This window comes from Algibacter sp. Ld11 (assembly GCF_045066735.1).
Lineage (GTDB): Bacteria > Bacteroidota > Bacteroidia > Flavobacteriales > Flavobacteriaceae > Algibacter.
Genome location: NZ_JBISHH010000021.1, coordinates 57672 through 115342, shown reverse-complemented (window position 1 = coordinate 115342; position 57671 = coordinate 57672). Strand labels below are relative to the sequence as shown.

At 33.7% G+C, this 57671-nt stretch carries 39 protein-coding genes and 1 other RNA gene (1 of these 40 only partly in view); 37 read left to right on the top strand and 3 right to left on the bottom strand.

The genetic code is table 11. The features are described from left to right. Positions 1-522 precede the first annotated feature (522 nt). From ACJJV4_RS08135 to ACJJV4_RS08100, 8 genes are all read left to right on the top strand, one after another. Positions 523-3687: a SusC/RagA family TonB-linked outer membrane protein gene (locus ACJJV4_RS08135; RefSeq protein ID WP_405293254.1), complete on the top strand. Its 3165-nt coding sequence runs from the start codon at positions 523-525 to the stop codon at positions 3685-3687. A gap of 10 nt (positions 3688-3697) precedes the next feature. Further along, on the top strand, positions 3698-5500 hold the full coding sequence (locus tag ACJJV4_RS08130) for a RagB/SusD family nutrient uptake outer membrane protein (RefSeq protein WP_405293252.1): 1803 nt from the start codon (positions 3698-3700) through the stop codon (positions 5498-5500). Between the two features lie 41 nt (positions 5501-5541). After that, positions 5542-8388 carry a SusC/RagA family TonB-linked outer membrane protein gene (locus tag ACJJV4_RS08125; protein ID WP_405293250.1) on the top strand — a complete coding sequence of 949 codons (2847 nt, stop codon included), beginning with the start codon at positions 5542-5544 and terminating at the stop codon, positions 8386-8388. 21 nt (positions 8389-8409) lie between these two features. Then, complete coding sequence (locus tag ACJJV4_RS08120; RefSeq protein ID WP_405293248.1) at positions 8410-10131, top strand: RagB/SusD family nutrient uptake outer membrane protein; 1722 nt, start codon at positions 8410-8412, stop codon at positions 10129-10131. 70 nt (positions 10132-10201) lie between these two features. Then, a complete protein-coding gene (locus ACJJV4_RS08115; RefSeq protein ID WP_405293246.1) occupies positions 10202-11242 on the top strand; it encodes a DUF5627 domain-containing protein in 1041 nt (346 codons plus the stop codon). A 118-nt stretch (positions 11243-11360) separates the two neighbouring features. Beyond that, positions 11361-12245, top strand: coding sequence for a bacterial Ig-like domain-containing protein (locus ACJJV4_RS08110; protein WP_405293244.1), 885 nt, complete (start codon positions 11361-11363; stop codon positions 12243-12245). A gap of 53 nt (positions 12246-12298) precedes the next feature. Beyond that, on the top strand, positions 12299-13144 hold the full coding sequence (locus tag ACJJV4_RS08105; protein WP_405293242.1) for a tetratricopeptide repeat protein: 846 nt from the start codon (positions 12299-12301) through the stop codon (positions 13142-13144). Next, complete coding sequence (locus ACJJV4_RS08100; RefSeq protein WP_405293240.1) at positions 13101-15839, top strand: metallophosphoesterase; 2739 nt, start codon at positions 13101-13103, stop codon at positions 15837-15839. The genes ACJJV4_RS08105 and ACJJV4_RS08100 overlap by 44 nt, the downstream gene beginning before the upstream one ends. 120 nt (positions 15840-15959) lie before the next feature. Here the strand turns inward: ACJJV4_RS08100 and ACJJV4_RS08095 are convergent, their stop codons facing one another. Next, a complete protein-coding gene (locus ACJJV4_RS08095; RefSeq protein WP_405293238.1) occupies positions 15960-18323 on the bottom strand; it encodes a glycoside hydrolase family 3 N-terminal domain-containing protein in 2364 nt (787 codons plus the stop codon). A gap of 253 nt (positions 18324-18576) precedes the next feature. On the opposite strand from ACJJV4_RS08095, the gene ACJJV4_RS08090 reads away from it, so the two are divergent. The 27 genes from ACJJV4_RS08090 to ACJJV4_RS07960 all read left to right on the top strand — a co-directional run bounded on the left by ACJJV4_RS08090 (position 18577) and on the right by ACJJV4_RS07960 (position 54726). Next, positions 18577-22317 carry a glycoside hydrolase family 2 TIM barrel-domain containing protein gene (locus ACJJV4_RS08090; RefSeq protein WP_405293236.1) on the top strand — a complete coding sequence of 1247 codons (3741 nt, stop codon included), beginning with the start codon at positions 18577-18579 and terminating at the stop codon, positions 22315-22317. 324 nt (positions 22318-22641) lie between these two features. Next, positions 22642-24261, top strand: a complete 1620-nt coding sequence (locus ACJJV4_RS08085; protein ID WP_405293234.1) for a T9SS type A sorting domain-containing protein — start codon at positions 22642-22644, stop codon at positions 24259-24261. A gap of 228 nt (positions 24262-24489) precedes the next feature. Next, positions 24490-26982 carry a T9SS type A sorting domain-containing protein gene (locus ACJJV4_RS08080; RefSeq protein WP_405293232.1) on the top strand — a complete coding sequence of 831 codons (2493 nt, stop codon included), beginning with the start codon at positions 24490-24492 and terminating at the stop codon, positions 26980-26982. A gap of 169 nt (positions 26983-27151) precedes the next feature. Continuing rightward, the gene (locus tag ACJJV4_RS08075) at positions 27152-28285 is read left to right on the top strand and encodes a T9SS type A sorting domain-containing protein (RefSeq protein ID WP_405293230.1); all 1134 of its coding nucleotides are present in this window, start codon (positions 27152-27154) and stop codon (positions 28283-28285) included. Between the two features lie 161 nt (positions 28286-28446). Continuing rightward, positions 28447-29136 (top strand): NUDIX hydrolase, encoded by a 690-nt coding sequence (locus tag ACJJV4_RS08070; RefSeq protein WP_405293228.1) that lies wholly within the window; start codon positions 28447-28449, stop codon positions 29134-29136. A 415-nt stretch (positions 29137-29551) separates the two neighbouring features. Next, entirely contained in the window at positions 29552-31336 is a 1785-nt protein-coding gene (locus ACJJV4_RS08065) for a ribulokinase (RefSeq protein ID WP_405293226.1), read from the top strand. Next, positions 31320-32021 carry an L-ribulose-5-phosphate 4-epimerase gene (locus ACJJV4_RS08060; RefSeq protein ID WP_405293224.1) on the top strand — a complete coding sequence of 234 codons (702 nt, stop codon included), beginning with the start codon at positions 31320-31322 and terminating at the stop codon, positions 32019-32021. The genes ACJJV4_RS08065 and ACJJV4_RS08060 overlap by 17 nt, the downstream gene beginning before the upstream one ends. A 24-nt stretch (positions 32022-32045) precedes the next feature. Next, positions 32046-33554, top strand: a complete 1509-nt coding sequence (gene araA, locus ACJJV4_RS08055; protein WP_405293222.1) for an L-arabinose isomerase — start codon at positions 32046-32048, stop codon at positions 33552-33554. A 194-nt stretch (positions 33555-33748) separates the two neighbouring features. Then, a complete protein-coding gene (locus tag ACJJV4_RS08050) occupies positions 33749-35353 on the top strand; it encodes a beta-N-acetylhexosaminidase (protein WP_405293220.1) in 1605 nt (534 codons plus the stop codon). Between the two features lie 77 nt (positions 35354-35430). Next, positions 35431-36222 carry an alpha/beta hydrolase-fold protein gene (locus tag ACJJV4_RS08045; RefSeq protein WP_405293218.1) on the top strand — a complete coding sequence of 264 codons (792 nt, stop codon included), beginning with the start codon at positions 35431-35433 and terminating at the stop codon, positions 36220-36222. A 9-nt stretch (positions 36223-36231) separates the two neighbouring features. Next, positions 36232-38496: a glycoside hydrolase family 3 N-terminal domain-containing protein gene (locus ACJJV4_RS08040; protein WP_405293216.1), complete on the top strand. Its 2265-nt coding sequence runs from the start codon at positions 36232-36234 to the stop codon at positions 38494-38496. Positions 38497-38537: 41 nt separating this feature from the next. Next, positions 38538-39860 (top strand): sugar MFS transporter, encoded by a 1323-nt coding sequence (locus ACJJV4_RS08035; protein ID WP_405293214.1) that lies wholly within the window; start codon positions 38538-38540, stop codon positions 39858-39860. An 88-nt stretch (positions 39861-39948) separates the two neighbouring features. After that, positions 39949-41709: an SGNH/GDSL hydrolase family protein gene (locus tag ACJJV4_RS08030; protein ID WP_405293212.1), complete on the top strand. Its 1761-nt coding sequence runs from the start codon at positions 39949-39951 to the stop codon at positions 41707-41709. A gap of 81 nt (positions 41710-41790) precedes the next feature. After that, a complete protein-coding gene (gene nagB, locus ACJJV4_RS08025) occupies positions 41791-43719 on the top strand; it encodes a glucosamine-6-phosphate deaminase (RefSeq protein WP_405293210.1) in 1929 nt (642 codons plus the stop codon). A gap of 20 nt (positions 43720-43739) precedes the next feature. Further along, complete coding sequence (locus ACJJV4_RS08020) at positions 43740-44102, top strand: hypothetical protein (protein WP_405293208.1); 363 nt, start codon at positions 43740-43742, stop codon at positions 44100-44102. 63 nt (positions 44103-44165) lie between these two features. Next, the gene (locus ACJJV4_RS08015) at positions 44166-44945 is read left to right on the top strand and encodes a family 16 glycosylhydrolase (protein ID WP_405293206.1); all 780 of its coding nucleotides are present in this window, start codon (positions 44166-44168) and stop codon (positions 44943-44945) included. 82 nt (positions 44946-45027) lie between these two features. After that, a complete protein-coding gene (locus tag ACJJV4_RS08010; protein WP_405293204.1) occupies positions 45028-46029 on the top strand; it encodes a family 16 glycosylhydrolase in 1002 nt (333 codons plus the stop codon). A 130-nt stretch (positions 46030-46159) separates the two neighbouring features. Beyond that, positions 46160-46825, top strand: a complete 666-nt coding sequence (locus ACJJV4_RS08005; RefSeq protein WP_405293202.1) for a Crp/Fnr family transcriptional regulator — start codon at positions 46160-46162, stop codon at positions 46823-46825. Positions 46826-47169: 344 nt separating this feature from the next. Continuing rightward, positions 47170-47835: a DUF6796 family protein gene (locus ACJJV4_RS08000; protein WP_405293200.1), complete on the top strand. Its 666-nt coding sequence runs from the start codon at positions 47170-47172 to the stop codon at positions 47833-47835. Then, complete coding sequence (locus tag ACJJV4_RS07995; RefSeq protein ID WP_405293198.1) at positions 47828-49495, top strand: CRTAC1 family protein; 1668 nt, start codon at positions 47828-47830, stop codon at positions 49493-49495. Before ACJJV4_RS08000 ends, ACJJV4_RS07995 begins: the two co-directional genes overlap by 8 nt. Positions 49496-49498: 3 nt before the next feature. Beyond that, the gene (locus ACJJV4_RS07990; RefSeq protein WP_405293196.1) at positions 49499-49768 is read left to right on the top strand and encodes a hypothetical protein; all 270 of its coding nucleotides are present in this window, start codon (positions 49499-49501) and stop codon (positions 49766-49768) included. After that, on the top strand, positions 49768-50148 hold the full coding sequence (locus ACJJV4_RS07985) for a hypothetical protein (RefSeq protein WP_405293194.1): 381 nt from the start codon (positions 49768-49770) through the stop codon (positions 50146-50148). The genes ACJJV4_RS07990 and ACJJV4_RS07985 overlap by 1 nt, the downstream gene beginning before the upstream one ends. Further along, positions 50145-51755 carry a glutamate synthase-related protein gene (locus tag ACJJV4_RS07980; RefSeq protein ID WP_405293192.1) on the top strand — a complete coding sequence of 537 codons (1611 nt, stop codon included), beginning with the start codon at positions 50145-50147 and terminating at the stop codon, positions 51753-51755. Before ACJJV4_RS07985 ends, ACJJV4_RS07980 begins: the two co-directional genes overlap by 4 nt. 7 nt (positions 51756-51762) lie before the next feature. After that, entirely contained in the window at positions 51763-53169 is a 1407-nt protein-coding gene (locus ACJJV4_RS07975) for an FAD-dependent oxidoreductase (RefSeq protein ID WP_405293189.1), read from the top strand. Between the two features lie 4 nt (positions 53170-53173). Continuing rightward, positions 53174-53545, top strand: coding sequence for a hypothetical protein (locus tag ACJJV4_RS07970; protein WP_405293187.1), 372 nt, complete (start codon positions 53174-53176; stop codon positions 53543-53545). A 67-nt stretch (positions 53546-53612) separates the two neighbouring features. Then, complete coding sequence (locus ACJJV4_RS07965; protein ID WP_405293184.1) at positions 53613-53996, top strand: YHS domain-containing (seleno)protein; 384 nt, start codon at positions 53613-53615, stop codon at positions 53994-53996. Positions 53997-54099: 103 nt separating this feature from the next. Continuing rightward, entirely contained in the window at positions 54100-54726 is a 627-nt protein-coding gene (locus tag ACJJV4_RS07960; protein WP_405293181.1) for a Pycsar system effector family protein, read from the top strand. 131 nt (positions 54727-54857) lie between these two features. Here the strand turns inward: ACJJV4_RS07960 and ssrA are convergent. Next, positions 54858-55252, bottom strand: a transfer-messenger RNA (tmRNA) gene (gene ssrA, locus ACJJV4_RS07955). 273 nt (positions 55253-55525) lie between these two features. Here ssrA and ACJJV4_RS07950 point away from each other — a divergent pair. Together ACJJV4_RS07950 and ACJJV4_RS07945 are read left to right on the top strand one after the other, a co-directional pair. Continuing rightward, positions 55526-56728, top strand: coding sequence for an NAD(P)-dependent oxidoreductase (locus tag ACJJV4_RS07950; protein WP_405293179.1), 1203 nt, complete (start codon positions 55526-55528; stop codon positions 56726-56728). Between the two features lie 29 nt (positions 56729-56757). Then, complete coding sequence (locus tag ACJJV4_RS07945; protein ID WP_405293260.1) at positions 56758-57540, top strand: SDR family NAD(P)-dependent oxidoreductase; 783 nt, start codon at positions 56758-56760, stop codon at positions 57538-57540. Here ACJJV4_RS07945 and ACJJV4_RS07940 read toward each other — a convergent pair. Further along, a protein-coding gene (locus ACJJV4_RS07940; protein ID WP_405293176.1) for a DUF1361 domain-containing protein crosses the window boundary here: on the bottom strand, positions 57537-57671 show its final stretch. It continues 534 nt past the right edge of the window; 135 of the gene's 669 nt are visible here — the last part of the coding sequence; the start codon falls outside the window, past its right edge; the stop codon is at positions 57537-57539. The two genes, ACJJV4_RS07945 and ACJJV4_RS07940, sit on opposite strands and share 4 nt — an antisense overlap.

Here is a 57671-nt window from a genome sequence, read left to right as displayed (position 1 = left end):
CGTATGTTTTAAGTTTTTTATTTGATAATATAATTTAGAGCTTAGGGTGCGTTTGTCAATAAACTAGAATCTACCTCGGGGCTTATTAAAATCTATTTTCAATCTCTAACTTTTATTTTTTATTATATAGCGAGCTATTTCTAGAATTAAAAAATAATTTACAGTGTGGAAACAGTTGTTTTTGCTAGAGAATACCACCAAAGTTAAATATTAACAAAACAAAATTTATATTAAGTGTGGTTTTCACATTTTATTTTATTAATATTGTAATATCATACTATAAATAATATCCCATGTCCAATTATATCTCTCTCAAGCTTTTTTTATTTGGTAACTAATTAGCTAGGTAATGCTATTTTTGAATATATATACAAGGGCTATGTTTCGATACAATAACTAGATTGACTGTAAAAAAAATAACGTAATTATATTATAAGAGTTGATTCAGATTTAGAGTATAGGGCTTAAAGCCTTATAGGCTTTTAATGAACAATTAAAATAAGTATCAACCAGATTTTAGAGATGAAAAAACGAACTCCTTGCACAAAACAGCCTGATTCTAATTTTAAGTGTGTTCTTAAAATAGGGCTCTTTATATTATTGATTTCTATTTCCCCATTAAATATTTTTGCTCAAACAAATCCTCAGGAAATTATTACAGTAAGTGGTACTGTTACCGAGGCGGAGTTAGGCGCTGTTATAGGTGCTAATATTCTTCAGCAGGGTACAACTAATGGTGTAATGACAGATTTTGATGGTAGGTTTACTATAGATGTACCAAAAAACGCAAAATTAATATCGAGTTATGTAGGTTTTGCTACCCAAACCATTAATGTTAACGGTCGAACAGATATTAATATTATTATGGTTGCAGAAACAGCAGCGCTTGAAGAGATTGTTATTGTTGGATATGGAAAACAGAAGAAAGAAAGTATTGTAGGTTCGATTGTGCAGGTTAAAGGAGAAGATTTATTGCAATCTGGAGGCGTTTCCACTGTAGGTCAAGCTCTTACAGGGCGTTTGCCTGGTGTTGTTACGGTGTCTTCTTCGGGGCGTCCAGGTGACGAAAGTCCTGCAATATATATCCGTGGACAAAGTAGTTGGAATGGTGACGGACAACCATTAATTCTTGTTGATGGTATAGAACGAAGTATGAATGACGTTAACTCAAACGATATTGAAAGTATTTCGGTGCTAAAAGATGCCTCTGCTACTGCTGTATTTGGTGTAAAAGGTGGTAACGGAGTAATTCTTATTACTACTAAACGCGGTAAAACAGGAAAAGCACAACTTTCGGTTACGGCAAGTTCTACTATTAAAACCCCATCAAAATTGCCACAGAAATACGATTCTTACGATGGTATATCAGCAGTTAATGAATCTATAGAGCGCACAGCAGCTTTAGGTGGTGCTTGGGATCAATATACTCCAGTCGCCATTGTTGATAGATACAGAAACCGTACAAGTGAAACAGATAGTTATATCTATCCAAATGTAGATTGGGTTGATGCTACACAGAAAGATTTTGCCATGGATCATAGAGTAAACCTTTCCGTTCGTGGTGGAACAGATGCCGTGAAATACTTTGGTGGAATCGGTTATCAGCATGTTGGGGATATCTTTGATGGCGCTTCTTTCGATAATGGAAGAGATTATGCTCCTAGTTTTGATTATGATCGTTTTAACTTTAGAAGTAATATTGATTTTGATATTTCAAAAAATACCCGTTTGTCGGTTAACCTTTCAGGACATTATGGAATACAAAATGGCAATGAAGCAGACAATCAATTACTTTATAGTAGTATTTATAATTTAGCACCTAGTTTATTTTATCCTATATATCCTGATGGAACTTATGGAAGAACTGCTGAAGAAAACTATGAACTGGCTAATCCAGCAGTACTACTTTCTGCAAAAGGAGCAACTAAAAGCCATAGAGTTCAAATCAATACCGATTTTGTACTTACGCAAAAATTAGATTTTATTACAGAAGGACTTTCTTTAAAAGCTTCTCTATCTTATGATAATAATTTTATTGGAGAAAGTGGCATTTATGAAGGTGGCCCTGATGGTGGAGATAACGTGATTTACAAGGTTTACCTTACAGATGGAACCGAACAAATTGTTACACCCGAAGGAACGAATCAATTTGATTTTGTAGTGGAGCCTTGGACAAGAGAATCTCTTGGAATAGATGATTGGGCAACAACTAGTAGATTATTCTATCAGTTCGCATTAAATTATGATAAAACATTTGCAGATAAACATACCATAGGTTTATTAGCATTAATGAATAGAGAAGAATTTCGTGATGTAGATGATTTCTTTCAACCAAGAGCGCCTAAATATAGAGAGGATTGGGTGGCTAGAATGGTTTATAATTATGATAACCGTTATTTTCTAGATGTTAATGGAGCTTATAATGGTTCGGAAAAATTCGGTTTAGGCTATAAATTCGAGCTTTTTCCTTCGGCTGCCATAGGATGGATGATTAGCAATGAGTCGTTCATGGAGGATGTGTCGTGGGTAAATAAACTTAAAATACGTGGGTCTTATGGTCTTGTTGGTGATGATCAAGCTGGTAACAGGTGGTCTTATACCTCGCAATGGGCGAACGGAGGAACGGCTTATATGAATAATGCAAATCTTTGGGGAACAAACTCACCATATACTTATTATCAAGAACTGGTTATTGGGAATTCAGATTTACGCTGGGAAACTTCTAAAAAAGCCAATATAGGTTTTGAAATGGCTATTTTGAGAAACATGTTTTCTTTAGATGTTGATTTATTCAAAGAAGATAGGTATGATATTATAATTCCTGCCGATGACAGAAGTGTACCTTCTTTTTTCGGTTTTGATCCTGCAGATGTGAATCTCGGAGAAACAACTGTGAAAGGATTAGAAGTCGCTTTAAACTTTAAACACCGCATTACTGAGAATTGGGATGTCTCAGCAAATTTTGCTTATGCAACAGCTAAAGATGAGGTGCGATATAAAGAAGACCCATTATTACAGTTAGATTATCAAAAAGAGCAAGGATTTCCTATTGGTCAAAACTATACTTCAATAAGGGGTAATATATTACAATCTTGGAATGATGTTTATGGTTCTAATCCTTTAGAAAACAATCAAGAAGCAGTAAGGCCTGGTGCTTACGATACCATAGATTATAATGGAGATGGCGTAATAAATAATGATGATGTTGTGCCTTATGGATACCCAACACGTCCACAAAATACATACAACCTAAACTTAGGGGCCGGATATAAAAATTTATCATTTATGATTCAGTTTTATGGTGTGAGTAACACAACCAAAGAATATCAAGATCGAACATTTGCAGCAAGCACACCATTGTTTTTTGAAGAGAAATCTGATTATTGGAGTGTAACTAATCCTGATGGAGTAGAAGTTCTACCTTCATATGGAGGTGTAGGTGGTGGTACGGATTCTTATAGAAATTGGTATGATGCTTCATTTGTTAGATTACAAAATGTAGAGCTAGCGTATACTTTTGGAACCGATGAAGGTAGCCAATACAGGGTTTTTGTAAATGGTAACAATTTAGCCTTTTGGTCCGATCTTCCGGATGATAGGGAGGAGAATGTTGGTAATCAATCCGAATCTAGAGGTAACTATCCTACATTTAAAAGAGTGAATTTAGGAGTAACAATTAATTTTTAAGAAAAAGACAATGAGAAATTTATATAAGTTAATAGGTCTATTATGTCTTGCTATAGTAATAGATTCTTGTGAAGACTATTTAGATAAGCCTTTAGATACCGATCTTTCCATTGATGAGGTTTTTAAAAACTTTGACAGTTCGCAAGGTTTTGTGGAAGAAATGTATGCTATGATTGTTGATTATTCTTTGTCCTTTTATTCTAATTATCCCATTTACGGTGAGGATGCCATTGGGGTAGAAACCTGGATTTTCGATTATTCAATAGATCAAGGCCGATATTGGGATTGGGAAGGGAATACTTTCAATTATTTTAGCGGAGCAAATAATACGGCTTCTGGCGTTCCTTTTGATAGAAGTTCGCTATGGCCAAGTAGTTGGGCAGGATTAAGAAAAGCAAATATCGTTATTGCTAATGCAGAAGAGTTGATGGTAGATGCTACCCAACAAGAAAAAGACGCCGTTTTAGGTCAAGCTTATTTTTTTAGAGGCTTTTTTCATCATGAAATCATGAAATTCTGGGGTGCTATGCCTTATATAGATCGTGTTTTAGAAGATGATTGGCAATTACCAAGGCCTACAGAATGGGCTGAAACTGCTCTAGAAATTGATAAGGATTTTGATAGAGCGATTGCATTGTTACCGGAAGATTGGGATGATGCCGATTGGGCACCGGGTAATGCTACTAATGGTCAAAACTTATTTAGAATAACCAAAGGTGCTGCACTGGCATTAAAAGGAAAAAACTTATTATATGCTGCAAGTCCGTTAATGCAAAATAGCAATGACACGTATGGGTACAATGTAGAACTTTGTAAACTAGCGGCAGATGCCTTTGCTGAATTGATAGAGATACCGAGATACCGATTACAAAGTTGGGATGATTATGAAGATATTTTTTATGATCCTAGTGGGCTTTACCCTGATAGCTCTGAATATGTTTTTGGTCAAGCTGGATCTGTAGGATGGTTTGGTGCATATTTAGGTAATTCATGGCAATTAGGTGCGCTTAATGGTACCAATGGAATAAACTCACCTACACATAATTATATACAGAATAATTTTGGTATGAAAGATGGATTGTCGTGCGAAGATAGTCCACTTTATGACCCAGAAGATCCTTGGGCAAATAGAGATCCTCGCTTTTATAAATGGATTGTTGTAGATGGAGATCAGATGGTCAATAATATAGGAGCTGCCACCGGAGCTGCTGAAGTAGATCGATATGCAGAATTTTACGATGGAGGTTCACATAGATATCCGGGTAAGAGTAACGGAACTCGTACAGGGTATGTAGCAAAAAAGTGGTTCCCAAGAGGATTTAATAAGTATGATAATCAAAGTCTATTTTCATGGAGACTTCACGTAAGACTTACAGATGTGTATTTAATGTATGCAGAAGCTGCAGTAATTGGTTACGGAATTAATGGAAAGCCATCAGGTTTTGATCTTTCTGCTTTAGATGCTATTAATGCCATTAGAGAGCGTGCTGAACCAGACGGTAGTTTAAATGTCAACGGAGTAAACTTAACAAGTCCAAACGTGTTTATGGACGAAATTCGCCGTGAGCGTGGCATGGAGATGTCTTGGGAAAACCATAGGTGGATGGATGTGCGAAGATGGAAACTCGGAACAGATATTAAATATAAATTAAAAACAGGAATAAGATTCGATCGAAGTTCAAATGGCAAACCTATCAATATGGTGGAAGAAGTATTAAGAACTAAAGTTTTTGAAGAAAAACACTATTGGCTGCCTATTCCTCAGGATGATACACAGCTTTATGAAGGATTCCCTCAAAACCCAGGATGGTAACATTTAATTTGTTTTTTGTACAAAAAAATAACAACCAATTTATGAAACAATTTATAAAATATAAAAAACCGCTCCTTTGTTTAGGAGGCTACATGCTATTTTCCTTTTCATTATTTGGGCAAACACCCGTAGAGAACGATTCTATTATTACCAATAGTATAGATTTGGTTGCTAAGGTGAATAAAGAGGTGACTTTGGGGTTTCAAACCGAAAAAAATAAAAATGTAGTAGGAGCTGTATCTTCAATTGTGCCTGATGAGTTTTTAAAATATGATAATACCCAATGGGTAAGAGATGCTTTAAATGGTAGAATTACCGGTCTGAAGTATAGCGAAAACATTAGAGGGTTAGGTGGAGCTATGATTGTTGTGGATGGTATTCCAGGACGGTCTATAGATTTGTTAAACATGGAGGAAATCCAAGAGATAACAGTCTTAAAGGATGCTAATGCTGCGGCATTGTACGGCTCTATGGGGAAAAATGGAGTTATTGTAGTTACAACCAAACGCGGGTCTAAAAAAACGGAGTTTAATATCAGTGCAAGTTCAGGGCTTAAGGAAGCTATTTCCATGCCTAATTATCTTAATTCTGCAGATTATATGCAGTTTTATAACGAAGCACGAATAAATGATGGTTTAAGTCAGACATTCTCAGATACTCAAATTGCAAATCAAATTAATAATACTAATCCATTTAGATATCCTGATGTAGATTTATACTCTAAAGACTATTTTAGTTCCTTAGCCTCGTTTACTAATGTTATTGGTGATTTTTCTGGTTCTATGGAAGATACTAAGTATTATATAAATTTTGGTTTTAAATCCGATCAAAGTTTGCAGGACTTTAGTGATAATGATAAAGGCACTAAGCGTTTTAATGTTAGAGGTAATATCGATTTTAGAATTAATAGCTGGATTACAAGTAGTTTAGATGCCATCGCGATTATTGAAACAAATAAAAGCTCTTTAACCAGTCTGTATGATTCTGGTCTTACTTTTAAACCAAACCTTTATGCGCCGTTGTTACCTATTGATATGATAGACACAACAAATAACCCTGGTTTAGAGGGGCTTCTTGCGGCAGCCAATAAGTACGATGGTTTTATTTTAGGAGGAAATCAATTTTTCACAGGAAATGTTCCAATAGCTGCAGGAATAGCAGGAGGAAAGCAAACCAGTATATCGCGTATAAGTCAAGTTAATAATTCAATAAATTTTGATTTAAGTGCTATAACAGAAGGCTTATCAGCTAAAACTTATTTAAGTTTCGATTTTTATAACCGTTATAATTTAACGGTAAATAATGCTTATGCCATATATCAACCAACTTGGAATGATGATGATAAAATTATTAACCTAGTTAATGTTGGTAATACAGACCTTAAAAATTTAGAAGAAGATGTTGAAACAAATATATTTACAATTAGATATGGTTTCTTTGGTCTATTAAATTATGAGAAACAACTTGATGAAAATAATTTATTAAAAGCATCTTTAGTTGGTTTTGCTAATAATACCCAAACAAAATCGGTAACCCAAGCTGATAAAAATAGCCACGTCGCTTTAAGTTTAAACTACACTTATAAAGATCGGTTTTTATTCGATTTAAATACATCGTATGTACATTCGGTTAAATTATCCGAAGGAGATAGAGATAAATTAGCACCTACTTTAGGTTTTGGTTATATTATATCAGAAGAGACCTCTCTAAAAGATGTGTCTTGGTTAAATTATCTTAAACTTCGTTCTTCTATGGGAGTTGTTTATTCGGATTTAGAAGTTCCAGGATACTTTCTTTATGATGAATATTACCAACAAAATGCTGGTAATTACAATTGGGGCGATCAATATGGTACAGGTTTTAAAAACGGATATACTACAATTGAGAGAAGCCAGAACTTGAGTTTAGGGATGGAGCGTAGAGTAGATTACAATATAGGAATAGAAGGACTTTTTTTTGATAAAATATGGGTAGAAGCGAATGCTTTTCGCTCAGTATTAGATGAGCAAACTATTAGAGCTTCAACATTATACCCTGAGTATTATAATACATTTAGACCTTATTCTAATTTTGAAGCAGATAAACGTTCAGGTTTCGAATTAGGAATAAGATATTCTGATAAATTTAATGATTTAGGATTAGATTTAGGTGCTCGTGTTTTATATGCTACCTCCGAACGAACTGTTGTAGATGAAGTTTATAATGACGATTATCAATATAGGAAAGGAACGTCTGTAGATGCATATTGGGGGTTAAAATCTCTAGGTTTCTTTGGTGTTGACGATTTTGATACGGATGGTGCATTAAAAGAAGGTATTCCTACTCCAGAGTTTGGATCTGTACAACCGGGAGATTTAAGATATAAAGATATAAACAATGACGGATTAGTTAATGAGCAAGATGAAGTTGTTATAGGTAGATGGGATGCGCCATGGACGTTTGGGTCAGACATTAAACTGAGTTATAAATCATTTACATTGTTTACATTATTAACGGCTCAAGTTGGTAGCCAAGGAATAACTTCAAATAGTTACTATCAACCACAAGCAGATGATAAATACTCTGAAGTAGTAAGAGGAAGATGGACCGAAGCTACTGCAGATACAGCTACTTTTCCAAGGTTGTCCTCAATAGAGAATACTAATAATTTTGGTCAGACATCAGATTTTTGGTTGTACAACAACAGTAATTTTAAAATAGAACGGGTACAGTTAACATTTGATTTGCCTCAAACATTAGTATCAAATCTTAATATGCAAGATTTAAGTGTATATGCCAGTGGAGCAAATCTTTTAATGATTGCTAAAGAAAAAAACATACAACAATTAAGCTTGAGTTCGAGCCCATCGTACCGTTATTACTCATTGGGACTTAGAGCAAAGTTTTAACTGATTAAATAAGATTTAGACATGAAAACTATTATAAAACATACATCTATCATATTAATTTTACTCTCTTTTGGAGCATGTTCTACTTTTGAACCTTTAGATGAAAATCTTGCCGGTGATGAGAGATTGGCTTATGATCCTGTATTTGCAGAAGGGTTATTATTAAATGCCTACGAAAGTATGTCAAATCAATTATTATTCAATGATACCGCTACAGATGATGCTGTTAGTAATTATCTAAGTGGTTACCGTAGAATGGCTACAGGAGAATGGACGGCAAATAACGCTTTCACTAGTAGATGGGGACAGTATGAATATGTATTATATATAAACAAATTTCTAAGTGTTATAGACCAAGTACAATGGAAACAAGACGAAGAAAGTAATGCTCTTTTTAAGCAGCGCTTATATGGAGAGGCTTTAGCTATGAGAGCTTTAAGACATTTTTGGATACTTCAAGAGCATGCAGGTATTGGAACTTCAGGTACGCTTTTAGGCGTACCCTATATTACTGAATACCTAGAGTATGATGCGGATTTTAATTTTCCAAGACCAGCATTTACTGAAACTTTAGAACAAATTAATGCCGATTTTAATGAAGCTTTAGAGTATATCCCTATGGATTGGGATGGTGATTTGGCAAAACAACCGTCGCGTTACAGTGATGCAGATGTTGATATATACCAATTTGTTTTTGGAGGTACTCAAGATGGACGCATCAATGGTAGAATTATAAAAGCTTTTCAAGCAAAGTTGAATCTTTTAGCTGCTAGTCCCGCATTTTTCAATGGTGCTGGAAATTATTACGAGGAGGCAAGTACTATATTGGCCGAATTACTTAACGATAACGGAGGTGTAGATGGTTTAAGCCCAACAGGTTTTTACAATTTTTATGAGTTTGATTCTGGTACGCGTGTTTTTCCAGAAGTACTTTGGAGAGAAAACGTCGCAAGTACCTTTACTTGGGTCGAGCAGCAACATTACCCACCTTCATTAAGAGGGGAAGGAAAGCTTAATCCATCACAAAATTTGGTAGATGCGTTTCCTATGTCAGATGGTCAACCTTTTTCAATAAATCATCCAGATTATAATGCTTCAAACCCATTTAGTAATAGAGATCCTAGATTAAAAAAGTATATTTTATATAATGGAAATGATTTGGGTGGTAGGTTTATTAGAACTGGTGCTGATGGAGGTGCCGATGAAATAGATCGAGTTCAGTTTCAATCTACACGATCAGGGTATTATCTTAAAAAATTATTGGATCCTAATGTTGTTATTAGTGCTAATGGTAATATTTCAGCATCCGAAAAAATGAATGTCTATTTACGCTATACAGATATTTATTTAATGTTTGCAGAGGTCGCAAATGAATTAGGAGGTCCTGATAATATGATAGAAGGTCTTTCCGCAAGAACAGTTATAAGTGCTATTAGAAAAAGAGCTGGCCTTCCTGCTGTAGATACATATTTAACAAGTATAAGTAGCAAGGAAGATATGCGTGCACTTATTCGTAATGAGCGTAGGTTAGAACTTTGTTTTGAGGGACACCGTTTATTTGATTTACGAAGATGGAATATGTTAGATGATTTAACTGATATTATTGGGTCAAGATACAATGGTAGTACTTACAATGAGTTTACTGTAGAGCCTAGATTATATTTAGATAATGCTAATTATGCGCCAATTCCGCAAAACGAGTTAGTGAAGTTTGATAAATTAGAACAAAATAGAGGTTGGTAACTTTAGCGAGTTAAGTCTCAAAGTAATAACATTGAAGGGCATATAAGCTCATTAAATACAAAAAATATAATTGAAAATTTACGACGCGATGAATACAAGAAATATAATTTTACTAATAAGTGCGCTCATCATAATATCGTGTAGCAACTCCGATCCAGAATTTGATGACTTCGATGTGATTGCAACTTATTTTCCGTTCCAAACACCTGCACGTACACTTATATTAGGAAAGTATGATCAGGGGTTTAACGATAATGATAATGCACATAACTTTGAAATTACGGCAGTAATGACTGGTATCCGTACTAATAATCAAAATAGAAACATTTATTTTGAGTTAGATAATAGTTTATTAGATAATGTAGCAAATGTAAAAGCACTTCCTCCAGAATATTATACTATGGAAAATATTAGTCCTTCTGTTATACCATCAGGTGAGACTAAAGCGACTATTACTGTACAGTTGTATGATGCATTTTTTGATGACCCACTTGCTTTTGGGGATGCCCAAACCACAAATTATGTTATTCCTTTAAGAATTACAGATATTGAAAATATAGATAGTATACTTTCTGGCTCTACTAATGTTAATAACCCGGATAAAGTAAATCCTAATGATTGGGATGTTTTACCTAAAGATTATACCCTGTTTGGAATTAAATTTATGAATAAATTTCACGGGAATTACCTTAGAAGAGGTTTGGATATGATAACAGCGCCAACTAATACTATCGGTAGAACATATCAAGAAGAATATGTTGTAGATGATGAAGTAATCTTTGTAGAAACTGCAGGTTTAAATAAGGTAAGACTAGAAAATTTAATAGGTAGAGGAGATGAGTCAAGCCCGGGTACTGTGGCTATGGAGTTAACTTTTAATGATGATGGAACATGTGTGGTTACAAGTACAGCTGATGATCCATACGGTGTTACAGGAACAGGTGAATATGTAGAAAATGGTGATGAATGGGGAGGAAAATCGAGAGATGTTATTTATTTAGATTACACGTATGTCGATGCTACTTTTGCTGAAACACATGCTGTAAAAGATACTATTGTAATTCGTGATAGAGCGGCTGTTTTTGAGGAATTTATAGTTGAATTTAAATAGAAAACGCAAGAAATATAATAAACAGATAATGAACTTAAATTTTATGCATCAATAAGTAATTTAAAACAATTAGGTACAATGTATTTAAACTTTTTGATCATTAAAAAATATTAAACAGATGAAACAAATAATTAATTTTTCGCGCTTTAAATTTTCAGCTTGGCTTTTTACTATGACATTTGTTGTACTTTTCAGTGCCTGTGATAGTGATGATGATGCATCCTCTTCAAATATTTCTAGAGTATCCATGAAAACGCAACCCCAGTTAGATTACGTTCTTGGAGATTTGTTGAATTTAACAGACATGGTAATTACTTTAGATAAGGGCGGAAATAGTATCGATATTTCTTTTAGTGATTTTGCAAGTGAAGGCATTACAACAGAGCCAGAAAATGGTAAATCATTAGATTTTTCTGATACATCAGTCATAGTGAAAATTGGTGAATCTGGAAAAGGTTTAACTCAAACAATTGATGTTCATAACGATGTTACAGCCATAGAAATTAAGACAGAACCCACTAAAGATTATTTTTATGGTCAGAAATTAAATCTTACTGACTTGGAAGTTACATATACATACGAGAATGGGGTTATGGAAGACTTTATATATACTGAAATTCAAAAAGAAATAGAATCTGTACCAGCAAATGGCGATGCGCTTGAATCTGATACCGATGTATCAATAACTCATATTGATTCTGGATTAAATGTAGTTCAAGAATTAAATATGGTTACCTTTTTTCCTAGAGGTGCCGTACTTGTAACGGGACCAGAAAATACTGTTTATAATGAGGGCGAAATAATAGATCTTTCTGGGACTTTAATTCGATATACTTTAATTAATGGTAGTGAAGTTGAAATAGGTTTTGAAGATTTTGATGCATTAAATATTAATGGGACTCCCGCAAATGGCAGTGCAATAAATGCTGGAATTACCGAAATTAAGGTAAAACATATTTTACCCACAACTCAAGTAAGTATACCTGTTACTGTAAACCCATAGGTTGTATTGGTTATATTTAAGATGATTTTAATTAAATAGATATTTTAAAATACATGAAAAGGTTTAACAATTACAGAAAAGTACTTTACGGTATTTTTCTAATAACGGCCTCTTTCTTACATGCACATGGTAGTCTAACAAAAAGAATAGAAGAGAAAACGGTAGAAATTAAGAAAGAACCAAAAAATTCTAAACTATATTTTGATCGAGGATATTTATACGAGCAACACGAAGAATTTAATAAAGCTATTAAGGACTATTTAAGTTCAGAAAAATTAGGGAATTCAAATACGCTACTTCATTACAGAAAAGCACAAGCTTATTACCAAAACAATCAGTTAAATAAAGCTTTAATTTCTTCAAATTTTCATTTGGAAAAGGATAGCGTAGATGTTAAAATCAATAAGTTGCACGCGCAAATATTAGTCCAGTTAAAAAAATATAATAGAGCCTTAAAATATTATGGTTATTTTATTAAAAACACCATAGATATTACCCCTGATGATGTTATCGAGTATAGCGAAATTTACCTAGCGATGGATAGTAGTAATTATCCACAAGCACTTGAAATCTTAGAGTTTGGTTTAAAAAAGTTAGGAGAAAATACTTTTTCGCTTCAGTTACAAAAATTAGAATACTTAGAAGCTGCTCACAAAATAGACGAAGCAATAGAACAATACAACTATTTTATATTAAGTGCATATAGAAAAGAATTTTGGTATTATAAAAAAGCCAAGTATTTATCTGATAACAAACGAGAGGTAGATTCAAAAATTGCGATACAACAGGCAAAGTCGGCGATAGCTTTATTGAATGATAAGTTTAGAACGACCTTAGCAATTAAAAAATTACAAAATGAAATTAATAGTCTTGAAGAGCAATTGTTTATTAGAAGTTAAACCAATATTATTTATTCTTTTATGGTTTGTTTCGGCAATTACATTTGCGCAAAACACAATAACCATGGTTAACCCACCAACTACGGTTACGGCAGATTCTGAGGTAGCCATTACTTTTAATTACACAAAAGATGTTGCTAGGGCTCATGCTTATCTTCGGTTAAAGGATGCAACGGGTAATTTAACAGAGGTCAATCAAATAGTAACGGATAATTCAGGAACGTTAACATTAAATCTTCCCGTACCTGCAACAGCACTTGGTTCTGGTTATAGTTATCAAGCTCAGATATTCAATCCAGATGCTGGGTATAATCATTTAGCCACCGAAAATTTTGAAGGCGTAACTGTAGAAGCAGCCGAAGTAGCACCAAATTCGGTGTTTATAACCAATTATCCAACCACGGTTCAAGCAGGATCATTTGTCGATATTACTTTTGAGTATACTAAAGACGTGGCGAGAGCTCATGCCTTTATAAGGTTAGTTGATGTTTCAGGTAACCTATCAGATGTTAACCAGATAGTTACGGCTAATGCTGGCACGTTGACGTTGAGTCTTGAAATACCATCGGGTTTATTTCCTGGTTCAAGTTATAGCTACCAAGCACAAATTTTTAATCCAGATGGACCAGATGGCTACGTTTTTTTAGCACAACAAAACATTACAGGAATAACTGTAGAGTCAATGCCATCTCCTGGTGAGCGCATTTCGGTTGGCGGAAACTGGAAGTATTATGATATGGGAAATGAACCAATTGGTGATTGGAAAACATCCAGTTTTGATGATACTTCTTGGTCTTCGGGTAATGCCGAATTAGGCTATGGAGAAGGAGATGAAGCGACAACAATAGATAACGGAGCACTAACATCATACTTTAGATACTCTTTTAATGCAACCACAGATGATGTGGGTTTAAAGTATATAGACATGAGCGCATTAAGAGATGATGGTATGGTTGTTTATATTAACGGAACTGAAATTTGGAGAGATAATATGCCAAGTGGAACTATTAATTACGCAACTTTTGCAATATCTGCAACAACCGAAGGTGTATGGATTAATAATATAGTAGATAACCTTTTAGTAAATGGAACAAATGTAGTGGCTGTAGAAATACATCAAAATAGTGCAACAAGCTCAGACGTTAGTTTTAATTTTCGTTTAGAAGTTAGAGATGAAGTTCAAGCAGAATTAACAAGAGGTCCTTATTTACAAAAAGGACGACCAGATGCTATTACGCTAAAATATAGAACAAATACTAATACTGAAACCATTATAAATTATGGAACCGTATTAGGTGCATTAGATGGGACAGTATCTGATATTTCTGTAACTAATGATCATGAAATTGAGTTAACAGGATTATTGCCAAACACTAAATATTATTATGAAATAGCTAATACTGCAGGTATTTATGTTCCTGAGTCTAGTGATATGTTTTTTACAACAGCACCAACTACTGGAACGGACCAATTTGTACGTGTATGGATTTTAGGAGATGCAGGTACTGGAAATCAAAATCAGAAAAATGTTCGTGATCAATATTACAACTATGTCGCTAATGCAAGTACAAATCCGAATCAAACAGATATGATGTTGTTTTTAGGTGATAATGCTTATGATAATGGTTTAGATAGCGAATATCAAATAGCTCTTTTTAATATTTATCAAGAACAATTGAAGCATACTGTAGCATGGTCTACATTAGGAAATCATGACGGGTATTCAGCAGATTCAAATTCGCAATCAGGCCCTTACTACGATATTTTTAGTTTTCCAACAGCTGGAGAATCTGGTGGTATAGCATCAGGTACCGAAGCCTATTATTCTTTTGATTATGCTAATATTCATTTCATTGTTTTAGAATCTTACACGTTGGATACTAATGCAAATCAAATGGCTTGGTGTACACAAGATATTCAAAATACAAATCAAGATTGGATTGTTGCTATTTTTCATCATCCGCCATATACAAAAGGATCTCATGATTCAGATTTTGAGCCTCAACTCATTAATATGCGAAATAACTTCTTACCTATTTTAGAATCAAATGGTGTAGATTTAATTTTAAGTGGCCATTCACATTCCTATGAAAGATCATATTTCATCAATGGACACTATGGGCTTTCAAATAGTTTTGATATGAACGCAAATACAGTTGGAACAAACGGTCATTTATCTGGTAAAGCAGATACTTCAGATGGGGCATATCAAAAAACTGATATACAGAATCCAGGAGCAGTTTATATAACAACAGGATCGGCTGGTAAAATTTCTGGAGGAAGTTTAGACCATAATGCAATGTTTGCTTCTTTAAATGAATTGGGGTCATGCGTTTTAGAAGTTGAAAATGATGGAGGGAATGGACAAAATTTGGCTGTTAAGTTTATTAACGATAATGGTTCAATTTCTGATAACTTTACTATAAATAAAACCGGGATCTTACTTTCGACAGAAAAGAATACTGTTGTTAGTCAGGATACTATAGCTTACCCTGTTCCCGTTACCGGCCTTTTAACTATTAAAGTTAGTGCCAATGAATCTCTAAAGGAGGTGAAAATTTTTAATGCAGTTGGTAAACTTGCTAAAGCAACAACGCAGAGCCAAATTAATGTAAATAGCCTTCCTGCTGGTATGTACGTTGTACAGATTATTACAGATAAAAGTGAGATTTATAAGAGTATTGTAATTAAGTAGCAAATTTAACAAGTGAGTTTTCCTTCGCTTCGGAAGGTTAGATTATATAAGTATAAAAAAAAGAGGGATAATTTATATTATTCCTCTTTTTTTATCTAAATATTAGGGTTTTGTTAGTTACTATTCAATAGTAATTGTTTTGTTAAGCCTTATGTCTTCGGCAGAACTTCCTATCATAATTTCAAATTGCCCTGGTTCAACTACGAAATTCATGTCCTTGTTCCATAGGCCAAACTCACTCATTGGAATTGCGAAATTAATTGTGGTAGTTTCCGATGGGTTTATTTCTACTTTTTTAAATTCTTTTAAAACTTTTACAGGTGTGGTTACGGAACTTATTTTATCATTAAAATATACTTGAACAACTTCTTTACCTATTACCTTGCCTATGTTTTTAATTTTTAGAGATAGTTTCAGTTCACCATTTATATCTAATTTAGAATCTTGAACTTGTAAATCAGAATATTCAAATTGCGTATAACTCAAACCATGCCCAAATGGAAATAAAGGATCAGGAGATGAAAACACATAATCTCTTCCTGGTTTTTCTGGACTTCCAGGGTTTCTATAAAACCCTCTGCCAGATGGCTTATAATTGTAAAAAACTGGCACATGACCGGCACTTTTAGGTACACTCACTGTTAGTTTACCAGATGGATTTACATCGCCAAATAAAACTTTTGCAATAGCAGTACCTCCTTGTTCACCTGGGTACCAAGCTTCAACAATAGCAGGGATATGATCTTTTTCCCAAGAGATAGAATATGCTCTACCATGTACCATAACTAATACTATAGGCTTCCCTGTTTTATATATGGCTTCTATTAATTCCGGTTGTACTCCTGGAGGCGTTAAGGAGGCTCTATCAAAACCTTCGCCTGAAGTCGGGTAATCTCCTGGAATATCTTTTCCCCAGCCAATACCAGATAAAACACTGCTAGTACCTCCTATAACTAAAACAACCACATCACTTTTTTCAGCGGCTTCTACAGCTGCAGAAATATTGCTTTGGTCGTGGCCTGTAATATCGCATCCTTTGGCGTAATTAACTTCAAATTTGTTGTTAGCATATTGCTTTATACCATCTAAAATGGTAACTCCCGATTCGTTATCTTTTGTATAACTATAATCGCCATACTGAACCTGGTGCGCATTGGGGCCAATAACAGCAATTGAATTTAGTGTGTTAAAATTAAGAGGAAGTAAGCTGTTTTCATTTTTTAGTAGAATAATTGATTCTTCTGCAATTTCTTGTGATAAACTAACAGCTTTTTTATTATGAATAAGGGCTGAAACTTTTTTCGGAGCTTTAAATGCTTTGTCGAATAAGCCAGCTTTAAATTTAGCAGTTAATATATTACTAACAGCTTGGTCTATTAAAGCCATATCTACTTTTCCAGTATTTACTAGGTTTTCTAATTCGGAGTAAGCAAAGCTTTTAGGAGCTTCTAAATCAACACCGGCTTCTAAAGCACTAATTGCCGTTTCAGCCGCATCTTCTGTAATTTTATGGAAATAGTTAAGCATAGCAATGGCTTCATAATCTGAGAATACATAGCCTTTAAAACCAAGTTCTTCTCTTAAAATATCTTTCATTAAATATTTGTTCGAGTGCATAGGGATTCCGTTTACCTCATTATATGCAGGCATTAGCGAGTAAATATTAGCTTCTTGTATTACTTTTTTAAACGGGTATAAATGCAAATCTCTAAGTTCTCTTGGTCCTAAATTGTTTGGCCCTAGATTAATTCCTGCAAAAGGAGTGCTGTATGCAACATAATGTTTAGCGGTGCACATTAATTTTCCATCGGGTATATGTGTTTTTGCAACTAGAGGATCGCCTTGCATACCGATAACAAAGGCTTTTCCCATTTCTGAAACTAGAAAAGGATCTTCGCCAAAAGATTCTTCTGCTCTACCAAACCTTGGGTCTCTCGCTAAATCAAATATTGGAGACAAAGCTTGATCTACTCCAGAAAGACTTGCCTCAAAGGCTATAGTTTCTCCCATTTTTTTTATTAAATCAGGATTCCATGTACTTCCTTGTCCAATGGTTTGTGGGAAAATAGTAGCTCCAAACGCCAATTGGCCATGTAAACATTCTGCTATTTGAATGGCCGGAATACCTAGCCGAGTATGGTTACGTAAATAATTATCTGCGGCCTCTGATAATGCTGCAAGCTCGTCTACACCTATAAACGGACTTTCTAAAGTTCCTATACTACCACCTTTAAACAACGAATCTAAAGATTGTTGGCTAACCTTACCTTTATTATTAAGTTTTAAGTGTTTAAGGCTTAACATATTCATTTGAGAAATCTTTTCCTTTAGCGTCATTCTTTCTAAAAGGTCATTTACACGAATTTCTACAGATAAATTACTGTCTTTATAAGGCAGTTTTTCATTTTTATTTTTTTGAGCATGACTAGATGTAAATATTAAAAAGTATAATAATATTGATAATACTGGTTTCGTTATTTTCATAGCGTTTATAAATTTATTTACTTAGGGTTTGTAATAATTCTTAAAGTTGTTAAGACGCTAAATGGTCTGCTTTTAGGGGCTTAACAAAGAATATTTTTGACTTTAAATTATAAAGTGTATAAATTACACTATATTTGGTAAATATAAGTAAATGGAAACATTTTTCTTTTAGAATTATTAATAAATCAACTGAATTTAAAAGCGATATTTTATATTGCTCAACAATTGTTTTGAAAATTAGAACTATAAAAACATGATTAATTTGTACAGAGGTTTTATTTTATTTTTTTGCTTTAATGTAGTAACTAATTGTTGCTTTGCACAATCTGATAATGATTGGGAAAATCCAGAGATATTTCAAATAAATCAAGTATTACCGCATACAAACTTGATGCCTTTTAATACCGTAAAAGAGGCACTTAATTTGGATAAAAAAGAATCTCCAAATTTTTTAAACCTTAATGGAATTTGGTATTTTAATTTTTCTGAAAACTTAAAAGAAGCACCAAAAGATTTCTATAAAGATAATTTTAGCCATAAAACATGGGATAAAATTAAGGTCCCATCAAATTGGGAAATGGAAGGTTTTGGTTATGCTATGTTTAGAAATATTGGGCAGCCTTATAATTCAAGACCACCTTTAGTGCCAAAAGAATTTAATCCAATAGGTTCCTATTATAGAACTTTTAATTTGCCTAAAGGCAGAAAAAATAAACAACATTTTTTACATTTTGAAGGCGTTCAATCGGCTTCTTATGTTTGGGTTAATGGCGTTCAAGTTGGTTATAATCAAGGAGGCATGGAACCTGCGGAATATGATATTACACAGTATTTAAAGGATGGCGAAAATAGTATTGCTGTAAAGGTTTTACATTATAGTGATGGATCGTATTTAGAAGATCAAGACACATGGCGACTTGCCGGTATTTATAGAGATGTTTATATTATGTCAACTCCAAAAACACATATCCATGATTTTTATGTAACTACAGATTTAGATGAAAATTATAAAAATGCGACATTAAATATTGATGCTTTTGTAAGTCAATTTAGTACTGGAAACTTAAAAGGCAATATAGTTCGTGCAAGTTTGTTGGATAAAAATAAAAAACAAATTTTATCAGAAAACTTAAAAGTTGTTGGAAAAAAGTATACTAATTCCTTTCTTATTGAAAACCCTAAAAAATGGTCGGCAGAGCATCCTAATCTATATACGCTTATATTAGAATTACTTGATGAAAATAATAAGGTTATTGAAGTTTTATGTCATAAGGTTGGTTTTAGAAAAGTTGAAGTAAAAAGTAAAGCGATCTATATTAATGGTATGCCTATTAAATTTAACGCGGTTAACAGCCATATGATGCATCCAAAAACGGGGCACGCTATGGATTTGGAGACCATGCGCAGGGATTTAATTTTAATGAAGCAATTTAATATTAATAGTGTTCGTACAAGTCATTATCCTCCAAATGTGGAATATTTAGATTTAGCCGATGAACTTGGTATATATATTATTGATGAGGTAGGAGACGAGGCACACAGTAATATCCATTTATCTAGCCAACCCCAATGGCAAGCGCAATATCTAGATCGTATGCAGAAAATGGTATATCGCGATAGAAATCATGCCTCAATTGTAGTTTGGAGCGCTGGTAACGAAAGTGGACCTGGTGATAATATTTGTGCTATAATAGCAGAAGGAAAACAAATAGATCCGAGTCGTCCGGCATGGATGTATGGCGGCAATAGTGATGAAGATCCTAAAACAAACCCAATTAAATGCGAAGATATAGTTGGCCCTCGTTATGCAACGCCATTTACTCTTAAAAATCGTTTCGCGTTAGGGGACGATTTAAGACCGTCCTTTATGGACGAATATTTATCTGCAGCGGGCAATTCACTTGGTGGATTGGATGAATATTGGGATGCTATTTATAAATACCCGCGTTTAACGGGAGGTGCTGTTTGGGACTGGGTAAGCCCTGGTATTGATTCTAGATGGCGAACAACTCCAGATACGTCGCCAAATAAAGTGATGGCTACTTTAATGAATAAGGCGCTTTTAAAATCAGGTAAATTTGGTAGTGCCCTTTATTTAAGCGGTCACGATGATTGGTTAGAAGTATATCGCGATAAGGCCTTGGATATCTCCGATGATAAACTTACTCTTTCATTTTGGGTGAAACCAGAAGAATATAATGGAGATGCTTATTTTATTACAAAAGGAAATTATCAATATGGCATTTTACAATCTAATAATACTAAACTTCAGTTTTATGTTAATGTCGGTAAAAAAGTAATTATAGAAGCTAACCTTCCTGAAGATTGGGTGGGCAATTGGCATCAAGTTTTTGGTGTTTATAATGGTGAAAAATTAGCGCTTTTTATCAATGGCATAGAGGTCGCTTCAAAAGCATGTAAAGGCAATATAATTAACGGGCCTTATCCTGTTAATGTTGGTAAATCTGCCGAGATTATTGATAATCACTTAGGGTACCTCACACATACAACCATAGATAATATTAGAATTTTTAATACAGTAGTTCCTGTTCGAGATTTAAAAAACAATAATGAAGAATTAAAAAAATCAGCAGCACTTTGGCTTGATTTTGAATCTGAAAATGATGAATCTCATTATTATAGCATTGGTCTACCAGGAAGAACTTACGGATTGGTTTGGCCAGATAGAAGTGTGCAACCAGAATTATGGCAGTTAAAAAAATCGCCCCAACCTATCGATATCAAAAGCATAAATTTAAATGCGGGAACAGTAGATGTTTTAAATCGTTTTCCATTTACTAATCTAAATGCTTTTAATGGCAATTGGTCCTTATCTGCCAACGGAGAAAAAATAGAACAAGGATCAATGGATATTACTTTAGATCCTTTAAAAAAGAAAACACTCGCCATTCCTTATAAAACTAAAGATTTTAAAGAAGGAGTACATTATGTACTCGAATTAAGTTTTACGCTTCCCGAAGATACATCTTGGGCAAAAAAAGGGCATGAAATAGCATGGGAACAATTTGAATTTCCTTTTAGAGAAAAGCAAGAAGAAAAGACACCAATAGAAGGTGTAACAATTGATGAAAGCATGGAAAACATTGTGTTTAGCGGCTCTAGCTTTACTTATACATTCAATAAAAAAAACGGTTTACTTTCATCTCTAGTTTATAAAGGGAAAGAATACTTAAAACAAGGTCCTAAGTTTAATATTTGGCGAGCACCACTTGCCAATGAATTAGATGCTTGGGGAACGTTTACTACTTCTATTGGAAGATATGAAGAAGGCATGGGAGAAAATATTGCAAACGGATGGTATGCTATGGGTTTAAATAATTTAAAAGATAAGGTTGAAACTATAGAAGTTATTAAAGATAAAAATCGTGTGGGTTTAAAAGTGGTTACGCTTGCTTCAACTAGTTATGTTAATAATGCCATGACTGGGTTTTCAAATACATTTAATTATACCATATCTGAGGATGGAACTATAGGTGTTAAAACAACATCATTACCCGAAGGAGAATTTACAAATTGGATTCCTAAAATTGGGCTTCAAATTCAATTGCCAGATACGTTTCAGAATATTAAATGGTATGGCAGAGGACCTTTTGAAACTTATCCAGATAGAAAAACGGGAGCTAAATTTGGAAGTTATGAAACTACTGTAAAAGATGATTACGTACCTTATATTATTCCACAAGATTACGGTAATAAAACCGATGTGTATTGGGCATCAATTAGTGATAGTAATGGGTTTGGGTTATTAATTAAGGGAGATAAAACTTTTAATACAAGTGCTCAAATGTACGATACAGATAATATGACAAGGTCGTACTACCAACGTCAATTAAAGGCTGTAGATTATATAACTTTAAATTTGGATCATAAAACATCTGGAGTAGGTGGTACAGCTATTTCTATATTAAACCAATATAGAGTGTTACCCATACCATATGAATTTACATTCTACATTAAACCATTTAAAAAGTAATAAAAAATAGTAATTGATTAATAGCAAAAGAGTCGTTTAATAAATGTTAAACGGCTTTTTTTATATTAATATTTTTGATGCTTATACAAGAATGTTTTTATGGGTATTAGCATAAATAACAGAATTGAAAAACTTTTAAGCAACCAATTTTTTTAAAAATCCATAGATTTTAAAGAATAAAAATTATTTTATTTTTTAAGTGTGTAAGTTACATTTAAATAAAAAAGTGTATATTTAACAAATAAAAAGAATGGTTTAAAAAAATAAGTCTCTCAGAACAGAATGAATGAAGTAAAAAATTAATTATTATTAAAAACAAAAATTATGAAAACAAAAATACTCTTACTATTTTCTGCAATACTTCTCTCAATGTCATTGCAAGCACAGAATTCAATTACTAATTTAACCGGACCTTCGTCCGTTGAAGCTAACACAACTGTTTCCATTAATTTTGATTATGAATTGGCCGTAGAAGGACATATTTATATACGTTTTAAGAATGGAGCCAATACTGAAAATAATTTAACATTTGTTGCTCAATTTAATGTACCAGCCGGTTCAGGGAATTTAACAGCATCGCTAGAAATACCTCGTACTCATGAAGGTGAAGTTCTGCCTGTTGGTGCGGGTTACAACTACCAAGCACAAATATTTGATACAGGATGGAGTGGCCTATTCACGCAAGATTATAATGGGGTTACTTTAACAGCAGCTCAAAATTATATAGAGCTAGATAATCCGCCAACTACGGTAAATGCAACTTCTTTTGTTGATGTAACCTTTAGCTATGAAACAAATAGAACTGGAGGTACGCATGCCTTTGTGAGGTTTCAAAATGCTAGCGGTACAAACTTAACATCTGCAAGTAAGGCTTTATCTGCGGCTTCAGGTACTGAAACTTTAAGTATAGAAATACCCGATGAGGCATTAGGCAGCGATTATAAATTTCAGGTGGAGTTATTTCATCCATCTACTACTTGGAGCGCTTATTTTGCAGTTGATACTGTTGAAGGTATTACCCTAGCAGAAGCTGTAGCCCCTGCGAATTCAATAGAGTGGGTCGGCCCTCCTACTTCAGTTGAAGCAGGTTCAGATGCTAACATTACTTTCAATTACGTTACAGATATAGCTAATGCTCACATATTTATTCGTTTTAAAGATGATGTAAATGCGGAAGGCTTAACAAACGTTAATCAAATTGTAACTGCTGGATCAGGAACCTTAACCTTACCACTTCCTATACCTAGTGATGCCCTAGGGTCAGATTACTTATATCAGGCACAGATTTTTGATATTGATGCTAATTATGCCCATGTAATAACTGAAAATTTTGAAGGAATTACGGTAGGACCTGCATCCGCAAATACGGTGGTGATTAATAATCCTCCAAATCCGGTATTAATTAGTTCTTCAACAGAAGTTACTGTAGGTTATACCAAGGATATTGTAGATGATTTATTTGTGATATTGCAATTTGTAGATGGAGCTGGTAACATAGAAGCTACAGAATACGGTAACGCAACTGGTAGTTCAGGCGATATAATATTTAATCTTCCAATCCCGGCAACTGAAGCCGAAGATTACAGTTATAATGTACAGCTTTTAGGGTTAACAGGAAGTGTAATATATGAAAAAACGTATAGAGGAATAACAGCGAGTACAGAATTAAGTACAGCTAATTTCAAAAATAATTTTGAGAATTTATCTATCTATCCAAATCCGTTCAACGATTCATTTACCTATAAATTTGATGATCAAATAAGTAGTTCTACAAGCGTCGAACTTTTTACTATGGATGGAAGAGAAATTAAAACTATTACAAATAAAGATGTTACTTACGGTAATACCGGAACAGTAAATACCAGTCAGTTAAGTAGTGGTCTGTATCTAGTTCGTGTTACTTCTGGCGACCTACAAAGCACAAGAAAACTTGTAAAGAATTAGAATATAATAAAATGATGTATTAAGAAATTCGTCTAAATACGTGTTTAGGCGAATTTTTTGCTAAAAATCGTGTCTATTTAATTTAAATGTGTATATTACACTTAATTAAAAATAAGTAAAAATTTTGAGGGAAAAATTCAAAATATATAGCTAGAAAAAAATAAAATTATTGCATGAAATTAAAACCTAATTCTCCCAATTGGTAAATTTTGAAAAAGAACAAAAATTATGAAAACAAAAATACTCTTACTATTTTCTGCAATACTTCTCTCAATATCATTGCAGGCTCAGAACACAATTACTAATTTAACCGGACCAACATCAGTTGAAGCTAACACAACTGTTTCTGTTAACTTTGATTATGAATTAGCTGTAGAAGGCCATATTTATATACGTTTTAAAAATGGTGCGAACACTGAAAATAATTTGACATTTGTTGCTCAATTTAATGTGCCGGCTGGTTCAGGAAATTTAACAGTAGCGCTTGAAATACCTCGTACTCATGAAGGTGAAGTTCTGCCTGTTGGTACAGGTTATAATTACCAAGCACAAATATTTGATACAGGTTGGAGCGGACTCTTTACAGAAGATTATAACGGCGTTACTTTAACTGCAGCACAAAACTATATCGAGCTAGATAATCCACCAACAACAGTAAATGCGAGTGCATTTGTCGATGTTACCTTTAACTATGAAACAAATAGAACAGGTGGTACACATGCCTTTGTAAGGTTTAAAAATGCTGGCGGTGCAAACTTAACATCTGCAAGTAAGGCTTTATCTGCGGCGTCTGGCACTGAAACTTTAAGTATAGAAATACCTGATGCAGCATTAGGCACCGATTATAAATTTCAGGTGGAGTTATTTCATCCATCTACTACTTGGAGCGCTTATTTTGCAGTTGATACTGTTGAAGGAATTACGTTAGCAGAAGCAATAGCTCCTGCAAACTCAATAACAATAGTTAATCCTGAAACAACTGTAATTGCTGGTAGAATGATTGACTATGACTTAGGTTATACAACAGATGAATCTGCTGCATATGCATTGGTACGTTTTAAGGGACCGTCTGGTAATTTAGAACAAAGTTTTGTTGAAGTAAATAACGAAGAAGGTACCGTAACAGTAAGTGTGCTATCACCTGAAACCGCAGGAACTAATTACAGTTTACAAGCTCAACTTTATACAACAGGTTGGTCTGAGTTAGATACCTATGATTTATCTGGAATTACCGTAGAAGAGTATATTCCAACGGGAGAAAATACATTAGAAATAGTAAATACTTCCACAGATCCCATAAATAATGGTACGCTAAGGCAAGTAGATGTTAAATATAACTTACTTCAAACAAGTAAGATATTAGTAGAGGTTCTTGATAAAGAAAACCCTGCAAGTGGTAAAAAAATTGGAGATGTATGGATAGAACTTCCTGCTGGAAATGATACTGTTACGCTCGATTTAATAGTTGACGCTGGATTTCCAGGTACCACAAACCGAATTCAAGCCTTATTATTCGATCCGGCATGGGCTGCAATTACAATTCCAGAAATCCCTTATATTTTAGTTGGAGAAGGGGATGGTACCATTACTTACAGAGGGCAGCCTTATGTAGAAGGTGGTAGTCAAAACAGTTACTTTGCTGAAGATTTAGGTGAAGGATATTACACCAATTATTATATAGCTACTGGGTGGGAAGGACCTTTACAAATGAAGTTTGAACCTTTTGGCTCACCTTCATGGATAGAATTTCAAAACCAAAATAGCGAGTCCGACGGGCACAAAGAATTTGATATTAAAATTCAAAAATTCTCATGGCATGCGGATAAAGATTATTTCACAGATAGAGGATTTCCAACAGCATTGAGTGATATTGATTATGCGCTTCCTACAACTATGGAGGGGCAATGGAGCCCTGGGAGTGGTGGTAAAGGCCAAATAAACATGACCGCTTGGGTAACCGATAATGGTGATATGGCTGGTAATAGAATAGATATTATAGTGCATACTTTTCATAATGGAGGCGACACCAGAAAGAAATTTGATGATAATACTTTTGTTGATAATCACCACTTTAATAATATAGGTGAATTTACGGCAAACAATGGTTTAACCTATCAGGTATTAAGAACGTTACCTGGTTACTTAGGTGAAGTAGCGAGTTATAATCTAATTCCGGATTCAATTGTACAAGACGATGTTACTGCTGAATACACAACCGAAACATTAATGTTTGATGTTGATATGAAAGATATTATTGATAATTTAATAGCAAAAGAAGCGAGCTATGCAGGAACAAAGGTGGCAATAGATGATTCGTGGCAAATTAATGGTTTGGAATGGACGGTAGTGGGACAATCTGAAAATAGAGATTCCGATGGTACAATGATTCCAAGTGGTTACGGTAAATTTACATTTAATAGTTACACAATTCCAGATTTAGTAGATCCATCTTTAAGTACTGAGAGTGTAGATTCAAAATTTCAAAATTTAACTATTTCTCCTAATCCATGCACAGATACATTTACTTACAAGATTGAATCGCAATTAAGTGATGCAATAAATATTGAGGTCTTCACAATTGATGGACGAAAAATTAATAGTGAACAGACATCAAATGGTAATAGTGGAACTGTATCTACCGAGCATTTAAGCAAAGGTTTGTATTTAATTCGTATTACTGCTGGGGCAGTCCAAGAGACAAGAAGGTTAATAAAAAATTAGTGTTTAGTTTTTATATTTAGTTTGGTCGCCTAAATTTTAATTTAGGCGATTTTTTTGTTAAAAAGCATTAGTATTTAATTTAAATGTCTATATTACACTTGTTTAATAAGTGTGAATATCACATTTGTTTTAGGGCTTTAAATTTAATATTAATTAATACTAGAAAAATATGAAAACAAAATTACACTTTTTAACTTTTGCATTACTATTTGCAATAGGAATACAGGCGCAGACTGTCTCTGTAACAAGTACGCTTCCATCGACTATTGAAACTGGCGATGCTCTTGACTTTACTGTGGATTACACAACAGATTCAAATAACTATAATTTAATTGTAAGATTTTATGAAGATAATGGTGGCACAATTACACGCTATGGTACCGATCAGTCTTTTAAATCCATTCCTTCTAACACTTCAGGTACAGAGGTTTTAAATATAAACGCGCCATTAGTTGCAGCTTCAAACTATATTGCTCGAATATTTATTGAAAATTCTACCGATTACAGTAAGTTTTATGCAGCAGATATTCCTTTTACAGTTACGGCTAAAGTTGTTTCAGTAAAAGACACGTATTTATTTGATACCGATGGTGATCTGGAAGGATGGGATACGGGATCTATTGGTGCTCCAAATATAACTGCTACTGTTGCAGGTGGTGCAATGGTAATTAATACTGGTTCAGGATCTTGGGATGTAGGTTATGTCGAGCAAACTGAGTATAAGTTAGATCCTGCTATGCACACTTATTTGGATATTACATATAAAAATTTATCAAAACCAAATGAAAATAATCAAATTGAATTAGATTGGATTACATCTGGTACTACAAGGTCTTCGAGAGTAATTATTCCTATCGAAACAAGTGGTTGGAATGACCCAATGGATTTTACAACCGTAACTTACGATTTAGGAGCAAATCCTGAATGGGCTGGTGCAGATGCAACTTATTTTAGAATTTATGTGAGCCGTGCGGAAGGAGGTCCTAAATCTAAAGATATAGAAATAAGTTCTATTGTTTTTAATAATCCAACGTTAAGCACTAATAATTTAAGTGCTAACATTGAGAACGTGTCAATTTATCCTAACCCATTTACAGATTCGTTTTCTTATAAGTTTAATGGAGATTTAAGTGATTCAGTAAGTGTGGAGTTATTTTCAATAGTTGGTAAAAAAATTAATACTAACAATACGTTTAATGGTAATAGTGGCATAGTAGATACGGCACAGTTAAATAAGGGTATATATCTTGTTCGTATTTCATCTGGAAAAGTAACCGAAACCAGAAAGTTGATAAAAAAATAGTACAAATTAATAGCAGAAAATAAAGAAAGTCGTCTAAAGTGAATTTAGATGACTTTTTTTTTGATTCAATAATATTATATTAAAGATATGTGGATTTTACACTTATTTTTTTAATATTTGACAACTTAGTTCATATGAGTTTATAAATTAGTCGTTTTTTTATGTTAAACAATTACAGTAAAGAAGATAAGGTATTATTAGCAGTAGATTGTATTATTTTTGGTTTCGATGGAGAAGATCTAAAAATATTACTTATTAAGCGTGATTTCGAACCAGAAATGGGGAAATGGTCTTTGATAGGGGGATTTCTTAAAAAAGAAGAAAACTTAGACCAAGCTGCAATAAGAATTTTAAGTCATCTTACTGGGTTAGATAATGTATACATGGAGCAGTTTTATGCGTTTAGTAAGGTAGATAGGGATCCAGAAGAACGTACAATATCGGTAGCATATTATGCGCTTATCGATATTGCGACTCATAATATTAAAACAAATAATTTCGATACTTCAAAGTGGTTTAGTTTAAAAGATGCACCAAGTTTAATTTTTGACCATAACAGAATGGTAGAGCGTGCCGTTTCAAGGTTAAAATATAGAACAAAAACAAAACCTATTGGCTTTGAATTATTACCAGATAAGTTTACAATGTTGCAATTGCAAAGACTTTACGAATCTATCTTGAACGAAAAATTAGATAAACGAAATTTTACGAATAAAATAAATGCTTTAAAAATTCTGGTTAAACTGGAAGAAAAGGATATGGAGTCTTCAAAGAAAGGGTCGTACTTATATCAATTTGATACAGAAAAGTATAATGCGAAGCTCAAAGAAGGCTTTGTTTTTAAAATTTAAAATTTCTAGATAGCCATAAACTCAGAAATTCTACTTCACTTGTTTTTTTACGTTGTTCTATTAATAACGTAAGAAATAATTATCAGCACTATATATTAAAAAGAAATGTTTAAAACTCCGAGCGGAGTATTAGATAAATCTATAACTAAAAAAATATAGCAGAAAAAAAATTACATATGCAAAATAAAGAAGTTCATTAGAGGCTAAAGAAGAGTTCTTGGTTACTTGTTTTGCTTTTCATATTATTATAAAAATGAAACTTATATAATTAGTGTGATTCATACAGTCACCTTCTTTGTCATGTCTTATAACTATTGTATTTTGTAAATACTTTTAATATGTTAAATATTAAAAGTGTAAAACTAACACTTCTAAAAATAAAATGTTATATTTGTTTTAAATAAACATTTTATTAATGAAGAAATATGTCATCGGTTTAGATTATGGTTCAGATTCTGTTCGAGCTGTATTAGTTGATACAGATAACGGCGAGGAGCTAGCTTCTGAAGTTCATTTATATTCTCGATGGAAGAATAATAATTATTGCAACGCTAGTTTAAATCAGTTCCGTCAGCATCCGTTAGATCATATTGAAGGTTTAGAAATAACTATAAAATCAATATTAAATCAATGTGAAGTTGATGCTGATTTAATTAAGGGTATCTGTATTGACACTACAGGATCTTCACCAATTCCAGTAAATAAAGACGGAATTCCACTTGCTTTAACTAAAGGTTTTGAAGAAAACCCAAATGCCATGATGGTGCTTTGGAAAGATCATACAGCTATAGAAGAAGCTAATGAAATTAATAACTTGGCGGAAAATTGGGGAGGTATAAATTTCACGAAATACGAAGGTGGTATTTATTCTTCGGAATGGTTTTGGGCTAAAATATTACATGTAATCCGTGAAGATGAAGCTGTGAAAAAGGCAGCGCACTCTTGGATGGAACACTGCGATTTAATAACTTATTTGCTTGTTGAAAATAAAGATTTAAAGTCTTTTAAAAGAAGCAGGTGTGCAGCTGGCCATAAAGCTATGTGGCACAAGGATTGGAATGGTTTGCCTCCGCAGGAATTTTTAAATCAGTTGGATCCTTACTTAGGAGCATTAAGAAATAATTTGTTTGAAGATACCTATACCTCAAATGAGGTCGCAGGAACTTTAAGTGCTCAATGGTCAAAAAGATTAGGATTATCTACAAGCACTGTAGTTGCTGTAGGTACATTCGATGCTCATGCTGGTGCGGTAGGAGCTAAAATTGAAGAGCACGCTTTGGTTAGAGTTATGGGTACGTCAACTTGTGACATCATGGTAGCTTCTAAGGAGTACATTGGTAGTAAAACGGTTAGAGGCATTTGCGGACAAGTTGATGGTTCTGTAATACCAGGCCTTGTAGGACTAGAAGCAGGACAATCAGCGTTTGGAGATTTACTAGCTTGGTTTAAGAATATGTTGTCATGGCCAATAAACAATTTAGTATTGTCTTCTGATTTACTAAGTAAAGACCAAAAAACACAATTAAAAGAAGAAATAGAGTCTAATTTTATAAGCGTATTAAGTGAACAAGCTGAAAACATTCCGTTATCAGAAAGCATTCCAACCGCATTAGATTGGATAAACGGTAGACGAACACCAGATGCTAATCAAGAACTAAAAGCAGCCATGTCTAATTTATCTTTGGGTACAAAAGCACCACATATTTTTAAAGCATTAGTTAATGCTATTTGTTTTGGTGCTAAAAAAATTGTGGAGAGATTCGAAGATGAAGGTGTAGCTATACATAGCGTTATTGGTATTGGAGGCGTTGCTAGAAAATCACCTTTTATAATGCAGACATTAGCTAATGTTTTAAATAAGCCCATAAAAATTGCAGTTTCAGATCAAACACCAGCATTAGGTGCTGCTATTTATGCAGCGGTAGCAGCAGGTATTTATCCAACGGTAATTGAAGCTAGCCAAAACATGGGGAGTGACTTTGAAGCTATTTATTACCCGGAAAAAGAAAAAGTAGATACATATAATCACTTGATGCAATCTTATAATGAATTGAGTGCTTTTGTAGAAGACATTACAAATAACGAACATGCAGAACTTAAAATAAGTGATGAAGTCAATAATCATTTTAAAGCAGATTCTTGTCATAAAAAAGACCGAGCAGACATTCTTAAAAAAGCAATAAATGAGCACCAAATATAAAGACTTAAAACAAGAATGTTACGAGGCTAATATGGCGTTAAACGCTTTGGGTTTGGTAATTTACACATTTGGAAATGTGAGTGCGGTTGATAGAGGTAATAGTGTTTTTGCAATTAAACCCAGCGGTGTTCCTTACGATATATTAAAACCAGAAGACATCGTAGTTTTAGATTTTGATAATATGGTTGTTGAAGGAAAGTTGCGCCCATCTTCCGATACCAAAACACACGCATATCTGTATAAGAATTGGGGAGATATTGGAGGTATAGCACATACTCACGCTACCTATTCAGTCGCTTGGGCTCAAGCACAGCAAGATATTCCAATTTTCGGTACAACCCATGCAGATCATCTAACATCAGATATTCCTTGTGCGTCGCCCATGCATGACGACTTAATTCAAGGGGATTACGAGCACAATACAGGAATTCAAATATTAGATTGTTTCAACGACAAAGGACTTTCATACAAGGACGTTGAAATGGTTTTAATAGGCAATCATGGCCCTTTTTCTTGGGGGGAAAATGCGGCAAAGGCTGTTTATAACAGTAAGGTGTTAGAAACTGTAGCACAAATGGCAACATTAACGTTACAAATAAACCCAAACGCACCAAGATTAAAAGCGTCTTTAATTAAAAAACATTACGAACGTAAGCATGGTAAAAATGCGTATTACGGTCAATAATTATAAAATATATATTTATTATTTATGATAGATTTATCACAAAAAGAAATTTGGTTTATTACTGGAAGTCAGCATTTATACGGTGATGAAACATTAAAGAAAGTAGCAAAGAATTCGCAAGAAATTGTAGAGGGCTTCAATGCTTCTTCTCATTTACCAATTAAAATTGTTTGGAAACCAACAGTAAAATCACCCGACGAAATTACAGATATCTGTCAAGAAGCAAATCTTGAAAAAAAATGTATCGGTATTATTACTTGGATGCATACTTTTTCACCTGCAAAAATGTGGATAAAAGGCTTAACAATATTAAATAAACCTTTATGCCATTTACATACACAGTTTAATGCCGAAATCCCTTGGCAATCAATAGATATGGATTTCATGAATCTTAATCAATCTGCACATGGAGATAGAGAGTTTGGTTTTATGATGACTAGAATGCGTAAAAAGCGAAAAGTAGTTGTTGGGCATTGGCAAAATGAATATGTACAAAAACAATTAGGAGTATGGTCTAGGGTTGTTCTAGGTTGGGATGAATTACAGCATTTAAAAGTAGCTAGAATTGGTGATAACATGCGAGAAGTTGCCGTAACGGAAGGTGACAAAGTTGCTGCTCAAATGAGATTTGGCTGTTCCGTGAATGGTTTCGATTCGTCTGATGTGGTAAAGCATATTAATAAAGTGTCTGAAGCAGATTTAAATAAATTATTAGCTGTTTATGAAGCTAGTTATGAGTTAACAGCAGATCTTAAAGAAGGCGGTAATAATAGAAGATCTTTGATAGAAGCTGCTAAAATTGAATTAGGCTTGAGAGCTTTTTTAGAAGAAGGAGATTTTAAAGCATTTACTGATACATTTGAGAGCTTAGGAGAGCTTAAACAATTACCAGGTATTGCTGTGCAAAGGTTAATGGCAGATGGTTATGGCTTTGGAGGAGAAGGAGATTGGAAAACAGCTGCTATGGTAAGAGCTTTAAAAGTTATGAATATAGGTTTGGAAGGTGGAGTTTCTTTTATGGAAGATTATACCTATCATTTTACACCTAAAAAATCATATGTTTTAGGATCACATATGCTAGAAATTTGCCCTTCAATTTCAGATGGGAAGCCATCTTGTGAAGTACATTCTTTAGGTATTGGAGGTAAAGAAGATCCTGCAAGATTAGTCTTTAATAGCGCAGCGGGTAATGCTATAAATGTATCTTTGGTTGATATGGGTAATCGGTTCCGATTAATTGTAAATGAAGTCGAAGCTATAAAACCTATGGCTGATTTACCAAATTTACCTGTAGCAAGAGTTTTATGGGACGCAAAGCCAAGTTTAGAGATAGCTGCAAATACATGGATATTGGCGGGTGGAGCTCATCATACAGTGTATTGTCAAACTATTAATACTGAGTACATGGAAGACTTCGCAGATATTGCAGGTATAGAATTACTTGTTATTGATGATAGAACTACTGTAAGAGATTTTAAAGATAAAATTAACGCAAATGAAGCCTATTATCATATGTTTCAACAAGGGTTTTAATTGAAATTAATTCATTAATCAAGAAGATCTAAGGCAGGTCTAAATTAAAATTTATCAATATTTAAAACTTTTTGAGTTTAGTATTAGAGCAGTGGTAATATAACTTTATTTAAATCTATAGTTAATGCTGGTTAATAGGTTGTTTTATTGCTCAACAGTACTTCAAACATTTTAAGATATAAATATATCATCATATGAAGAATTATGTTTTTTTATCATACCTATTTTTAGTTTGCTTCGGTTTTATAAGTTTAACATCTTGCGAAATAAAAAAAATAGCTATTCCAAAGGATTTAGGAAAACAACAGGTTATCCCTAAACCAGTTTCGGTCATGGCAACAGGAAGCTCTTTCGAAATTAATAGTAGCACAACTATACAGTATCAAACTGAAACATTACAACCAATAGCTAATTATTTAGGCCAGTTATTGCGTACTGCATCCGGTTATGAAGTACCGGTGAAAGTTACAGAATCAAAAAAATCATCTAATAATATCTCTTTAGTTTTAACAGATAGTATATCTAGTAAAGAAGGCTATGAGTTAGAGACTAATGAAAGTAATATTATTGTTAAAGCTAACACCGCCGCCGGAATATTTTATGGCGTGCAAACCTTGCGCCAATTATTACCAGCAAGTATTGAAACAGGAACTAAAACTTCTGATACGCTATTAGTGGCTACGGGCATTATTAAAGACAGCCCTTCTTATGGTTATCGGGGTGCGATGCTAGATGTGTCACGTCATTTTGTTGGTATTGATGATATAAAACGATACATCGATTTAATCTCTATTTATAAAATGAATCGCTTGCATTTACATTTGTCAGACGATCAAGGATGGCGTATAGAAATTAAATCATGGCCCAAACTAACTGAAATTGGAGGAAGCTCAGAAGTTGGTGGAGGTGAAAGCGGATTTTTTACACAAGAACAGTATAAAGCAATTGTAACATATGCCCAAAGTCGATATGTTACCATAATTCCTGAAATTGATATGCCAGGTCACACCAATGCAGCATTAGCATCTTATCCAGAATTAAATTGTGATGGCAAAGCACCAGAATTATATCATGGTACTAAAGTTGGGTTTAGTAGTTTATGCATAGAGAAAGAACTTACTTATAAATTTATTGACGATGTTATTAGAGAGTTAGCTGCATTAACACCCGGAGAATATATACATATTGGTGGCGATGAGTCGCATGCTACATCCATGAAGGATTATGTTTATTTTATGAATAGAACTCAGAAAATTGTTGAGAAGCACGGAAAAAAGGTTATTGGATGGGATGAAATTGCTCATACAGAATTATTACCGAGCTCGGTTGTGCAATATTGGTCAAGAAAAGGAGAAAATGCAGTAAAGGGTGTTGAAAAAGGTGCTAAAATTTTAATGTCGCCAGCTAAAAAAGCTTATGTCGATATGAAATATGATAGTATTAGTAGAATAGGTTTAAATTGGGTTGGATATATAGAGGTTGATAAAGCTTATAATTGGGATTTAGAAACTTACGAAGAAGGTATTTCAAAAGAAGATATTATTGGAGTTGAAGCGCCTTTATGGACTGAAACGGTTGAGAATATGGATGATATTGAGTACTTGACTTTTCCGAGAATAATGGGCATGGCAGAAATAGGCTGGACACCTACAGCGCTAAGAGATTGGGGTGAATACAAAGTGAGACTCGGCAAGCATAAAGATAGATTAGAGGCCTTAAATATTGATTATTATCCTTCCGCACTTGTACCTTGGGTTTCTCTTGATTCTCAAAAAAGAGGTGATAACGTCATAGAATAAATAGCAAAATAATGTTTGTAAATAATATGGGTTTTGTTCATGAATTTACGATTAAAGATATTCACATTTAGCATCACATGAGTAATTACAGAATTTATATATCAATAGCCATATTTATATTTTATGCGAGCTTTTCTTTTGCTCAAAAAAACAGCGGTTTCGAACCTGAGTTGTTTGTAAATCAATCAGACACATTACAGTATCGTATTTTAATGCCTAAAAATTTTGATGCATCTAAGCAATATCCTCTAGTATTATTTCTTCATGGAGCAGGAGAAAGAGGTAGTGATAATGAAGCACAGTTAACGCATGGTAGTAAGCTATTTGCCTCTAGAAAAAACCGACGCAATTTTCAATCTATTGTTGTTTTTCCTCAATGTCCAGAAAGTTCATATTGGGCAAATGTGAAAATTGATAGAACATCAAAGCCCATAAAGATAGATTTTCCGGTAGGAGTAGAGCCAACTAAGCCAATGGCATTGGTAATGCAGTTAATAGATAGTTTAACCTTAAAACCTTTCGTAAATAAAAATCGAGTATACGTTGGTGGATTATCAATGGGTGGTATGGGAACTTTTGAAATCCTTTACAGAAAGCCAAAGATGTTTGCGGCGGCTATTGCTATTTGTGGTGCAGGAAACCCAGAAACAGCAAAATCTTATGCTAAAACAACACCGCTGTGGGTATTTCATGGCGCAAATGATAATGTGGTAAATCCACGAGCTTCTGTAAAAATGGTTGATGGTATTTTAGAATATGGAGGAAAACCTAATTTCACGTTATACGCAAAAGATAATCACAATAGTTGGGATTCGGCCTTTGCTGAACCTGAGTTATTACCTTGGCTATTTTCTAATATTAAAAATTAAGAAACAAAAATGAGCAGAATAATCAAACCGACTATAATTACTATGTTATTCCTTGTAGGTTTTGGTTGTAATACAACTAAAACGCCATCTCATAATAAAGGCATAAGTAAATCTAACTCTCCTTTTGATGCGAAAATAGATTCATTAATGAATTTAATGACATTGCAAGAGAAAATTGGGCAAACAGTAATGTATAGTGGTGATTTAACTGTTACAGGCCCTGTTGTAAGTAACAACAATCAAAAATATGTTAAAGAAGGAGCCGTTGGCGCCATGCTAAATGTATTTTCAGCAAAAGCAACAAGAGATTTACAAAAAATAGCAGTCGAAGACACCCGTTTAGGTATTCCGTTATTGTTTGGATACGATGTAATTCATGGATTTAAGACAATTTTCCCTATTAACTTGGGCTTAGCAGCCAGTTGGGATTTAGAAGATATTAAAAAAGGCTCTCGTATTGCAGCCCAAGAAGCTTCAGCAGAAGGGATTCATTGGACCTTTGCACCCATGGTAGATATAAGTAGAGATCCGCGTTGGGGAAGAATTTCCGAAAGTGCAGGAGAAGATGTGTATTTAGCTAGTAAAATAGGAAAAGCCTATGTTGAAGGTTTTCAAGGCGACGATTTATCAAAACACAATACCATATTAGCCACTGCAAAGCATTTTGTGGGTTATGGAGCGGCTCAAGCAGGTCGAGAGTATCATACTGTAAATATGGGGCAAGACGAACTTTGGAATGTTTATCTGCCGCCTTTTAAAGCTACTGTTGATGCTGGTGTTGAAACATTTATGACTGCTTTTAATGAGCTTAACGGTGTTCCTGCAACTGGAAATAAGTACATTTTTAGAAATATTTTAAAAGACAAATGGAATTTTAAAGGTTTTGTAGTTACCGATTATTTTGCTACCAATGAGTTGGTTATGCATGGTTATGCTAAAGATAGAAAAGAAGCTACTAAATTAGCTATGGAAGCAGGCGTAGACCAAGATATGATGAGTAATGCAAATCATGAATATTTAGAAGAATTAGTCAATGAAGGTCAAGTTGATATTGAACTTATAAATGATGCATGTCGTAGAATTCTACTAACAAAATATAAACTCGGATTATTTGATGATCCTTACAGGTATTCTGATAAGCAAAGAGAGAAAGAAGTGATTTACAAACCTGAATTTTTAGAAGCCGCACGACAATCTGCAGCGATGGCATCTGTTTTATTGAAAAATGATGATACCTCATTGCCGTTGAATAAAACTCAAACTATTGCACTTATTGGGCCTTTAGTAAAAGATAAAGAAAACATTATTGGCAATTGGGCAGCAGAAGGAGATAGAAAAGGAAAAGCTATTAGTATACATCAAGGTATTCAAGAGTATTTAGAAGATTCTAAAATTGTTTTCGCTAAAGGTTGTGATATTGAAGGTAATGATGAAAGTGGTTTTAATGCTGCAATACAAGCAGCTAAAACGGCAGATAAAGTGGTCATGATATTAGGTGAGAATTATAAAATGAGTGGTGAAGCTGCCTCTAGATCTAGTATAAAATTACCTGGTAGTCAAACCAATTTAATTAAAGCGATTAGGAAAGCAGTGCCAAATAAAAAAATTGTTCTTGTAATAATGAACGGTCGTCCATTAGATTTATCTGAAGAAGATATTTTAGCAGATGCTATTTTAGAAACATGGTTTCCTGGAACAAGCGGAGGTTATGGTGTTGCAGATGTTTTGTTTGGAGCATATAATCCTTCAGCAAAACTTCCAGTAACATTTCCTAGAACTATAGGTCAAATTCCTATTTACTATAATATGAAAAGAGCAGGAAGACCTAATCACAATGATAATCCAAATGAAAGATACTCGTCTAATTATATAGACGTTCGAAATAGTCCACTATATGCTTTTGGCCACGGATTAAGTTATACTAATTATGAGTATTCTGATATCACATTATCTTCGACTACTATTAGTTTCTCAGATACATTATCCGTTTCTGCAACTATTACCAATACTGGAGATTATGATGGTTATGAAGTTGTTCAACTCTATATACACGATAAAGTAGGAAGCCTTACACGTCCTGTAAAAGAACTTAAAGGTTTTAAAAAGGTATTCATAAAAAAAGGGGAAACTATCACCGTGAATTTTGATTTAACAGTCGAAGATTTAAAATACTACAATGCAGATTTGAAATTCGGTGTAGAACCTGGAGAATTTCAAATAGCTATAAAAGGAACTTCAGACTTCGATTTTAAACACTCCTTTAAGCTAGAATAACTTAAAATCACACAAACTCCAATTAAAATTAATTAATACTTATGTCGGGATCAATAAAAACAGCTAAAAATAACACTACAGCAATTGTGATTATTGCAGGTTTATTTTTCATTTTTGGCTTTGTGACATGGATCAATGGAGCGTTAATTCCTTTCATGAAAACGATTAACGAACTCACAGATGCACAATCTTATTTAGTAGCCTCAGCCTCTTATATTTCTTTTGTAGTAATGGCTTTGCCCGCCTCTTATATTTTAAATAAAATAGGTTACAAAAAAGGAATGTCTTTAGGTTTAATTATAATGGCAATCGGCGCTTTGGTATTTATTCCTGCCGCTGAGGCAAGAACCTATTGGGTATTTCTAACAGGGATTTTTATTCAAGGTGTTGGAATGACAATCTTACAATCTGCAGCAAACCCTTACATCACAATTTTAGGACCTATAGAAAGCGGTGCAAAACGTATTGCAATTATGGGTATTGCGAATAAAATAGCAGGAGCTTTAGGTTCTTTAATTTTTGGAGCATTATTATTATCGGGAATTGACGAAACTAAAGATAAATTGGCGGGGGCCACTTTAGAAGAAAAAAATGTGCTTTTAGATACCATGGCAGATAGTGTTTTTATGCCTTATATCATTATGGCAAGTGTGTTGTTTTTATTGGGTTTATTAATAAGAAAGGCTCCTTTACCTCAAGTAGAAGCAGCTCATGAAGAGGAATTAGAACCAGGGGAAACTGCAAAAACTAGTATTTTTCAATTCCCTAATTTATGGTTGGGGGTGTTGGCGTTATTTGTTTATGTTGGGGCAGAGGTTATAGCTGGCGATACTATTATTGCTTATGGTATATCATTAGGTTTTACAGGTGAAGATGCTAAGTTTTTTACAACATATACTCTTATGGCCATGGTTGCCACTTATGCTTTAGGCGTGTTTTTAATTCCTAAGTATTTAACGCAAACAACCGCATTAAAAATTAGTGCAGTTTTAGGCGTTATTTACAGTTTTAGTATTATAAATACAACAGGGTTTACTTCTATTATGTTTGTGGCAGCACTTGGTATTTCTAATGCATTAGTTTGGCCTGCTATTTGGCCATTAACCTTAGATGGTTTAGGCAAATTTACTAAGACAGGTTCGGCATTATTAATTATGGCTATATCTGGAGGTGCAATTATCCCTCCTTTGTATGGCAAAATAGTGGATGCCAATAAAGTTGGATTAATGGCAGAGGGGATGGAGCAAGCAGATGCTATGGCAGCGGCATCTACAAGTAGTTATTGGATTCTTATTCCATGTTATGTAATCATTCTATTTTTTGCAGTTTGGGGGCATAGAATTAAAAGTTGGACGAAGAAATAAATACGTTCTGGCATCAATAACTTGTAGAATTACTATTAACGAATAATAGAACATAATCTCTTGTGGGTTTTAACTGATTGGTTATCAAATGAAAATAATTAGGGTAGTAGTTTTTATATTATTAATTGTACAAAGTTCTTTTTCTCAAAAAACTACAGAGTTTAAATGGTGGAATCCATCTAACAATGAATTTGACGTTTTAGAAGGGCAAGGGTGGCCCAGTGAAGTCGCATCAATATATGACAGACTTCCAGCAAGATTACGAAAAGTTGTGACAAAACAGATATGGAATTCGTCTAGGCATTCAACTGGGCTGTCTATTCGTTTTTGGTCTAATGCAGATACAATATGCGTGAAATATAAGGTTAAGAATGAAATTTCTAATAAGGTTATATCTCCATCAGAAACTAGAGAGTTAGATTTATATAGCAAATCTATAAATGGTGAGTGGCTAAGATATTCTGGTAAATATAAGGCGGATTCTATAATCAACTGTGAATTTAATGTCGAAGATTCAACTGATATTTATAAAACTTACGGACGGGAGTTTCAATTGTTTTTACCTCTCTCAAGCACGGTTGAATTTTTAGAGATAGGAATTAATAAGGAAAGTATTTTTAACCCTTTGCCAATTCGTATAGAAAGGCCGATTGTAGTTTATGGAGAATCTCTATATCAAGAAGGTGAAACTTCCAGTTATGGAATGGCTTGGGCTAATGTATTACAGAGAAAATTAGACAGACCCTTAATTAACCTTGGTTTTTTAGAGAACGATAAGTTAGAAACAGAATTGATTGATTTAATAGCTAAGGTAGATGCTAAATTATATATTCTAGATTGTTCGTCAAATTTAAAACCTCATACAAGTGATGTATTTCAATCCCTTATAAATGCAGTCGAGAAATTAAGAATTAAACGGCCAAAAACGCCTATTATAATAACAAATCATTCAAGTTTTTTAAATGTAACACTTAAAAAAAATGGAATTGATTATAAAGACTTAGATGAAGAATTAAACCGAGCTTTTAATTATTTAAAAGCTAAAGGAGTTTTAGATATATATCTTTTAAAGAAATCAGATTTTAGTTTCAATTTTGATTCAAATAAAAATTATATACACGCAACAAAATATAAAATAACGCAGTATGCACAAGTATTCGAAAATCTTATAAGAAAAGTATTGGTTGAACCTAAAGGAGACGTCTCAACTACTATTGCTAAAACACAGAGTAGAGATATTGCCGTTTATAATTGGGTAGAACGCCATCAAAAGATATTAAAATTAAACAAGTTAGGCATATCAAAAATCTGTCTATTTGGTGATTCAATTATTAATTTCTGGGGAGGTGAACCTGAAACATCTAAGCCTAATGGACAAAAATCTTGGGAAGATTTCATGGAACCTCTTGGAGTAAGAAACTATGGTTTTGGATACGATTATATAGAAAACGTGTTATGGAGAATACACCATGATGAGTTAGATGGAGTTCATGCAGAAAAAATTGTATTTATGATTGGAACCAATAATTTATCAATAAACAGTAATTCTGAAATTATTGATGGTTTGATAGGATTAGTAAAGGCAGTTAAGGAACGTTCGCCTAATAGTATGGTCTTTATTATAGGTGTTTTACCAAGACAAGGAAAAGAGGATAGAATAGTTAGTTTAAATCATGAAATTTCTCAGTTAAAAGAAAAAATAAACATTGATTATTATAATATAAATGCCCCTTTACTGAATGAAAATGGAAAAGTAAACCAAACCTTGTTTTCTGATGGTTTACACCCTAACAACAGAGGGTATTCAATAATCGCAAAAGAGTTACAAGAAATACTTGGTAGCAAGTAGTGTTAAAAAGATTGAATATAAAAAAGAATAAGGATAACGACTGGAGTAGAAACTAAAATAACAATAAATACCGATAAAGACATGTTAAAAAGTAATATAGACAAAGCAACAGGTTTCGAAAAAAGATTTGAAAAAATAGGCACTGTAGTTTACGAGAATTCAGAGGTAGCATCAAAAGCAGTTGCTAAAGAAATAGCAGATCTTATAAAGGTAAAACAAGCTCAAAGGCAACCTTGTATCTTAGGGTTAGCAACAGGATCTTCTCCAAAAGGACTATATGCGGAATTAGTGCGTTTACACAAAGATGAAGGTTTAAGTTTTAAAAACGTGATATCCTTTAATCTAGATGAATATTACCCTATGGAACCAGATTCTGTTAACAGTTATGTTCGTTTTATGAAGGAGCAATTGTTTAATCATATAGATATATTACCAGAAAATTATAATGTTCCAGATGGTCTCTTAACTAAAGAAGATATTGCAGACTACTGCAATGCATACGAGGCAAAAATTGAAGCGATGGGTGGTTTGGATTTACAGGTTTTGGGAATTGGTGGAAACGGACATATTGGTTTTAATGAATCTGGATCACTCCAAAACTCAAAAACACGTTTAGTAGCACTAGATCATATAACAAGAGTAGCGGCTAGTGGCGATTTTTCAGGTTTAGAAAATACACCAAGAACAGCTATTACTTTGGGAGTTAAAAAAATAATGGAAGCTAAACGCGTTATTCTTTTGGCCTGGGGAGAAAGAAAGTCTAATATTATTAAAGCCTCAGTAGAAGGAGAAATAACTAGTCGTGTACCAGCATCTTACTTGCAAGAGCATAATAATGCCACGTTTATTTTGGATCAAGCGGCAGCTTCAAAATTAACAAGAGTCAATACACCTTGGTTGGTTGAAAAAATTATCTGGACAGATAGACTTATTAGAAAAGCAGTATTGAGTTTAGCTCTTAATTTAAAGAAACCAATTTTAATGTTAACCGATGCTGATTACATTGAAAACGGTATGAGTGATTTATTGGCTGATTCTGGCCCTGCTTACGATATTAATATCAAAATATTTAATAAGCTACAAAACACAATCACTGGTTGGCCAGGAGGAAAGCCAAACGCCGATGATAGCAAACATCCAGAACGAGCACAGCCAGTAAAAAAACGTGTTATTATATTTAGTCCACATCCAGATGATGATATTATTAGTATGGGCGGGACATTTAAAAGATTACACGAGCAAGGTCACGAAGTTCATATAGGTTACCAAACCTCTGGAAACATTGCTGTAGCAGATGACGAGGCGCTTCGTTTTGCAAGTTTTGTTTGTGATTATAATGAGAAGTTCGGAATAACAAGTGCTGAAGCTTTAGCGATTTATAAAAAATCGGCAAATTTTTTAAAGAATAAAAAATCGAGCGAAATAGATATTGAAGAAGTTAGATATATTAAAGGATTAATTAGAAAAGGAGAAGCAAGATCGACCTGCCATTTTATAGGAATTCCAGATGAACAAATCCATTTTATGGAACTTCCATTTTATGAAACCGGAGCTATAAAAAAGAATCCTATCGGAATAGGTGACGTAAAAATAACGGCTGATTTAATAGAAAAAATAAAACCTCACCAAATTTATGCCGCAGGTGATTTAGCCGATCCGCACGGAACGCACAAGGTATGCTTAGATGCTGTAATGGCTGCAGTAAAACAGCTCAAGTCTAAAAAATTCATGAAAGATTGTTGGGTTTGGTTATACCGAGGAGCATGGCAAGAATGGGGTGTTGATGAGATAGAAATGGCAGTGCCTATGGGGCCAGACCAAGTTCTAGAAAAACGAAAGGGCATTTTTAAGCACCAATCTCAAAAAGATGGTGTAGTTTTTCAAGGCAATGATAGCAGGGAGTTTTGGCAGCGAGCAGAAGATAGAAATAAAGAAACGGCGGATTTATATGATGAATTAGGGTTATCTCATTATGCCGCGATGGAAGCCTTCGTGAGATGGTATTATTAATAAAATACACTAAATACAAAATGAATCCAGTAAATAATAGATTAGGAACTACCACAAAGACTGTTAATAATCAAGGATCTCTTGTCTGTCTCAAAAAAGTGGAAGCTATTAAAACTAAAAGAACTTATGAAAAGTTTCTTAATTGGGTCGCTGGTGAATTTGATTTATATCTTATGAACGAAGCAGAAATTCTAAAAGTTTATTTTCCAAACGGATCTTTCAGTATTAAACATTGCAGAAATAGAAAAAATAAAGAATTCGTAGAGATAAGAGTTGAAGGAAAATCTAGTGTGTCCTGCCAAACTATAATGAATAAATTAGAACGAGTTTATCTCCATCTCATTCGTTTTACTGAAATCAACTCAATGTATAAAAGTCATTAATTTTTAAAGTTGTTTATTATCTGGCTAGCCTTATAAATACCAAACTAGACATAAAAGTTTATTATGACAAAACCAGTATTAACGTTTATATTGCTCTTTTTCTATGCAACACTTTTTGCGCAAAAACCTTTTCTAGGAGGAGAGGTGTATTCGAAGGAAACTGTATTATACGGAAAATTTGAAATGCGCATGAAAATGATAAAAGGTAGTGGTATGCTATCTACCTTTTACACTATAAAGCACTTTCCTAAAAGTTCCAATCCTTATTGGGGAGAAATTGATATCGAAGTGCTTGGTAAGAAAGATGCCCAAATAATGTCAACAAATTTATTTAATAATGATGTAGATGGGAAATGGATTTCCAGTGAAAAACAAATACCTCTTAGTTACTCATTAGCAGATGATTTTCATGTTTTTACTTTAGAGTGGACACCAAGTTATATAGCTTGGTTTATTGATGGTATAGAGTATAGACGAAAAACAGGGGCTTTCGTAAAACATATGGACGTACCTCAGGAATATAGGTTTAATGCATGGATATCTTCTTCTCCAGAATGGGTAGGTGTCATTGATATAGAAGCGATGCCTGCATACCAGTACGTCGATTGGATAGAGTATTCGAGTTATAATGAATCAACTCAAAACTTCACTAAGCAATGGCGTGACGATTTCTACTGGCTAAACCCAATGCGATGGACAAAAGGGAATTGGACCTTCGATGGTAATCAGGTCGATTTTGTTGAAGAGAATGTTTATATCGAAAATGGTAATTTGGTTTTAGCGATAACCGATCCTAATCGATATTTCAAGACTTCTAAAGTACAGTCACCTCATACAAATTGAAAATTATAACGTTAGATTTAGGATGAAATAAATTTTTTGAAAAAAATAAGAATTAATAAAAATTAATTAGCGTCGGTTTATCATGAAAAAAAATATTTTAACATTTACGTTGTTATTGTTTTGCGCATTTTTATTTGCGCAAAAGCCATACCATGGAGCTGAGGTTTATTCTAAGGGAAAGGTTTTATACGGAAAATTTGAAATGCGTATGAAAATGATTGAAGGAAGTGGAATGCTGTCTACCTTTTATACTATTGAACATTATCCAGGAGGATCAGATCCATATTGGGCTGAACTTGATATTGAAGTGCTTGGTAGAGACAACGCGCAAATAATGTCAACCAACCTATTCATTAATAACTCAAATGGTGATTTAATTCACAGTGAACAGCAAATACCTTTGGGCTATTCATTGGCAGATGATTTTCATATCTTTACTTTAGAATGGACTCCCAATTATGTCGCATGGTTTATCGATGGGGTCGAGCAAAGACGAAAAACAGGAGCTTTTGTAAATCATATGAACAGATCGCAAGGGTATCGGTTTAATGCATGGATTTCTAGCACCCCAGCTTGGGTAGGTACAATAGATGAAAATGCTATGCCTGCATATCAATACGTAGATTGGTTAGAGTATTCTAGCTATAACGGAACAACACAAGATTTTACCAAACAATGGCGTGACGATTTTGATACTTTTGATACCTCGCGTTGGTCAAAAGCTGAATGGACATTTTATGGTAACGAGGTAGATTTTGTAAAAGAAAACGCTTACATAGAAGATGGAAACTTAGTTTTAGCTATAACAAATCCAGATGCATCCTTAAGTGTTTCAGAGGTGTCAATCAATGATTCGTTTTTAGTAAAATACTTTTCGGATGGTAATGAGATGGTAATAAGTGCTCCTGAAATTGGTAATTATAAAATGCAGCTTTACGATTTAACCGGAAAGGTATTGTTGTCAAAGCAGTTTAATTCGCCTGATTTTTCATTCTCTTGTTTAAATATTAAAAGTGGTATATACATCGTTTCTATTACTAGTGAGTACGAAAAGTTTAGTAAGAAAATAGCTGTAGGGAACTAAAGAAACCAACGAAGTCTATTTTTTAGATTTTAATCTAAACTGTCGTATGAAGTAACTATTAAAAAAATAGCATAATCATTCCGACATCAAATGTGATACCTTTGGGTGTATAATTATTACTAAACTATAATTGAAAGCAATTACAAAATACTGGTTTTTAGAAGATTTTAATCTTTTTAAGAAACTCGGAATGTTCAATATAATGAAGATTGTCGAGATTCTAGAAATGGATAATATTGAAAAGGGAAAACCAATTAACCTTAATGATGAGCATAAAAATAGTGTGTTTTTTCTAAAAAAAGGAAGTGTAAAAATTGTAAATAAAACCAATAGTACGGTTAAGTACGTTTTACAACGTGGTAATATTTTTGGAGAACTTGCATTATATGATAAAAAAGCTGCAACTGAAGAAATAGCTTATGCTTTAGAAGACTGCGTAATCTGTTATATAGAAGCAGAGCAAATGGAAGCACTTATGGAAAAGCATAAGTCACTAAAAAATGGCGTGCTAAAAATTTACGGACTTCGAATTCAAAAACTAGAAAGAAGGCTTCACAATTTATTATATAAGGATAGTGTAACTAGAATTAAAGAGTTTATTGCAGATTATATAGAAGAATTTGGTGAGACTAACGAAGCAGGAAGATTAATAGCTAAAAATCTGCTTTCGCACAAAGAGATTGCAAATCTTACAAATACATCTAGACAAACAGTGAGTAATGTACTCAGTACTATGAGAAAAGAAGGGGTTTTAGACTATAATAAAGCGTTTATTTCAGTTCCTAAGTCCTTTTAATCAAGTTTTATTATCAAATAATTAGCTATCAATATTCATAGCCATTTCAGCTTGACTTTTGTTTTTTCTATTTAAAAAAAGAACGATAGGTTTAGCAAGTATAGTTGCATCGATTCATGTTAAATTTACTAAAAATGATTGCCTTTTATTAGAGAATACCATCGTTACATTTAATCTTTTATCAATACTGAAGCATTTATGTTAAAATAAATTATTTATAAAATACGGAGTGATACTGTAGGCTTAGTGCTAGTTTTAAAGTGTTAATATTTAGTATTTTACTTTGTTTTGAAAGCAATTTTAACATATCTCGACAAACTCTAAACTAACACATTAACTATTAAATGAAATTAACTAAAACTTTAGGGTATCTAGGTCTTGTTGCCTCTATTCTTGTCGGATTAGGCGAATACTTTTTACACTATTCACCTTCCATTTTAGAACATTCAGAAAACTATCAATTTTTTAAATTCGTATCATTAAATAATCTTACCGCAGGTCATTTCTTGGCCGTAATTGGGTTGCCTTTTTATTTTGCAGGATACATTCATATATACAGAATGTTAAAACCAGGAAACGAAACCTTAGCTAGACTAGTTTTAGCAATAGGGTTTATAGCTTTCGCTGTAGGCGGTGTTTGGATTGGCTCTCGTGCTTCCATTGGTAACATTGTTCATTTAAAAGAAGCCATGGATGCTAATACTTACCAAAATCTATTAGCGCATTATACAAACCACATGGAAGTATTAGTGCAAGCGCTGCGTGTTATTATAGCAACACTATCTGTTGTTTTTGCTGTCGCTATTTTAAAGGGAGGCACATATTACAAAAAATGGATGGCAATTTTCAACCCCATTGTTATACTTATTTTATTAGTGGTTTTAGGAAAACTAATACCTGCTTTAGGAAAGCACATGCTGCCTATTTTAATGAACGTCACTCATTTTATTCTTTTCGGATTATCATTATACCAATTTAACAAATACATTAAAAATCAAAAAAATGCTTAAAAAAATTCTAAAATTCACAGGAATAGTAATCCTTTTACTGGTTGTACTTATTCTTGGTTTTTTCTGGCGTGATTCAGTTTCAGATAAATACGACATCACAATAGAAGATAGTAAAATTCCTTTGTTTGAGGACGTTGTAATCGATTTTAAACATCAATATAATGGCGATAAATCGTTACCAATTGCACCTTCAGCTTTAATAGATATTGATAACGATAATATAGATGAAGTCTTTTTTGGAGGCGGTATGTTTCAAGAAGACGCCATTTTTGCTTATCGAGATAATAAGTTTGTAGATATTTCTTCCGAAGTTAATTTACAGAAAAAAGGAAACACTTTAACCACAGTTGGTGTTGTTTCGGCCGATTTTGATAACAACGGATTTACAGATATTATACTTGGTAGAGAAGATGGGTTAACAATCTATTATAATACCAATGGAAAATTTACCGCTAAAAAGATTGATACACCTATAAACGAAAAATCAACACCTGCGGGATTAACGGTTGGTGATATTGATAAAGATGGTGATTTAGATATTTTTATGGCAACCTACCTTAAAAAAGAGTTAATGGAAGGTCAAACCATTTTTGAAGATTATACTTATGGTTCTACAAGTGAATTACTTTTAAATACTGGAAACGAAAACTTTGTAAGTATCACTAAACAAGCTGGTTTAGACTATGTTCATAATACGTTTCAAGGTGTATTGGTCGATATTGATAACGATTCTTGGTTAGATTTAGTTGTGGTACATGATACCGGTGAAGCAAGAACGTATAGAAATAATGGAGACCTAACATACACTATGAAGCCAAACCCATTAACCAAAAAATTTGCCTACCCAATGGGTTTAGCAGTTGGAGATTATAATAATGATGGTTTGGTAGATTTTATGTTTTCTAATACAGGAAGTACGTTACCAAGAGCTTTAGCTAAAGGTGATGTAAAAGATGCATCTTTATTTAACGAAAAATGGATTCTGTTTAGAAATGATGGCGATTTTAAATTTACAGATACAGCTGCCGAAACTAAAATTGCAGACTATGAGTTTTCTTGGGGTTGCACCTTTGCAGATATGAATAACGACGGTTTACAAGATTTAATGGTAGCTGAAAATTATGTAGATTTTGCACCTAATAAACTATTTAAATTACCTAGTAGATTTTTAGTTCAAAAGGAAGATGGCACGTTTGCACCAACCGAAGAAAAAAGTGGTGTTGTTAATCCGTATTACGCTATAACTTCACTAGTAAGTGATTTTAATCAAGATGGGTATTTAGACATGATTTGGGTAAATATCGATTCACCATCTTTAGCCTACATCAATAAAGGCGGAACTAATAATTATCTACAAGTAGATTTGGGAGAATCTGTAAATGCACAAGGCGCAAAAGTAACAGTAACTACGCCAACAAAAACGTTAACCGATTGGTTGGTAAGTGGAGAAGGTTTAGCTAGTGATCAAACGGCATTACTTCAATTTGGGTTAGGTAAAGAGTCTACTGTTCTGAACGTAAAAGTCCTTTTGGCAGACAACAGGGAAATTAGTCTTGATAACCCAAAAATTAACTCGATTATAGATTTAAAATCACAGGTTAAAGTTCAAGTTGCTCAAGAAATAGATGTAGATACAGAAACAATCGAAGAAAATAAGTAAGAAATGAAGTTTATAAAACAATTATTAGGAAAAGGTAAACAAGAGACGATCAATGATTTATCTAAGGACTATTGTCCTAATTGTTGGGGGCATCAAGAGTACGATAACCTCATAAGAGAAAAGTATGAAGATGCACAGATAAGTGTTAATAACCATAGTGCTAATTATGCCTTTGTACAGAATTTCATGGTAACACATCTAAATGGCATAAAATTAAAGAGCACAGTTAAAGGAACAGAATGCCCTACATGTGTGGTTGTAAATAACAAATAATGCTAAAAAGAATTGCATATTATGCTATTCTTGGTATACTCATAATAGGCGTATATGGAGCTGGCGGATTAGTTGTGGAAGAATTTAAAACAGGTGAAGGCTGCCCAAAAATAATGGGCATCCCCATGTGTTTGGTTATTCTATTCTGTTTTCTTGTTCCGTTAATAGTACATCTTTTAAAAAAGAAGAATGTCTTGTACTTTTTATTTACAGGCTTAGCAGGTAGTATTGCTCTAATGGCTTCAGTTATGCAGTTTACGGGACATGCAGAATGTCCAGAAACAGCTTCTGGAACACCAATGTGTTATTATTCATTATTGCTTTTTAGTAGTTTAATCGCTTTAAAAATATATCATCTTAAATCAAAATTTAAAAAATGAAAAAACCAATTAAAATATTCAGAGTAAGTCAATTAGAAAATAAGCAACCGGAACACGCTCTCGTAAATGGGTTGGATTTAGTAATCGTGAAATTTGATGATGATATTTCTGTACTCTACGGAAGATGTTTACACAGAGGAGCACTAATGTCGGACGGTCATGTAGATGGTCATAATTTAATTTGTGGTGTTCACGGATGGGATTATCGTGTAGATTCTGGAGTTTCAGAATATAATAATAAAGAAGTACTTCATAAGTTTTCAACTAAAATAGAAGGTGATGATTTGTTTGTTGATGCATTTGAAATTGATGCTTATTTGGTAAATAGTCCGCAACCATTTAATCGTGATGCTTATTTAGGTGCTTATGCAGATACACATCCTGAAGAAACAGAACCATACACTGGTTATATAAAGGAACTGGCTACAAACGGATTAAAAAATATTGGGCATCATGGATTTTCTGCTTCTATGGGAGTCGATAGAGATACACTTCCTAAATGGAACGATATTCAGTTTTTACCAGCACAATTAGCATCAAGACCTTTATTAGATCATGAAGATGTTGCAACTAAGGTTGTTATTGGTCCAAACGCAAAAAAACCGCTAGAACTAGACATGCCACTTTTTGTAAGTGATATGAGTTTTGGAGCATTATCACGCGAAGCAAAAATAGCATTATCAAAAGGGGCACAATTAGCAGGGACAGGAATTTGTTCTGGTGAAGGTGGTATGCTGCCAGAAGAACAAGCCAGCAATTCTAAATATTTTTACGAATTAGCTTCGGCGCAGTTTGGATTCTCTTGGGATAAATTAGATAACGTACAAGCTTTTCATTTTAAAGGTGGGCAAGGTGCAAAAACAGGAACAGGTGGCCATTTACCAGGAAGTAAAGTAAGTAAAGAAATTGCAGAGGTTAGAGGCTTAAAAAAAGGAGAAACAGCTATTTCTCCAGCTGCTAACCCAAATTTTCACACAGTTGAAGATTTTAAAGTATTTGCAGATAAAGTAAGAGCACGTACTGGAGGAATTCCTATTGGGTTCAAAATTGCTGCAAGTCATATTGAAAAAGATATCCAGTTTGCGTTAGATGTTGGTGTAGATTATATTATTCTCGATGGTCGTGGTGGCGGAACAGGCTCTGCTCCAACCATTTTAAGAGATCATATTAATGTGCCAACCATTCCAGCATTAGCAAGAGCAAGAGCTTATATGGATAAGGTAGGAGCAACGGGTGTAACTTTAGTTATTACAGGAGGTTTACGTGTTGCCGAAGATTTTACAAAAGCTTTGATGCTTGGTGCGGATGCTATTGCGGTATCTAATTCTGCATTACAAGCTATTGGTTGTTTAGGTATGCGCGCTTGCGGATCTAATAACTGTCCGGTTGGAATTGCAACTCAAAAAGAATCGTTACGTAGTCGAATAATTATAGACTCTTCTGCTAAGCAATTACAAAATTACTTTGAAGCAACAAACGATTTAATTAGAGTTGTAGCACGTGCTTGCGGTTACGATGACGTTACAAAATTTAATCACGATGATTTGTCAACCTTTGATAGAGATATACATTATTTAACAGGAATTAACTACGCAGGTTTAAAATAATAAAAACATGAATACAATAGATTTATATGGTGCCGATTGGTGCCCAGATTGCCAACGCGCAAAAGCCTATTTAAAAGATAATAATGTTGATTTCAATTTTATTGATGTCGATTTAGATAAAGATGCAACGGCAAGAGTAGAGGGTATTAATAATGGTAAACGTATTATACCAACCATTCTTATTAATGAAAAACCATATACCAATCCAGACAATAGTGTTTTAGCAAACGTATTAGGGATTAATGAGCAAGGACGCGTTATTTTATATGGCGCGGATTGGTGTCCAGATTGTCAACGCGCAAAAGGATATTTACAGGACAATCATATTAATTTTCAATATATAGAAGTCGATAAATACGATTGGGCTGCCGAAAAAGTAGAAGAAATTAATAAAGGAAAACGTATTATTCCTACCTTATTTATTGGTGATAAAAGCTATACCAATCCAGATAATTCGATTCTGAAAGACGTTTTAAACATTGGTAAAGAATCAGAAAAAAAGGTGTACGATAGTGTTATTGTAGGTGCTGGTGCAGCAGGATTAACGGCTTCTATTTACATTCAACGCGATCGTTTTAGTTCTTTAATTCTTGAAAAAAAGAATATTGGAGGTAATGCCTATTTAACACAAAAAATCGAAAACTATCCTGGTTTTACGGAGATTTCTGGCCCAAAATTAATGCAACGTATGGCAGAACAAGCCAAGGTATACGGAGCAAGCATTGAAACTGGTGTTGAGGTAAAAAGCATTTCTAAAAACGGTAACTTATTTGATATAGATTCTAATATGGGCGCATACCAAAGTAAATCTGTGGTACTAGCTTTAGGGTCTACCTACCGAAAATTAGGAATTGCCAATGAAGAAGATTTAATAGGCGCAGGTATTCACTTCTGTGCAACCTGTGATGGTGCTTTTTATAGAGATAAAGAAGTGATTGTAATTGGTGGAGGAAATAGTGCTTTGGAAGAAGGTATCTTTTTAGCTGGCTTTTGTAAAAAAGTAACTATTGTAAATCGTGGTTCAGAATTTTCAGCTTCTGAAACTTATATTGAAAAACTACCATCTATGAAAAATATAGAAACTCACCTTAATAAAGAATCATTAGGATTTACTAAGGATGAAAATGGCAATTTTAAAGGTTTGGAAGTTAAAGATAAAACAACAGGAGAAACTGAAGAATTAACTGCAGATGGTGCTTTTATTTTTATCGGATTAATTCCAAACACAACGAGTGTAAAAGGTGTTATTGATTTGAATAAAAATGGATTTATTACTACAACAGCTTTAGGAGAAACTAATGTGTCTGGTGTTTTTGCTGCTGGAGATTGTCGCGAAGGTGCAATTGCACAAGTAGCTGCTGCTACAGGCGAAGGTGTATTGGCAAGTTATGGTGTTCGAAATCACTTAAAATAGAGATATGGAAAACTGGCATTTACCAATTACAATTGTTCCTGGCTTAGGTTTACTTATTCTTTCTACTTCAAACTTAATGGTAACATTGAGTAATGAAATAAGCGGAATGATCGAAAATTCTAATAAAAAATCAATTACTGCAAGTAAATTAAAACAGTTAAGGTTACTAAATATGGCGATGGTTTTTTTCTATGTTGCAGTAGCACTTTTATTAATTTCTGCCGTTATAAATGGTTTATATGAAGTAGGAAAAACGTCTTTATATACAAGCGTTTTGGCAATTGTTTTTGCACTCATTGGTCTTATTTCGTTGATTCTTTATTCTTTTAGAGCGGTAACCATTCGTCAAAATCAATTTAAAAGCAAACTAGAGTAAACAAGGGCTTTTAGAAATAATTACTAATGGAACCTTAAAAAATGAATATAATTTTAAAATAGATAAAATGAAACAAAATTTAAAAGACGGAATTGCAGCACAAGGATATGATGTGGTATCATTTTTTAACGGAAACCCAAAAAAAGGAAACGAGACTCACACTTCAACTTTCAATGACGCTAAGTATTTTTTTATTTCATTAGAAAATAAGAAAAAATTCGAATCCTCACCAGCACAATACACTCCAGAATACGGAGGGTTTTGCGCTATAGCGATGTCTGAAGATAAGCAATTAGATCCTAATCCTAAAAGTTGGGAAGTGCGTGATGGTAAATTATACTTTTTTACTCGAATACTTTTCGGAATTATCGATGCTAAAAGGCAATGGGTTAAAAAGCCAGAAGAATTAAGAGCTTTAGCAGATGCTGCTTGGGCTAAAATGAATGTTTAATGGCTTTTTTAAAGCCTATATATGTTATGTTAAGTGAATTTAGTTCCGCTTGTATAGTCGTTTTAATATATACCCTTAATCCTCATTTTTCACAAATTTATATATGAGCAATAAACTAAAAGAAAAAGCAGAAGATAAGTATTTAATGGATGAATTAAGTCTTGATAAAGACGGCTTAAAGCAGTTAAAAAAGAAATTAGCTAAAGTAGCGCCAAGGTCTGAACGCGGTGTAGAAACATTATTTAGGTTATTGTCTAAAAACCAATATACCTTGAATACAATGATAGATACAAAATCAAATATTTTAATATCTATAAATACTTTAATTTTGTCGTTAATATTAGGGACTGTTATGAGTCAATTAGGAAAAGATCCTCATCTTATTTATCCAGTAGTAATGATTTTATTTACTAATCTAGCTTCTATAACCTTTGCTATTTTTGCTACACGCCCAGAATTGGTTCATGGTAAAAGAGAGACAAATAATTTAATGTTTTATGGTAACTTCCATGATATGGAAGAGGATCAATATGTAGATAAACTTACTAACTTAATGAATGAAGGCGATGAGCTTTATAAAACCATTGCAAAAGATACTTATCACTTAGGTAAAACGATTGATCGTAAATTTAAGCTCCTTCGTAAATCTTTTAATATTTTTTTAATAGGCATTATTCTATCAGTCATTGCATTTATTGGCTGTCACGCATTTTTTGGAGGGCTTATTTAATGTTTTATGAAAGATTATTAAAGTATACTGAGAAGCATTGAAAGAAATAATGATGTTTTTGAACAAAATTGACACCTATACAGCACCTCTAAAAAAATAAAACCCTTATAACTAGCTAGTTATAAGGGTTTTTGTGGAGTCGGAGAGAATCGAACTCTCGTCCAAACAAGTAACCAAAGGGCCTTCTACACGTTTATTCTTTTCTTGGGTTTTCGACTAAAAGCTGGTTAAAGACAACCCACTTTTAACTTATCTTCTTTAGTTTCGTAAAAGCATCAAAGCGCTACTTAAACTATATTGACATTTACGATATCTCAAAATGGAACGCCGTCAATCAAGGCTTTCCGGAGACATAAAGCTTGTACACCTTGTGTACCTAGGCTAATCTTACTATAATTCAGATTATGCAGCTAAAGCGTAGTTATTCTCGCCGTTTAAAAGTTGGTCTAGCCTTTAACGTGTATCAATGCCATTACACGACGTGCTTACCGTTTCGTTAATCTCGCTGTCAAAACCAGTCGACCCCGTTCTTAATAAAATAGTAATTTGGGCGTTACCCATAAAGGGGCGGGCTTTCACTACTCGCTCCTCCTAAGGTCGGGAGCTCAAACAAACCGTTCAATCCCTAACGCACAGTCTGCAAAGTTAATTAAAACTTTCAAACTACTAGGTAATCCGTTAATATAAATCAAAAATTATACCAATATAAATACGTGTTAGCCTTGCAACAATAAAAATATTTAGAACAATTACTCAAAAATCTCAATAAATTTCCGAAATTACACCTAAACAACAAGCCATGAAATTTGCTATAATAAAAGAACGCAAAAACCCGCCCGATCGTCGAGTGGTATTTTCACCATCAAAATTAGTAGAAGCGCAAAAACAATTTCCGCAGGCCACTTTTAAAGTAGAAAGTTCCGATATTCGTGTCTTTCCCGATTCAGAATACATAAAGGCCGGTTTTGAGGTTTCACAAGATGTATCAGACTGCGATGTGATGTTAGGCGTAAAAGAAGTACCTATCGATGCATTAATTCCGAATAAAAAATATTTTTTCTTTTCACATACTATAAAAAAACAACCCTACAACCGTAAACTTCTAAAAGCTATTTTAGACAAAAACATAGAACTTTACGATCATGAAACGATTGTAAACAGCAAAGGTTTTCGATTAATTGGTTTCGGTCGATATGCTGGAATAGTTGGTGCTTACAATGGGTTTAGGGCATGGGGATTAAAGTTTAATAGTTGGGAGTTACCTAAAGCAGGCCCATTACCAAACCAACAAGCCTTAATCAACGAGCTTAATAAATTAGACTTACCAAACATAAAAATATTACTTACAGGTAGTGGTAAAGTTGCAAATGGAGCCCAAGAAATGCTGGATGCCATGTCTATTAAAAGTGTATCGGTTACCGATTACTTAAATAGCGCTTTTCACGAACCTGTATACTGTAAAATAGATGTGCTAGATTACAATAAACGTAAAGATGGAAAGGAAATCGATAATCAAGATTTTTTCGATAACCCACAAGATTATGAATCTAATTTTATGCGCTTTGCTAAAGTAACCGATTATTATATTGCAGGCCATTTCTTTGGAGATGGGGCGCCATATTTATACACTCGAACCGATGTTAAGTCTCCAGGTTTTAATATAAGAGTAGTTGCCGATATTAGTTGCGATGTCGATGGGCCTGTAGCTACAACTTTAAAAGCATCAACTATTGCAGATCCTATTTATGGATACGATCCGCAAACCGAAAAAGAAGTTGATTATAAAAACGACAAAGCTATAACCATTATGGCTGTCGATAATTTACCGTGCGAACTTCCGCAAGATGCTAGCGAAGGTTTTGGAGATATGTTTTTAAAGCACGTTATTCCGGCATTTTTTAATAATGATACCGATGGTGTTTTAAAACGAGCAAAAATGACGGGAAATGCTAAATTAACCCAAAATTTCGCCTATTTACAGGGATATGTTGACGGAAACTAATAAGTTTGTAATAATTCCAAAATACCTACATTATTAAAACAGCATTAGTAACAGGAGCAGCCTCAGGATTGGGTTATGAGTTAACTTTATTATTAGCAAAAGACGCATATAAGTTAATACTTGTTGATATTGACTCAGCTAAATTAGCCCAAGTGCAAACTGAAGTAGAAACTCAGTTTAACGTCGAGGTTACAGCATTAATTAAGGATTTAAGTTTACCCAATGTCTCTCAAGATATTATTAACGATATTGGTGATGTACCAATAGATATTTTAATAAATAACGCCGGTTTTGGTCTGTTTGGTACCTTTGCGGAAACCAATTGGGAACGCGAATCGGCTATGTTACATGTACACATAGTTACTACAACGCATTTAACAAAATTGGTGCTCGATGGCATGGTTAAACGTGGTTCGGGTAAAATATTAAACATGTCTTCTTTAGCAGCTTTTCAGCCGGGGCCGCTTATGTCTATTTACTATGCTTCAAAAAGCTATATGTTATCCTTTTCCGAAGCTATAGCGAACGAGTTAAAAGGTACAGGTGTTACGGTGACTGCATTTTGTCCAGGGCCAACAAAAACAGCATTTCAAGAAACGGTTTCCGAAGATACTTGCGACAATAAAATTACATTTAATATGGCTTGTGCAAAAGATGTTGCGCTTTACGGTTATAAAGCCATGCTAAAAGGTAAAAGCTATGCTATTCCTGGGCGTTTTAATAAAGTTTTAGCAGTAATACCTCGGTTTATTACACGTAATGCGGCCACAACTATAGTTAGAAAACTTCAAGCTAAAAATAGAAGTAATTAGTTACTTTTAGTTTCCATACTTATATTTTTAAATATCCAATAGCCTACCGAGCAAAAGGCACCAAATACAAAGGTGAACAGCCAAGCTTCTTTGTTAGAAAAAGGTTGAATTAGAATATTTATGATATCAAT

Coding starts and splice junctions, on each gene's coding strand:
- ACJJV4_RS08135 (WP_405293254.1), top strand. CDS start 523: ATGAAAAAACGAACTCCTTGCACAAAACAGCCTGATTCTAATTTTAAG.
- ACJJV4_RS08130 (WP_405293252.1), top strand. CDS start 3,698: ATGAGAAATTTATATAAGTTAATAGGTCTATTATGTCTTGCTATAGTA.
- ACJJV4_RS08125 (WP_405293250.1), top strand. CDS start 5,542: ATGAAACAATTTATAAAATATAAAAAACCGCTCCTTTGTTTAGGAGGC.
- ACJJV4_RS08120 (WP_405293248.1), top strand. CDS start 8,410: ATGAAAACTATTATAAAACATACATCTATCATATTAATTTTACTCTCT.
- ACJJV4_RS08110 (WP_405293244.1), top strand. CDS start 11,361: ATGAAACAAATAATTAATTTTTCGCGCTTTAAATTTTCAGCTTGGCTT.
- ACJJV4_RS08105 (WP_405293242.1), top strand. CDS start 12,299: ATGAAAAGGTTTAACAATTACAGAAAAGTACTTTACGGTATTTTTCTA.
- ACJJV4_RS08100 (WP_405293240.1), top strand. CDS start 13,101: ATGAAATTAATAGTCTTGAAGAGCAATTGTTTATTAGAAGTTAAACCA.
- ACJJV4_RS08095 (WP_405293238.1), bottom strand. CDS start 18,323: ATGAAAATAACGAAACCAGTATTATCAATATTATTATACTTTTTAATA.
- ACJJV4_RS08090 (WP_405293236.1), top strand. CDS start 18,577: ATGATTAATTTGTACAGAGGTTTTATTTTATTTTTTTGCTTTAATGTA.
- ACJJV4_RS08085 (WP_405293234.1), top strand. CDS start 22,642: ATGAAAACAAAAATACTCTTACTATTTTCTGCAATACTTCTCTCAATG.
- ACJJV4_RS08080 (WP_405293232.1), top strand. CDS start 24,490: ATGAAAACAAAAATACTCTTACTATTTTCTGCAATACTTCTCTCAATA.
- ACJJV4_RS08075 (WP_405293230.1), top strand. CDS start 27,152: ATGAAAACAAAATTACACTTTTTAACTTTTGCATTACTATTTGCAATA.
- ACJJV4_RS08070 (WP_405293228.1), top strand. CDS start 28,447: ATGTTAAACAATTACAGTAAAGAAGATAAGGTATTATTAGCAGTAGAT.
- ACJJV4_RS08065 (WP_405293226.1), top strand. CDS start 29,552: ATGAAGAAATATGTCATCGGTTTAGATTATGGTTCAGATTCTGTTCGA.
- ACJJV4_RS08060 (WP_405293224.1), top strand. CDS start 31,320: ATGAGCACCAAATATAAAGACTTAAAACAAGAATGTTACGAGGCTAAT.
- araA (WP_405293222.1), top strand. CDS start 32,046: ATGATAGATTTATCACAAAAAGAAATTTGGTTTATTACTGGAAGTCAG.
- ACJJV4_RS08050 (WP_405293220.1), top strand. CDS start 33,749: ATGAAGAATTATGTTTTTTTATCATACCTATTTTTAGTTTGCTTCGGT.
- ACJJV4_RS08045 (WP_405293218.1), top strand. CDS start 35,431: ATGAGTAATTACAGAATTTATATATCAATAGCCATATTTATATTTTAT.
- ACJJV4_RS08040 (WP_405293216.1), top strand. CDS start 36,232: ATGAGCAGAATAATCAAACCGACTATAATTACTATGTTATTCCTTGTA.
- ACJJV4_RS08035 (WP_405293214.1), top strand. CDS start 38,538: ATGTCGGGATCAATAAAAACAGCTAAAAATAACACTACAGCAATTGTG.
- ACJJV4_RS08030 (WP_405293212.1), top strand. CDS start 39,949: ATGAAAATAATTAGGGTAGTAGTTTTTATATTATTAATTGTACAAAGT.
- nagB (WP_405293210.1), top strand. CDS start 41,791: ATGTTAAAAAGTAATATAGACAAAGCAACAGGTTTCGAAAAAAGATTT.
- ACJJV4_RS08020 (WP_405293208.1), top strand. CDS start 43,740: ATGAATCCAGTAAATAATAGATTAGGAACTACCACAAAGACTGTTAAT.
- ACJJV4_RS08015 (WP_405293206.1), top strand. CDS start 44,166: ATGACAAAACCAGTATTAACGTTTATATTGCTCTTTTTCTATGCAACA.
- ACJJV4_RS08010 (WP_405293204.1), top strand. CDS start 45,028: ATGAAAAAAAATATTTTAACATTTACGTTGTTATTGTTTTGCGCATTT.
- ACJJV4_RS08000 (WP_405293200.1), top strand. CDS start 47,170: ATGAAATTAACTAAAACTTTAGGGTATCTAGGTCTTGTTGCCTCTATT.
- ACJJV4_RS07995 (WP_405293198.1), top strand. CDS start 47,828: ATGCTTAAAAAAATTCTAAAATTCACAGGAATAGTAATCCTTTTACTG.
- ACJJV4_RS07990 (WP_405293196.1), top strand. CDS start 49,499: ATGAAGTTTATAAAACAATTATTAGGAAAAGGTAAACAAGAGACGATC.
- ACJJV4_RS07985 (WP_405293194.1), top strand. CDS start 49,768: ATGCTAAAAAGAATTGCATATTATGCTATTCTTGGTATACTCATAATA.
- ACJJV4_RS07980 (WP_405293192.1), top strand. CDS start 50,145: ATGAAAAAACCAATTAAAATATTCAGAGTAAGTCAATTAGAAAATAAG.
- ACJJV4_RS07975 (WP_405293189.1), top strand. CDS start 51,763: ATGAATACAATAGATTTATATGGTGCCGATTGGTGCCCAGATTGCCAA.
- ACJJV4_RS07970 (WP_405293187.1), top strand. CDS start 53,174: ATGGAAAACTGGCATTTACCAATTACAATTGTTCCTGGCTTAGGTTTA.
- ACJJV4_RS07965 (WP_405293184.1), top strand. CDS start 53,613: ATGAAACAAAATTTAAAAGACGGAATTGCAGCACAAGGATATGATGTG.
- ACJJV4_RS07960 (WP_405293181.1), top strand. CDS start 54,100: ATGAGCAATAAACTAAAAGAAAAAGCAGAAGATAAGTATTTAATGGAT.
- ACJJV4_RS07950 (WP_405293179.1), top strand. CDS start 55,526: ATGAAATTTGCTATAATAAAAGAACGCAAAAACCCGCCCGATCGTCGA.